The sequence below is a fragment of the Nonomuraea sp. NPDC049480 genome (assembly GCF_044465905.1).
Taxonomy (GTDB): Bacteria; Actinomycetota; Actinomycetes; order Streptosporangiales; family Streptosporangiaceae; genus Nonomuraea.
Genome location: NZ_JBITMD010000030.1, coordinates 56,231 through 112,162 on the forward strand (window position 1 = coordinate 56,231; position 55,932 = coordinate 112,162).

At 69.7% G+C, this 55,932-nt stretch carries 54 protein-coding genes and 1 pseudogene (2 of these 55 only partly in view); 23 read left to right on the top strand and 32 right to left on the bottom strand.

Annotated features, from left to right (window positions below):
• Window positions 1–475, top strand: partial view of a DUF305 domain-containing protein gene (locus tag ACIBX3_RS50795; protein ID WP_397127956.1) — the 3' portion only. It extends 188 nt beyond the left edge of the window; only the last 475 of its 663 coding nucleotides appear in the window; its start codon lies off the left edge, out of view; it ends in the stop codon at window positions 473–475.
• 197 nt (window positions 476–672) lie between these two features.
• Window positions 673–1,569, top strand: coding sequence for a GerMN domain-containing protein (locus tag ACIBX3_RS50800; RefSeq protein ID WP_397127957.1), 897 nt, complete (start codon window positions 673–675; stop codon window positions 1,567–1,569).
• Window positions 1,570–1,664: 95 nt separating this feature from the next.
• Here ACIBX3_RS50800 and ACIBX3_RS50805 read toward each other — a convergent pair whose 3' ends face one another.
• Window positions 1,665–1,898, bottom strand: a complete 234-nt coding sequence (locus ACIBX3_RS50805) for a DUF1918 domain-containing protein (RefSeq protein ID WP_397127958.1) — start codon at window positions 1,896–1,898, stop codon at window positions 1,665–1,667.
• Window positions 1,899–2,722: 824 nt separating this feature from the next.
• Between ACIBX3_RS50805 and ACIBX3_RS50810 the strand changes: the two genes are divergently transcribed.
• A complete protein-coding gene (locus tag ACIBX3_RS50810; protein WP_397127959.1) occupies window positions 2,723–3,562 on the top strand; it encodes a universal stress protein in 840 nt (279 codons plus the stop codon).
• Window positions 3,563–3,703: 141 nt separating this feature from the next.
• Here the strand turns inward: ACIBX3_RS50810 and ACIBX3_RS50815 are convergent, their stop codons facing one another.
• Window positions 3,704–5,137, bottom strand: a complete 1,434-nt coding sequence (locus tag ACIBX3_RS50815) for a PP2C family protein-serine/threonine phosphatase (protein WP_397127960.1) — start codon at window positions 5,135–5,137, stop codon at window positions 3,704–3,706.
• Window positions 5,138–5,171: 34 nt separating this feature from the next.
• On the opposite strand from ACIBX3_RS50815, the gene ACIBX3_RS50820 reads away from it, so the two are divergent.
• From ACIBX3_RS50820 to ACIBX3_RS50835, 4 genes are all read left to right on the top strand, one after another.
• A complete protein-coding gene (locus ACIBX3_RS50820) occupies window positions 5,172–5,378 on the top strand; it encodes a hypothetical protein (RefSeq protein WP_397127962.1) in 207 nt (68 codons plus the stop codon).
• Window positions 5,379–5,507: 129 nt separating this feature from the next.
• Entirely contained in the window at window positions 5,508–7,190 is a 1,683-nt protein-coding gene (locus tag ACIBX3_RS50825) for an NADH-ubiquinone oxidoreductase-F iron-sulfur binding region domain-containing protein (protein ID WP_397127963.1), read from the top strand.
• Window positions 7,187–9,847, top strand: a complete 2,661-nt coding sequence (gene fdhF / locus ACIBX3_RS50830) for a formate dehydrogenase subunit alpha (protein WP_397127964.1) — start codon at window positions 7,187–7,189, stop codon at window positions 9,845–9,847. The genes ACIBX3_RS50825 and fdhF overlap by 4 nt, the downstream gene beginning before the upstream one ends.
• A gap of 156 nt (window positions 9,848–10,003) precedes the next feature.
• On the top strand, window positions 10,004–10,609 hold the full coding sequence (locus ACIBX3_RS50835) for a hypothetical protein (RefSeq protein ID WP_397127965.1): 606 nt from the start codon (window positions 10,004–10,006) through the stop codon (window positions 10,607–10,609).
• A gap of 13 nt (window positions 10,610–10,622) precedes the next feature.
• On the opposite strand, the gene ACIBX3_RS50840 is transcribed toward ACIBX3_RS50835, so the two are convergent.
• From ACIBX3_RS50840 to ACIBX3_RS50850, 3 genes are all read right to left on the bottom strand, one after another.
• Window positions 10,623–12,110: an AAA family ATPase gene (locus ACIBX3_RS50840; protein ID WP_397127966.1), complete on the bottom strand. Its 1,488-nt coding sequence runs from the start codon at window positions 12,108–12,110 to the stop codon at window positions 10,623–10,625.
• Between the two features lie 170 nt (window positions 12,111–12,280).
• Window positions 12,281–12,991 carry a universal stress protein gene (locus ACIBX3_RS50845; RefSeq protein ID WP_397127968.1) on the bottom strand — a complete coding sequence of 237 codons (711 nt, stop codon included), beginning with the start codon at window positions 12,989–12,991 and terminating at the stop codon, window positions 12,281–12,283.
• A gap of 114 nt (window positions 12,992–13,105) precedes the next feature.
• Entirely contained in the window at window positions 13,106–15,436 is a 2,331-nt protein-coding gene (locus tag ACIBX3_RS50850) for a cation-translocating P-type ATPase (protein ID WP_397127970.1), read from the bottom strand.
• Between the two features lie 281 nt (window positions 15,437–15,717).
• On the opposite strand from ACIBX3_RS50850, the gene ACIBX3_RS50855 reads away from it, so the two are divergent.
• The 9 genes from ACIBX3_RS50855 to ACIBX3_RS50895 all read left to right on the top strand — a co-directional run bounded on the left by ACIBX3_RS50855 (window position 15,718) and on the right by ACIBX3_RS50895 (window position 24,747).
• The gene (locus ACIBX3_RS50855) at window positions 15,718–18,309 is read left to right on the top strand and encodes a GNAT family N-acetyltransferase (RefSeq protein ID WP_397127971.1); all 2,592 of its coding nucleotides are present in this window, start codon (window positions 15,718–15,720) and stop codon (window positions 18,307–18,309) included.
• Between the two features lie 112 nt (window positions 18,310–18,421).
• Window positions 18,422–19,102, top strand: coding sequence for a CBS domain-containing protein (locus ACIBX3_RS50860; protein WP_397127972.1), 681 nt, complete (start codon window positions 18,422–18,424; stop codon window positions 19,100–19,102).
• Between the two features lie 2 nt (window positions 19,103–19,104).
• Window positions 19,105–19,710 carry an HPP family protein gene (locus tag ACIBX3_RS50865; protein ID WP_397127973.1) on the top strand — a complete coding sequence of 202 codons (606 nt, stop codon included), beginning with the start codon at window positions 19,105–19,107 and terminating at the stop codon, window positions 19,708–19,710.
• Complete coding sequence (locus tag ACIBX3_RS50870; RefSeq protein WP_397127974.1) at window positions 19,707–20,390, top strand: CBS domain-containing protein; 684 nt, start codon at window positions 19,707–19,709, stop codon at window positions 20,388–20,390. The genes ACIBX3_RS50865 and ACIBX3_RS50870 overlap by 4 nt, the downstream gene beginning before the upstream one ends.
• Before the next feature lies 1 nt (window position 20,391).
• Complete coding sequence (locus ACIBX3_RS50875) at window positions 20,392–21,486, top strand: 4Fe-4S dicluster domain-containing protein (RefSeq protein WP_397127975.1); 1,095 nt, start codon at window positions 20,392–20,394, stop codon at window positions 21,484–21,486.
• Complete coding sequence (locus ACIBX3_RS50880; RefSeq protein ID WP_397127977.1) at window positions 21,483–22,286, top strand: FAD/NAD(P)-binding protein; 804 nt, start codon at window positions 21,483–21,485, stop codon at window positions 22,284–22,286. The genes ACIBX3_RS50875 and ACIBX3_RS50880 overlap by 4 nt, the downstream gene beginning before the upstream one ends.
• Complete coding sequence (locus ACIBX3_RS50885; RefSeq protein ID WP_397127978.1) at window positions 22,283–23,032, top strand: oxidoreductase; 750 nt, start codon at window positions 22,283–22,285, stop codon at window positions 23,030–23,032. Before ACIBX3_RS50880 ends, ACIBX3_RS50885 begins: the two co-directional genes overlap by 4 nt.
• A complete protein-coding gene (locus tag ACIBX3_RS50890) occupies window positions 23,022–24,311 on the top strand; it encodes a Ni/Fe hydrogenase subunit alpha (RefSeq protein ID WP_397127979.1) in 1,290 nt (429 codons plus the stop codon). Before ACIBX3_RS50885 ends, ACIBX3_RS50890 begins: the two co-directional genes overlap by 11 nt.
• Window positions 24,304–24,747, top strand: coding sequence for a hydrogenase maturation protease (locus ACIBX3_RS50895; protein WP_397127980.1), 444 nt, complete (start codon window positions 24,304–24,306; stop codon window positions 24,745–24,747). The genes ACIBX3_RS50890 and ACIBX3_RS50895 overlap by 8 nt, the downstream gene beginning before the upstream one ends.
• Before the next feature lie 7 nt (window positions 24,748–24,754).
• Here ACIBX3_RS50895 and hypE read toward each other — a convergent pair whose 3' ends face one another.
• From hypE to ACIBX3_RS50935, 8 genes are all read right to left on the bottom strand, one after another.
• Complete coding sequence (gene hypE, locus ACIBX3_RS50900; protein WP_397127981.1) at window positions 24,755–25,804, bottom strand: hydrogenase expression/formation protein HypE; 1,050 nt, start codon at window positions 25,802–25,804, stop codon at window positions 24,755–24,757.
• On the bottom strand, window positions 25,801–26,937 hold the full coding sequence (gene hypD, locus ACIBX3_RS50905) for a hydrogenase formation protein HypD (RefSeq protein ID WP_397127982.1): 1,137 nt from the start codon (window positions 26,935–26,937) through the stop codon (window positions 25,801–25,803). Before hypD ends, hypE begins: the two co-directional genes overlap by 4 nt.
• Window positions 26,921–27,211, bottom strand: coding sequence for a HypC/HybG/HupF family hydrogenase formation chaperone (locus tag ACIBX3_RS50910; RefSeq protein ID WP_397127983.1), 291 nt, complete (start codon window positions 27,209–27,211; stop codon window positions 26,921–26,923). Before ACIBX3_RS50910 ends, hypD begins: the two co-directional genes overlap by 17 nt.
• Window positions 27,212–27,547: 336 nt before the next feature.
• Window positions 27,548–28,321, bottom strand: a complete 774-nt coding sequence (locus ACIBX3_RS50915) for a DUF6544 family protein (protein WP_397127984.1) — start codon at window positions 28,319–28,321, stop codon at window positions 27,548–27,550.
• Window positions 28,318–28,626: a universal stress protein gene (locus tag ACIBX3_RS50920; protein ID WP_397127985.1), complete on the bottom strand. Its 309-nt coding sequence runs from the start codon at window positions 28,624–28,626 to the stop codon at window positions 28,318–28,320. Before ACIBX3_RS50920 ends, ACIBX3_RS50915 begins: the two co-directional genes overlap by 4 nt.
• Window positions 28,627–28,686: 60 nt before the next feature.
• Entirely contained in the window at window positions 28,687–29,100 is a 414-nt protein-coding gene (locus ACIBX3_RS50925; protein WP_138708764.1) for an Hsp20/alpha crystallin family protein, read from the bottom strand.
• A gap of 141 nt (window positions 29,101–29,241) precedes the next feature.
• Complete coding sequence (locus ACIBX3_RS50930; RefSeq protein ID WP_397127986.1) at window positions 29,242–30,309, bottom strand: nitroreductase/quinone reductase family protein; 1,068 nt, start codon at window positions 30,307–30,309, stop codon at window positions 29,242–29,244.
• Window positions 30,282–30,497, bottom strand: a complete 216-nt coding sequence (locus ACIBX3_RS50935) for a PLD nuclease N-terminal domain-containing protein (protein ID WP_397127987.1) — start codon at window positions 30,495–30,497, stop codon at window positions 30,282–30,284. Before ACIBX3_RS50935 ends, ACIBX3_RS50930 begins: the two co-directional genes overlap by 28 nt.
• A 175-nt stretch (window positions 30,498–30,672) precedes the next feature.
• Between ACIBX3_RS50935 and ACIBX3_RS50940 the strand changes: the two genes are divergently transcribed.
• A complete protein-coding gene (locus tag ACIBX3_RS50940; protein WP_397127988.1) occupies window positions 30,673–32,079 on the top strand; it encodes a DUF4389 domain-containing protein in 1,407 nt (468 codons plus the stop codon).
• A 422-nt stretch (window positions 32,080–32,501) separates the two neighbouring features.
• Here ACIBX3_RS50940 and ACIBX3_RS50945 read toward each other — a convergent pair whose 3' ends face one another.
• Window positions 32,502–32,828: a hypothetical protein gene (locus ACIBX3_RS50945; protein ID WP_397127989.1), complete on the bottom strand. Its 327-nt coding sequence runs from the start codon at window positions 32,826–32,828 to the stop codon at window positions 32,502–32,504.
• A gap of 236 nt (window positions 32,829–33,064) precedes the next feature.
• On the opposite strand from ACIBX3_RS50945, the gene ACIBX3_RS50950 reads away from it, so the two are divergent.
• On the top strand, window positions 33,065–33,871 hold the full coding sequence (locus ACIBX3_RS50950; protein ID WP_397127990.1) for a hypothetical protein: 807 nt from the start codon (window positions 33,065–33,067) through the stop codon (window positions 33,869–33,871).
• A 202-nt stretch (window positions 33,872–34,073) separates the two neighbouring features.
• On the opposite strand, the gene ACIBX3_RS50955 is transcribed toward ACIBX3_RS50950, so the two are convergent.
• From ACIBX3_RS50955 to ACIBX3_RS50965, 3 genes are read right to left on the bottom strand one after another with little or no spacing between them, the layout of a single operon-like run.
• Window positions 34,074–34,349, bottom strand: a complete 276-nt coding sequence (locus tag ACIBX3_RS50955; RefSeq protein WP_397127991.1) for a hypothetical protein — start codon at window positions 34,347–34,349, stop codon at window positions 34,074–34,076.
• Window positions 34,333–34,647, bottom strand: a complete 315-nt coding sequence (locus tag ACIBX3_RS50960) for a metal-sensing transcriptional repressor (protein WP_397127992.1) — start codon at window positions 34,645–34,647, stop codon at window positions 34,333–34,335. The genes ACIBX3_RS50955 and ACIBX3_RS50960 overlap by 17 nt, the downstream gene beginning before the upstream one ends.
• 49 nt (window positions 34,648–34,696) lie before the next feature.
• Window positions 34,697–35,221, bottom strand: coding sequence for a DoxX family membrane protein (locus ACIBX3_RS50965; protein WP_397127993.1), 525 nt, complete (start codon window positions 35,219–35,221; stop codon window positions 34,697–34,699).
• A 511-nt stretch (window positions 35,222–35,732) separates the two neighbouring features.
• On the opposite strand from ACIBX3_RS50965, the gene ACIBX3_RS50970 reads away from it, so the two are divergent.
• Both ACIBX3_RS50970 and ACIBX3_RS50975 read left to right on the top strand, forming a co-directional pair.
• The gene (locus ACIBX3_RS50970; RefSeq protein WP_397127994.1) at window positions 35,733–36,581 is read left to right on the top strand and encodes an Acg family FMN-binding oxidoreductase; all 849 of its coding nucleotides are present in this window, start codon (window positions 35,733–35,735) and stop codon (window positions 36,579–36,581) included.
• A 297-nt stretch (window positions 36,582–36,878) separates the two neighbouring features.
• Window positions 36,879–37,568, top strand: a complete 690-nt coding sequence (locus ACIBX3_RS50975; protein WP_397127995.1) for a hypothetical protein — start codon at window positions 36,879–36,881, stop codon at window positions 37,566–37,568.
• A gap of 17 nt (window positions 37,569–37,585) precedes the next feature.
• Here the strand turns inward: ACIBX3_RS50975 and ACIBX3_RS50980 are convergent, their stop codons facing one another.
• From ACIBX3_RS50980 to ACIBX3_RS51010, 7 genes are all read right to left on the bottom strand, one after another.
• The gene (locus tag ACIBX3_RS50980) at window positions 37,586–38,506 is read right to left on the bottom strand and encodes a carbamate kinase (protein WP_397127996.1); all 921 of its coding nucleotides are present in this window, start codon (window positions 38,504–38,506) and stop codon (window positions 37,586–37,588) included.
• Window positions 38,503–39,432, bottom strand: a complete 930-nt coding sequence (argF, locus tag ACIBX3_RS50985) for an ornithine carbamoyltransferase (RefSeq protein WP_397127997.1) — start codon at window positions 39,430–39,432, stop codon at window positions 38,503–38,505. Before argF ends, ACIBX3_RS50980 begins: the two co-directional genes overlap by 4 nt.
• Window positions 39,429–40,604: an arginine deiminase gene (locus ACIBX3_RS50990; protein ID WP_397127998.1), complete on the bottom strand. Its 1,176-nt coding sequence runs from the start codon at window positions 40,602–40,604 to the stop codon at window positions 39,429–39,431. Before ACIBX3_RS50990 ends, argF begins: the two co-directional genes overlap by 4 nt.
• A complete protein-coding gene (locus ACIBX3_RS50995) occupies window positions 40,601–41,950 on the bottom strand; it encodes an amino acid permease (RefSeq protein ID WP_397127999.1) in 1,350 nt (449 codons plus the stop codon). Before ACIBX3_RS50995 ends, ACIBX3_RS50990 begins: the two co-directional genes overlap by 4 nt.
• Before the next feature lie 152 nt (window positions 41,951–42,102).
• Window positions 42,103–42,375, bottom strand: a complete 273-nt coding sequence (locus tag ACIBX3_RS51000) for a WS/DGAT domain-containing protein (protein ID WP_397128000.1) — start codon at window positions 42,373–42,375, stop codon at window positions 42,103–42,105.
• A 54-nt stretch (window positions 42,376–42,429) separates the two neighbouring features.
• On the bottom strand, window positions 42,430–44,727 hold the full coding sequence (locus ACIBX3_RS51005; protein ID WP_397128001.1) for a phosphoketolase: 2,298 nt from the start codon (window positions 44,725–44,727) through the stop codon (window positions 42,430–42,432).
• Window positions 44,728–44,832: 105 nt separating this feature from the next.
• Complete coding sequence (locus tag ACIBX3_RS51010; RefSeq protein WP_397128002.1) at window positions 44,833–46,503, bottom strand: GAF domain-containing sensor histidine kinase; 1,671 nt, start codon at window positions 46,501–46,503, stop codon at window positions 44,833–44,835.
• Window positions 46,504–46,767: 264 nt separating this feature from the next.
• On the opposite strand from ACIBX3_RS51010, the pseudogene ACIBX3_RS51015 reads away from it, so the two are divergent.
• Both ACIBX3_RS51015 and ACIBX3_RS51020 read left to right on the top strand, forming a co-directional pair.
• A pseudogene (locus ACIBX3_RS51015) lies at window positions 46,768–46,815 on the top strand (hypothetical protein); the annotation flags it as partial.
• Window positions 46,816–47,063: 248 nt separating this feature from the next.
• Window positions 47,064–47,411, top strand: coding sequence for a BON domain-containing protein (locus ACIBX3_RS51020; protein WP_397128003.1), 348 nt, complete (start codon window positions 47,064–47,066; stop codon window positions 47,409–47,411).
• Between the two features lie 13 nt (window positions 47,412–47,424).
• Here ACIBX3_RS51020 and ACIBX3_RS51025 read toward each other — a convergent pair whose 3' ends face one another.
• From ACIBX3_RS51025 to ACIBX3_RS51050, 6 genes are all read right to left on the bottom strand, one after another.
• Window positions 47,425–47,844, bottom strand: a complete 420-nt coding sequence (locus ACIBX3_RS51025; RefSeq protein ID WP_397128004.1) for a pyridoxamine 5'-phosphate oxidase family protein — start codon at window positions 47,842–47,844, stop codon at window positions 47,425–47,427.
• 72 nt (window positions 47,845–47,916) lie between these two features.
• On the bottom strand, window positions 47,917–49,470 hold the full coding sequence (locus ACIBX3_RS51030; protein WP_397128005.1) for an ABC transporter permease: 1,554 nt from the start codon (window positions 49,468–49,470) through the stop codon (window positions 47,917–47,919).
• The gene (locus ACIBX3_RS51035) at window positions 49,467–50,369 is read right to left on the bottom strand and encodes an ABC transporter ATP-binding protein (protein WP_397128006.1); all 903 of its coding nucleotides are present in this window, start codon (window positions 50,367–50,369) and stop codon (window positions 49,467–49,469) included. Before ACIBX3_RS51035 ends, ACIBX3_RS51030 begins: the two co-directional genes overlap by 4 nt.
• 92 nt (window positions 50,370–50,461) lie before the next feature.
• A complete protein-coding gene (locus ACIBX3_RS51040; RefSeq protein ID WP_397128007.1) occupies window positions 50,462–50,860 on the bottom strand; it encodes a nitroreductase/quinone reductase family protein in 399 nt (132 codons plus the stop codon).
• 94 nt (window positions 50,861–50,954) lie between these two features.
• A complete protein-coding gene (locus tag ACIBX3_RS51045; RefSeq protein WP_397128008.1) occupies window positions 50,955–51,875 on the bottom strand; it encodes an RNA polymerase sigma factor RpoD/SigA in 921 nt (306 codons plus the stop codon).
• A complete protein-coding gene (locus ACIBX3_RS51050; protein WP_397128009.1) occupies window positions 51,872–52,690 on the bottom strand; it encodes a universal stress protein in 819 nt (272 codons plus the stop codon). The genes ACIBX3_RS51045 and ACIBX3_RS51050 overlap by 4 nt, the downstream gene beginning before the upstream one ends.
• 258 nt (window positions 52,691–52,948) lie before the next feature.
• Between ACIBX3_RS51050 and ACIBX3_RS51055 the strand changes: the two genes are divergently transcribed.
• Window positions 52,949–53,590 (top strand): response regulator, encoded by a 642-nt coding sequence (locus ACIBX3_RS51055; protein WP_397128010.1) that lies wholly within the window; start codon window positions 52,949–52,951, stop codon window positions 53,588–53,590.
• On the opposite strand, the gene hypF is transcribed toward ACIBX3_RS51055, so the two are convergent.
• Window positions 53,567–55,837, bottom strand: a complete 2,271-nt coding sequence (gene hypF, locus ACIBX3_RS51060; protein WP_397128011.1) for a carbamoyltransferase HypF — start codon at window positions 55,835–55,837, stop codon at window positions 53,567–53,569. The two genes, ACIBX3_RS51055 and hypF, sit on opposite strands and share 24 nt — an antisense overlap.
• 9 nt (window positions 55,838–55,846) lie before the next feature.
• Window positions 55,847–55,932, bottom strand: the 3' end of a protein-coding gene (locus tag ACIBX3_RS51065) for a CBS domain-containing protein (RefSeq protein ID WP_397128012.1). 571 nt of this gene lie beyond the right edge of the window; 86 of the gene's 657 nt are visible here — the last part of the coding sequence; the start codon falls outside the window, past its right edge — the gene reads right to left on this strand; the stop codon is at window positions 55,847–55,849.

Here is a 55,932-nt window from a genome sequence, read left to right on the forward strand (position 1 = left end):
CTTCGGCAGCGAGTTCGACTACCTCGCCGAGATGGTGGCCCACCACCAGGAGGCGGTCACCGCCGCCCGGCAACTGCAGCGCTCGGGCCGGGCGGAGATGCGCGCCCTGGGCGCCTCGATCGTGAAGACCCAGACCGCCGAGATCGCCACCATGAAGAAGTGGCTGGCCGCCTGGTACCTGGGATACTCGACGGTGGTCGACTACCAGCCGATGATGCGTGATCTGTCCCAGTTGTCGGGTGATGCGCTGGACGAGGCGTTCTTGCAGGACATGATTCCCCACCACATGGTGGCGGTGATGATGTCCCAGCAACTGCTGATGCGCGGGCAGGCGGAACACGGGGAGGTCCGGGCGTTCGCGGCCGGCGTGCGCGATGCCCAGCACGCCGAGATGTTCCAGATGCGGCAGTATCTGAGCGACTGGTTCGACGGCAGCTGGGGAAACATGCCCGGCGGGATCTGGGGACCTCGCTGATCACCGGTGCCGTCGCCGGGGATGGCTCGTGAGGTTCCGCGGGATGGCAGGCGCCGCATCGTGGGTGTCTCATGATCGCATCCCGAGACTTCGTCCCGTTTTTGTGGCTCAAATCCGCAAACTAAGGGACATTCGCCGGTGTCGCCCGGCCATGGGGGCGTTCACGCTGGAATCAGGAGCACTCACGGGGAAAAGAGATGATCATAATGCTCCCGATTCGCCCCCTTATCGCCACCGCGATGGTCGCCTCGGCCACGGGACTGCTGGCCATGCCGGCGCAGGCCACCCAGCAGGCCGTCACCCCCACGCTGGTGGGGATCCGGGCCGCGCACCACTACGGCTTGGACCGGCTGGTCTTCGAGTTCCGCGGCCGGGTGCCGGCCCAGCGCGACGTCCGCTACGTATCCAAGCTGATCGCCGACGGCTCCGGGCAGACCGTCAACGTGGTCGGCAGCGCTCTGCTCCAGATCCGCTTCAGCCAGGCCGACGGGCACGACCGCCGCGGCGACATCACGTACGGGCCTGCCCGTAGGACCTACGCACTGCCCGGGGTTATCCAGGTCGTCAACACCGGCGACTTCGAGGCGACGTTAACCTTCGGGACCGGGCTCGCCAAGCGGGCACCCTTCCGGGTCTACACGCTCACCCAGCCGAGCCGGGTCGTCGTCGACATCGCCACCCCCTACCGGACGGTGCCGGTACGCGACTACTTCCTCAACACGGCCAACTACAGCACCGGTCGCAAGCCGTACACCACCGCCGTTCGGCGTCCGGTGATAGCGCCGGTCACTGCCTTCGGGGCGCTGCAGCGGCTGTTCGCCGGCCCCACCCAGGCCGAGAAGGCGCAAGGGCTGCGTTTCGTGGCCTCTAAGGCCACCGGCTTCAGCAAGCTGACGGTCAAGAACGGCATCGCCAGGGTCTACCTGACCGGGCGTGTCACCAGTGGGGGATCGACGTTCACCATCGCCGATCAAATCAGGCCGACGCTCAAGCAGTTCCCGTCGATCAAGTGGGTGAAGATCTACGATGCGGTGGGGAGAACCGAGCGCCCGACCGGCCCGTCGGATTCCATCCCGCAGTCTCTGGAGCCGTAGCACGGCCGGTTCCACACGTCGACAGGCGGCCACGTCGAGCTCCGGCACAGGAGTCCAGCCAGCATGTGCCTGCAGATGCCGATGACGTGGAACGGTCATCGCGTCGCGTGGACGAGACGCGCGTCGGGTCCCGGGAAAACGAGGGTCTCGCGCTCGGAGTCGAGCCAGCGAACCACATAGGGCGGCGTGCCGTCCAGATGAGCCACCTCCACGATGAACCCTTCACGGCGCGTACTGCTGCCGCGTGTGCGTTCCACAATCAGCCGATCCCCCACTGTGGCCTTCATGTCGATCTCCTCGTAATGGCGGCCTGGGAACACCTTCACCATGCAAGGCCCAGCACCGAGCCCGACAGGGCCTGAAGTCTCCGCAGAAAGGGACCTTCGGCCTTCACGAGTACGTGGGAGCATGCCCGATTTGTGTCGACGACGGGTGAATAGGCCGTCGTCGACACGATTTGGATGTCCATTCGTCGCTCCATTAGGCAGCGTGCAGTTCGAGCATGAAGGCGGCTGCCAGTGCGGGGGCGCATGGCCACGCAGCGGCACAGGAGACGCACGCGTGCCCTGAATCCGCGCGGTGAACATCCAGCGCACCGGCGGCTCTCACGAAATACGTCTCGTTCAGCGGATCGGTCTCGGCGTGCGTCGTACCCAGGAGAACGGCCATCTCGATCACCCCTCGTTCACTCATGACTTCTTGGTGACCTCACCTTCTCTCCGGTCCTCTTCGCGTGCCGGAGGCGAACGACCCGAGGCTGTGTGACCTAAGTCATACGACGCACCTATCCCGCCGGCGCCGTCTGCGATGACCGCCGCCGTGGTGATGCCGACCACGAGTCCCGCTCGTGGGCACCAGGGGGCCGATGGCGATGGAGGCAATGGAGCCGTCCGTCCGGATCGCGTCTCGATCCGTCTCCACGCTGGAGACCAACAGCCCCGTTTATCCATGCCGTAAGGCTCTGCCTGATCGCCTCCGGTGGGTAGGGGCTCGAATTGCCGGACGTGACAGAGGAGTGTCCGATGGCGGCGTATTGGTCACTCTGCGGAGTAGCGGCCAGTTGAGTCAAAGCTCTGGCCAGGCAAGGCAAAGCCTTCAAGACCAAGCCGTTGTGGCCTGCCGTACGGCGCCGTGGTCTGCCAAGAGTGGAGATGTGAACGAGACAAGGGGCGTGGTCATCGGCTACGACGGCTCCGACCACGCGATGCAGGCGCTGGACTGGGCGATGGACGAGGCCGAGCTCCGCAAGCTTCCCCTCACCGTCTGCCACGCGTGGCAGTGGCCGTATGGCGAGGGGGATCAGGCGGCTCGTGACTCGCTGCGCCATGCGGCCGAGCACGTGCTGTGGCACGGTGCCGACTGCGCACGAGCCAGTTCCCCCGGGCTGGACGTGCGACCCGACTTGTACGAGGGCTCGGCGACCGCCCGGCTTGAGGAGCTCTCATCTGATGCCGGACTGCTCGTGGTCGGCTCCCGCGGGCTGGGCGCGGTGGCCCGAGCGATGACCGGCTCCGTGGCAACCCATACGGCCGCCCACGCGCAGTGCCCGGTCATCGTCGTCCGCGGCAGAGGCCCACTGCCACGCAGCCCTCAGCCGGGGCCGATAGTGGCGGGTCTGGCGGACGACGACAAGGCCGACGCGGTGCTCGGCTTCGCCTGCACAGAAGCGGCCCTACGCGGTCTGCCGTTGCTCGTCGTGCACGCCTGGCACCAGCCTCCGGTGTCCTGGGGAGGGAGCACGTTTCCGGCCCTCGACCCGCTGGCCGTCCAAAACACGGCGGAGCAGTGGGTGGCGCAAGTCCTCATGTCATGGAGAGAGAAGCAGCCGCAGGTCACGATCGAGGCCCGTACGCCAATGTCGCGGGCGAGCGAGGCGCTCGCCGCCGTCACTGACGCGACCCTGGTGGTCGTCGGGAGCCCGCACGGACGGTTCGGCTCCGTGACGGCCGCCATGTTGCGGCATGCACCCTGCCCGGTTGTCATCGTGCGTTAGGAGATCTGCGGCGTTGTCGTTGCTGCCTGAGGCGGCGCAGCGAGCTCACATTGTGGACATCTTCTGGATCGCCCGGTCGGGCTGACCTCCCGGGGAGGCGGCGCGGCGGCTGGCTCACCACCTTGTCGTTCCTTCCCGCGGTCAGATGTGCGGGATGCGTAGGGCGAGAACAGCCATGTCGTCGTGGCCGTCGCTGGGGTGATGGTCGATCAGTGCTTGCACGAAGTCGCGCACGGGCAGGGCGGCGTGAGCAGCGGCGATGGCCGCGAGGCGTTCCAGTCCCTCTTCGATCGAGAACTCGTGGTGTTCGATGAGCCCGTCGGTGAAAAAGATCACTGTGGCGCCTGAGGGCAGGAAGTGGGTGTGGTCGCGGCGCGGCTGCGCAGTGTCGACGCCGAGGGGCAGATCGGGGTCAGCGTGCAGGTAGCGAGCCTTTTGGTCGAGGGTGAGCAGCAGTGGCGGAGGGTGGCCTGCAACGCTCCAGCGTAGCGTCCAGCCATGAGCTTCGGGTTCGATACGGGCGAGGCACGCGGTCGTGACGGGGTCGTCCGTGATGGCGTGGACCGTGCGGTCAAGCTGGCTGAGGACGGCGCTTGGCGAGGTGCGCTGGTCGTAGAGGAGGGCACGCAGCATGTTCCGAGTCTGGGTCATGGCAGCGGCGGCCTGGAGATCGTGTCCGACGACGTCGCCGATGATTGCTGCGCAGGCTTGGTCGGGGACGAGCATGGCGTCGTACCAGTCTCCGCCGACGCGATCGGGGATGGTGGCGGGGCGATAGGCCGCGGCAGCGTCGAACGGTTCCATGTGCTCGGGGAGTCGTGGCAGCAGGAGTCGTTGGAAGCGCTCGGCGTCGTGGCGGGTTTGCTCGTACAGGCGGGCGTCGTCGATGGCCAGTCCCGCGGCGCTGGCCAGCGCTATGATCAGGGTTTCGTCGTGGGCGTCGAAGGGCCGTCCGTCGAGCCGCTCGGAGACGTACAGGTCTCCATAGATCTTGCCGCGGATGTTGATCGGGGCTCCCAGCAGGCTGCGCATCGGTGGATGACCGGGCGGGAAGCCCGCCGAGTCCGGGTGGGCGGAGATGTCATCGACGCGCAATGGTTCAGGGTGGCTGATTAGATGGCCGAGCAGGCCGCGCCCGTGGGGAAACTCCGTTCCGCCCAGGTCGGCCCTTTCCTGCTCCGACAGGCCCATGGGGACGAACAACGCGATGTTTTCACCGTCCTCGTCGAGTACGCCTAGCGCGCCATAGCGGGCGCCGACCAGGTTCATCGCGGTGGATACGATCAAACCCAGCACGACGGATAGCTCCACCTCACGGGCCAGGACGGCCTCGTACAAGTCGTGCAACTGGTCTTGAGTCCGGGCCAGCGACCTGAGCTGTTTGGCGATCTGCTCCAACTCGGTGCCCAGGCGCAGCCGCGTCTCGTGGGCTTGCGCCTGCTGTGGCTCTTCCGCTTTCCCCGTCATCGTGGCCGCCCGGTGGCTAGACGCTCGGTTTCCGTGGCCCTCGCTGGTAAGCGCCGGGTGCTGATCTCGGTCAGCGCGCGGCACGCCACACCCGAGCAGATTACCCATCTTAAACACTCTGACCAGGGATAACGCCTCTTTCGTGTACCTGGTGACCGTGTCGCGAACGACGGAGGCCTTCAGCCGGCCTCACCTCGCCGGCCATCACCTGAAGGTGCTGCGCACTGCCGGACTGCTCTGCAGCAAAGGGGACGGCATCTGGGTTTCCTGCTGGAATCGACATCAAACAAATAGCCAGACCGGCGAACTGTTTACTCCACTGACCGAGACCGCCACGCATCGACATTGATTGCCGCCGCTACAGCAGGCGGGCAGGTGACCGCACTGGCAAAGGACCTGCTCCGGCTATGGGGGACGCGCAGCTCGCTCGAGCTTGGAGCGAAGACCGAGACCGAGACCGAGTTCGTGACCTGGGAAAATGGGCAGGACGACCCTCGTGGACCCGCCCTTTGACGCGTTCCGCGCCCTTGCTGATCGGCGTGGACGACCGGGTATCCGGTTGGTGGAAGCCCTGGCCCAGGCCGCGTCGGAGACAGTCAGCGGGCCGGAGGCATGGGCGCCGGAGATCGCTCACGCCTTCGGGCTGCCCGCGGCTGCCGGGCTCGGCCCGGCGAGCTTCTACGCCGACCTGGCGTCCCGGCATGGACGTCGCCACGTGCGGGTGTGCACCGCGACCGCGTGTTTCGCGGCGCGGGGGAACCGGCACCTGGCCGAGATACAGCACGCTCTCGGCCTGGACGGCGGAGATCCACAACCGGAGGTCTCCGTGCAGACCGTTCGGTGCCTGGGCTATTGCTATGCGAGCCCGGCGTGTCTGGACGGTGAGACACCTTGCGTCGGCCCGGACGTCGCCGATCAGGTGGCCGGGCGGGTGCGGCCGAATGCGCCGCCCATTCCGACGGCCGATGCCACCGGCGACCCGATCGTGCTCTCCGGAATCGTCACCGGGGAGGCCGCATGGCAGACCTGGCCGGAAGCCGTCGACCGGGGCACGCCGGAGCAGGTCCAGGCGGCGGTGGCGGCCTCCGGATTGCGTGGCCGGGGCGGAGCGGGCTTTCCTGTGGCGGCCAAGTGGGCGGCCGCGCGTCCTTCGCCGGACACCGTGGTGGTCGCCAATGGCGACGAGGGCGATCCGGGTTCCTACGCCGATCGGCTGCTGATGGAGGAGGATCCCGGGCGAGTGCTCGAAGGGCTGGCGCTGGCGTGCTTCGCCTGCGGGGCCCGCCGTGGCGTGGTGCTGGTGCGTTCGGAGTATCCGCGGGCGCTGGCCCGGATGCGCGCGGCCGTGGTGCGGGCGTACGAGGAGGGTCATCTCGGTGCGCGGGTGCACGGCAGCGATGTGGATCTCGACGTCGAGGTGGTGGCCGGCGCGGGATCGTATGTGGCGGGCGAGGAGACGGCGCTCATCGCCGGGTTGGAAGGCGGCCGGGGTTGCGCGCGGGCGCGGCCGCCGTACCCGACCAGCAGCGGGCTGTGGGATGCGCCGACCGTGGTGAACAACGTCGAGACCCTGGCGGCGATCCCGTGGATCGTCCGGCACGGCGGGGACGCCTACGCCCGCCGGGGGACGCCCGGTGAGACGGGCACGAAGCTGGTCTGTCTGTCGGAACGCTTCGCCCGCTCCGGCTGCTACGAGGTCGAGCTCGGCACGCCCCTGCGCTGGATCGTCGCCGAGTTGGGCGGCGGCCTGCGGGACGGCGCCGCTCTCGGCGTCTTGCAGGTCGGCGGGCCGCTGGGCGGGTTCCTGGCGGAGCAGGAGTTGGATGTGCCGCTGAGCGAGGCAGCACTGAGCCGGTACGGCGCGGCGCTCGGCCACGCGGGACTGGTGGCGATCGACGATCGGCCGAGGCCGGAAGACGTGCTGCGGCATGTGTGGGCCTTCGCCGCCGCCGAAAGCTGCGGAGCCTGCTCGCCCTGCCGGGTCGGCTCGCGCCGCGGGCTGGAACTGGCCACGGCGAGCGGTCCTCCCGGAGAGGCGTACGCTCGCATGCTCGAGGTAATGAGCCAAGCCAGCCTGTGCGCGTTCGGCCGCCGGGTGCCCGCGGCCGTGCGGAGTCTGGCCCGTGCCTACGGAGACAGGCTGCGGGGGTGGGGCGGGTGAGAGTGATCGTGGACGGTGTCGGCGTCACCGTGCCCGAAGGGGCCACGGTGCTGTCCGCGGTCGGTGCGGCAGGCGTCGAGCTCCCCGCGCTCTGCCACGACGACCGCATGACGCCTGTGGGTTCCTGCCGGGCCTGCCTGGCACGGCTGGACGGGCATGTGGTCGCCGCGTGCGTGACTCCCGTGACAGAGGGTGCTCAAGTAGGGGTTGAACAGGAGGACCTACGCCGGCTGCGGCACGACGCCGTGGAGCTGATCGTGTCCGCGCTTCCCGGCCACGCCTTGGAGGGCGACACCGAGCTGGCCCGGCTGTGCCGGAGGCTGGGCGTCGGCCCAGGTGCCGCCGAACCGGAGCGCGGCCGTGATGACAGTCACCCCTACGTCCGACTGGATCGCGATCTGTGCATCGCCTGCGGCCGATGTGTGCGCATGTGCGCCGAGGTCCAGGGCACCTTCGCGCTCACCCTGACGGGACGCGGCGGCGATACCGTGGTGGCGCCGGGAACGGGTGGCCCCTGGGCCGAATCCGACTGCGTCGCGTGCGGCGGCTGCGTGGACACCTGCCCCACCGGCGCCCTCACCGAGCCCGGCCTGCCGGTCGGCGCACACCTGTCGGCGTTCACCCGTACCCGCACCACCTGCGGCTACTGCGGCGTCGGCTGCGCCCTGGACGTGCTGACGCGCGACGGCGAGGTCACCGCGGTACGACCTGCCCACGACGGCCCGGTCAATCGCGGGCACGCCTGCGTCAAGGGCCGCTTCGCCCACGGATTCCTGCGCTCACCCGAGCGGCTCACCCAGCCGCTGTTGCGCCGCGGCGCCCGGCTGGAGCCGGTGAGCTGGCCCGAGGCCCTCGGCCACGTCGCCCGCGCGATGCGGGCGGCGATCGCCGAGGCCGGCCCCGACACCGTGGCGGCGATCTCCTCGGCCAGGGCCACCAACGAGGAGAACTACCTCATCCAAAAGTTCATGCGGACCGTCATCGGCACGAACAACGTCGACAACTGCTCACGGCTGTGCCACTCCCCCTCCGCTGCCGGACTGACCGCCGCGTTCGGGCTGTCCGGCGGCACCGACAGCTTCGACGACGTGGAGCAGGCCGACTGCCTGCTCGTGGTAGGTGCCAACCCGATCGAGGCGCATCCGGTCGTCGGGGCGCGGCTACTGCAGCGCGTGCTGCGCGGGGCGCGGCTCGTGGTCGCTGACCCGCGCGCCGTGGGGCTGGCCGAGCACGCGGACGTGCACCTGCGGCCCCGGCCTGGCACCAACGTCGCCCTGTTCAACGGGCTCGCACACGTCCTGCTCGCCGAGGGCCTGACCGACCGGGACTTCCTCGATCGCCGGACCACCGGCCTGGCCGAGCTCGCCAAACTCCTCGACGACTACCCGCCCGACCGCGTGTCGGCCATCACCGGCGTTCCCGTTCCCGACCTCGTGACCGCCGGGCGCTTGTACGGCCGGGCCGAGCGACCAGCGATCATCTACGGGCTGGGCGTGACCGAGCACCTGCACGGCACCGACGGTGTGCGGACGCTGGCCAATCTCGCCATCCTGCGCGGCGCGGTCGGCACCGGCCGCGGCTTCGGCGTGAACCCGCTACGCGGCCAGAACAACGTGCAAGGTGCCTCCGACATGGGCGCACTGCCCGATCTGCTCCCCGGCTACGGCAAAGTCGGCGACCCCGCCGCCCGCGCCAGGGCCGAGCAGGTCTGGGGCGTGCCGATGCCGCGGCACGACGGCCTGCGCATCCCGCAGATGTTCGCCGCCGCGCGGGCCGGTGCCCTGCGCGTGCTGTGGATCATCGGGGAGGACGTCTGCGCCACCGACCCGGACACCAACCAGGTCGTCGCCGCGCTGGACACCTGTCCCCTCGTCGTCTGCCAGGAGCTGTTTCTCTCCGAGACCGCCCGCCACGCGGACGTGATCCTGCCCGCCGCGTCCTGGCTGGAGAAGGACGGCACCTTCGTCAACTTCGACCGGCGCTTCCAGCGGGTGCGACCCGCCCTCCCCTCGTCCGGCGAGGCACGCGCCGACTTCGCCATCGTCCACGCCCTCGCCGCCGCCATGGGAGCTGACCTGGGCTGCCCCACCCCGGCCGCGGCGCTCGCGGAATGCGGCCGGGTGGCGCCGATCTTCGGTGGAATCTCACACCGGCGGCTCGACCAGGAAGGCGCCATCGCCTGGCCATGCCCCGATGCCGGCCACCCCGGGACGGGCAAGCTGTACCAGGACCGGTTCGCCACCGCCGACGGCCTCGCCCACCTCGCGGCCCGGCCCTATCTCCCGCCTGGCGAGAGCCCTGACGACGACTACCCGCTCGTTCTGATCACCGGCCGCCGCTGGGCGCACTACAACTCCGGCAACATGACCCGGCGCAGCGGAAACCTCCGTCTCGACCCCGTCGATCAGGTCGACATCAACCCAGTGGACGCTGCCCGCCACGCCATCCCGGGCGGCGACCTGGTCACCGTGGAAAGCCGCCACGGGCGCGCCACGCTGATCGCCCGCATCACCGGCGAAACGGCACCAGGCCAGCTCTTCTGCGCCTTTCATTTCCCTGCGAGCCAGGTGAACGCCCTCACCTCCGGCCACGCGGACACAGTGACCTCGTGCCCGGAGTACAAGGTCACCGCCGTACGGTTGACACCTCCGCGTTAGCCGGATGCGACAGGCGTGAACGGCGGGACAGCGGACTCGCGACGTCTCGTGGTGAGGACGTGCCGAGCACCTGGGACGAAAGTCCCTTCCCGCTGAGCCGGACGGCTCTGCCGTGGTTCGTCAGCGCCCTGGACAGTGCTCTCAAGGAGGTGTCCGATGAAGATCTCGACCAATCCGATGATGTTGCGCCTACGGCTGTACCGACTGGACGACAATCCCCTGCGGCGCCGTTCGGACCGGCTGGAGTCTGCCTTCGTACTGGTGGCCTTGTTCCTGGTGCTGGCCAGTGTCTGGCCGGCCGTGCTTGCTGGGCGGCTGGCTTATGAGAGCGCACTGCACGACGAGCGCGTCGGCCCGGGGTCCCGCCAGCAGGTCATGGCAACGCTGTTGCAGGACGCTCCGGTCACCCGTGTGTCTTTTACGGAGGTTCCGACGGGCAAGCCGGAGGCGGTGGCTCGATGGACGACCCCGGAGGGTGAGGCACGGAGCGGTCAGGTGCCGGTGCCCGCGCTTGCCAAGGCCGGCTCGACGGTCCCGGTGTGGATCGATGCTTCCGGAGCGCCCGCCCCGCCGCCTGCGGACCCGGCCGTTCTCCAGATGAGGGGTGTGGCGACGGGCCTCCTGATCATGCTGGTGGCCGCCATGCTGGCGCTGGCGTCGTTCGCGGGTCTCCGGTGGCGGATGGACCGCAACCGGTACAGGGAGTGGCACATCGGCTGGGCGCGCGCAGACGAGGCGTGGCGGCGTCCGCGGCAGTCGTAGATGCCCAGCCAACCTAGTCAGGCTCGATCCGGGGTCTCTGGAAACGCCAGGACACGTTCAGCTCAGACGGATGGACGGCGTCGAGCGCGCGTGCCAGCGCTTGCTCTGGAAGGGTTCCCGTGTCGATTTCGATCGCGTCAGGCCACGGCGCCATGGCCGCAGTCATGGCGGTGCCCACGGCCTCGTCCGCGTCGGAGAGCTCGCGTTCCCGGGCGGTGAGCCTTGCGGCGGCGATCTGCGGCATGACGGTGCACCGTAGCGCGATCAGGTTGCTCGAGGTCCGGCCGGCCACGTCCGCAGCCATCGCCCGATGCCGCTCATCGCCCCAAGACGCGTCCAGGACGACCGACTCCCCCTGCCCGAGCAACCGTTCGGCGCGTGCCAGCAACTCGGCGTACGTGCGGGCGGTGTGCCCGCGATCGTAGATTCCCTGGTGGTAAGGCGCGCTTGCGGCCTGTAGAGGGTCGAGCCCGGCCAGTTCCTTGCGGATACGGTCAGTGCGCAGCAGCGTGTAGCCGAGCCGGTCGGCCAGTGCGCCGCCGAGCGTCGTCTTCCCGCTGCCGGGTGGCCCGCCGACCAGCACCAGGCTGACCGCTCCGGCCCGCAGATGACGTAGTGCGAACTCGGCCAGCCGCCGCGCCTCCCACCCGGCGTCCACGTCGCCCTGCCAGTGGCGCAGGCAGGCGACCTTGGCGCGGACGAAGGCCCGATAGGCGACGTAGTGGTGCCACAGCGCCGTCGGCGCCGGATCATCGCTGAATTCCACGTACCAGCGGAGGAATAGCTCGGCCAGCCGCGGCGCGCCGAGCCGTTCCAGGTCCATGGCGAGGAAGGCGGCGTCGTCCAGCCCATCGAGGAAGCGCAGGCGCTCGTCGAACTCCAGGCAGTCCAGGATCCGCGGCCCGTCGTCCAGGCAGAAGATGTCCTCAGCCAGCAGATCGCCGTGTCCGTCGACGATGCGGCCCTCGGCGATGCGCGTCTCGAACAGGGGCTCTCTGCCGTCCAGGAACTGCAGTGTGAGACGCTCGATCTCGTCCAGGACACCGGGCTCAATTGTGGCGCCGGGCAGGGCGCGTACCTGCTCGAGGCTAGCCGTCCAGCGGACGCGCAGCGCCTGCGGGCCGCCCTCCTGATCGATCTGCGGGCCGTGAGGGGCCTTGGCGTGCAAGCCGGCGATCTGGCGCGCGATGGCGCGCACGTGCTCGTCCACTGGCCTCCCCTCCCTGACCAGCGTGGCCAGGCGCCGCTCGTGGGGCATGCGGCGCATCACGACGAGATGCTCGCAGACCTCGCCGTCCGGGCCGGTCACATCGGCCACACCTTCGTAGACGTCGGGGGCGAGCCTGCGGTTGAGCTCCACCTCCCGGCGGCAGGCCGCCTCTCTGGCACGCAGGGTGCTGAAGTCGAGGAAGCCAAGGTTCACGGGCTTCTTCAGCTTGTACGCGTGCTCACCGAGCAGGAACACCACGGCGGCATGCGTCTCTTTGGTCGTGGCGAACATGACGCCACCTCCTCTTCCAGTTCAGATCCGGAGGTCTACCACCGCCAGGGCCGAAGGAACCTTCCGCCGAGAACACCCGGCACGAGGCCTGAGGGCGAGGCCAGACCCGACGCTCGGCGGTGGAGAGCGCATCACGGTCCGCGACCGTCTGGTACAGCCGGAAGTCCTGGTCAAAGTCGGCTTTCGGTCACCACCGCAACAGGGCCGGGCGCGTGCTGAAGGAGGAAGTTCGCGGTGCCGAAACGTGCGGCTCGCTTGCGTCCGACGACCGTGAGGGTCGCGCGCTCATGAGCGTCGCCCCGCTGAACCTGGATCCCCGGGTGGCGCGCCACCCAGCCGGTCAGATCCGCCTGCGCGGTGACGGGGACCTGGCGTATGGCAGCCTCGGTGAACGCGAACTCGAGGACGGACGCGTCGGGCTCCTTGTCGGCCACCACGATCGGCCCGGGATTCGCCGAGGCGGGCAGCGGTCCCGGACCGCGTACGATGATCACCGGGCATGCGGCGTGGGCGGCGACATAGCCAGCCACCGAACCGACGACCGCCCTGGGCAGCGCGCTCAGGCCACGGGAGCCGACGACAACAAGCGCAGCGGCGCTGGAGAGCTCGACGAGGCGCTGGGCAGCGGGCCCTTCGTACAGGTCGGTTTCGACGCGTACACCCGAGCTGCTGGCGCGGGCGCAGTCGGCGCCATGCCACAACACATGCTCGGCCGCCTTGCGCAGATGCGCCTTGGCCTCCTCCTCCGCCTCACCGTAGGGCCATTGCCAGGCGTGGGAAACGGTCAGGGGGAGTTTCCTGAGCTCGGCCTCGTCGAGTGCCCAGTCCAGGGCCTGCATCGCGAAGTCCGAGCCGTCATAGCCGAGGACGATGTGATTCATGTCAGTGGCCTCCCTTCAAGTATCCCTGCACCCAGCCTGCGCTCCCGCGGTTCGGTCACGTAGGGCTGAGCGGCCCTGACCTGAAGGACGTTGGTCCCGACGAGCTCTCCTGCTTCACGCGCGCCTGGCTCGCCAGCCTTTGTGCGCGGCGTCGGCCAGGATCATGACGGGGATCGCGAGTGCCGCCAGCGCCCAGCCGGCCGGTGGCGGGAACGCGCCGCCGAGCACGTCGGCGACGGCTGGCAGGCCGAGGAAGAGCAGCAGCATGATGGCCTCGAAGGCGAGCGCACCGAGCAACAGTGGGTTGGTGCGCCAGCCCAGCCGTCCGATCCAGCGGGATTCGCTGCGGCAGGCGAAGGCGTTGGCGAACTGGCCGAGCACAACGGCGGCAAAGGCGGTGCCGGAGGCGGCGGCGAGGAGCGCAGGGCTCGGGGCAGCGCCGAAGTGCCAGCCGCCCAGCAGGAGGACGACAACAAAGGCGCCCATCTCGGCCAGGGCCTGGGCAGGGCCGAGGATGCCGAAGACGCGGCCGATCAGGCGGCGGTCGACGAGGTTACCGGTGCGGGCGGGGCCGTGCATGGTGCGGGGGTTGGCGGGTTCGGCGCCGAGGGCGAGGGCGGGCAGCAGGTCGGTGCCGATGTCGAGGGCGAGCACCTGCAGCACGCTCAGCGCGAGCGGGATGGTGCCGCCGGACAGTGCCCAGACGGCGAACGGGGTGAGCTCGGCCACGTTGTCGGTGAGGTGGTAGGTGAGGAAGCGGCGCACGTTGGCGTAGGTGGCGCGGCCCAGTTCGACGGCGGTGACGATGGTGACGAAGTGGTCGTCGAGCAGCACCAGGTCGGCGGCCTCGCGGGCGACGTCGGTGCCGGAGGCGCCCATGGCGATGCCGATGTCGGCCTCACGCAGCGCGGGCCCGTCGTTGACGCCGTCGCCGGTCATCGCCACGACGTGGCCGCGTCCGCGTAGGGCGCGGGCAATGCGCAGTTTGTCCTCGGGGGTCACGCGGGCCACGACCAGGCCGTCGTGGTCGAGCAGTTCGCCCAGCGCCGCGTCGTCGGCTGGCAGCTCGGCGCCGGTGAGCACGAGTTCGTCCTCGCCGAGCAGGCCCACTTCCTTGGCGATGGCGCGGGCGGTGCCGGGGTGGTCGCCGGTGACCATGGCGAGCTTGATGCCGGCGATCCGGCACTTCCAGATGGCTTCGGCCACGTCGTCCCGGGGTGGGTCGTGCAGGCCGATCAGGCCGAGGAATTGGAGATCTCGTTCGTCTGCCGTGTCCGCCCGGGCGACCGCCAGCACGCGCAACCCCTGAGTGCTCATCCGGGCCAGTGCCTCCTCCACGCCCGATACGTCGCCGCAGAGCGGGAGCACGGTGTCCGGAGCGCCCTTGAGGTGCAGGTGGCCGCCGGCCACGACGGAGGCGCGGCGCCGTACCGGGTCGAAGGGGAAGCGGCGGGTGATCTCGTCCGACAGGTCGGCGCCGAGTCTCAGCGCCTCGACGTGTAAGGCGACCTCCATCGGGTCGCCCACCGGTTTGCCGTCGCTCATCCGGCCGGTGGAGCTGAGCACGGCCGAGCGCATCACCTCGGCAGGCGAATGGCCGGGGGCCCACACGTCGGCGACGGTCATCTCGTTGCGGGTGAGCGTGCCGGTCTTGTCGGTGCAGATGAACGTGGCCGAGCCGAGCGTCTCCACCGCCTCCAGGTGGCGGACCAGGGCGTTCTTGGCGGCCATGCGTTGCGCGGCGCGGGCCAGGGAGAGGGTGACGGTCGGCAGCAGCCCTTCGGGGACCAGCGCCACCGTGACACCGATCGCGAACAGGAATCCTTGCCCGGCCTCCATGCCCAGCAGCAGGGCCAGCCCGAAGAACGCCGCGCCGACCGCCAGCGCGATTCCGGCGACGATCCTGACCACCTTGCCGAGCTGGACGGCCAGCGGGCTCGGCGGCCGGCTGGCCTCCCGGGTGAGCGTGGCGATCTCGGCCAGTCTGGTGTGCGGGCCGGTGGCCACCACGACGGCTTCGGCCTGCCCTTCCACCACGAACGTGCCCGCGTGGGCACGATCTCCGGTCGCAGGCCGGACCGGGCGGCTCTCCCCGGTGAGCATCGACTCGTTGACGGCGAGCGCGTGTACGTCCGTCAGCTCCAGGTCGGCCGAGACACGATCGCCGGCCTCCAGCAGCACCACGTCGCCGACCACGAGATCGGCCGCGCTGACCAGCACACGTCTGCTGTCCCGGCGGACCACCGCGTTGGCCGGAATGAGTTCGCCCAGCCGCTGGGTGGCCTTGTCGGCGCGGTACTCCTGGGCGAAGGCGAACGCCCCGTTCAGCAGCACGACGATGACAATGGCCATGGCCAGCTGCGGCATCCCGGCCAGCAGCGCCAGCACGGAGGCGCCCCACAGCAGCAGGGCGAAGAAGTGCACCATCTGGCGCAAGAGCAGCACCGCAGGAGGGGTACGGCGAGCGGCCGGCAGCGTGTTGGCCCTTCGGCGGCCAGCCGCGCCCCAGCCTCGGCAGCGGTCAGCCCGGATCTGGTCCGCGACACGGTAGTCATGTCGCCAGCCTCACCTTTCTGCGATGCGGCCTGGCAGGGACTTTCGGCCTCAAGGCCGGGGACGTCCGGCACTCCTGTCGCGCTGGCCTGTGGGAAATCCTTGGTGGTGAGAGCCACGCCGCGTCCACGTCTATGGGACCTGCGCGACATGTGAGGAACGGGAGATCCGGTATGTCTGAGGGCTACGACGTTCTGCTACGTGACGGCGGCATCGCTCACGTGCGCCCGCTGCGTCCCACCGATCGCGAAGCCCTGCACGAGCTGGTCGCCCGCTCGTCAGAGCGCTCGGCGTACCTGCGCTTCTTCACCGGGGGCCGCAACACCGCGCACTCCTACATGGACCGCGTCACCGGTGAGGAGTATCGGGGGCACGCCCTGGTGGCCAGCGTGAAAGGCCGGCTGGTCGCGGTCGCCGAGTACATCCCGATGGACGATGGCCGCGCCGACCTGGCCATTCTCCTGGACGATGCCGTCCACGGACACGGCCTGGGCACCTTGCTGCTTGAGCACATCGCGCTGGACGCGGCCGCGCACGGGGTGCGCGAGCTGGTGGCTGACGTGCTGGGTGAGAACCGGGCCATGCAGCGGGTGTTGCGTGATCTCGGCTTGGAGGTCTCCCAGCACTTCGATGGCGGCACGCTGCACCTCGACATCGCCGCCGTGCCCACCTCCCGGCTGCGCGAGGCCATCGCGGCCCGCGATCACGAGGCCGGGCGGGCGTCGCTGGCGCGAGTGCTCGCGCCCCGCTCGGTGGCGGTGGTCGGCGCGAGCCGCAACGAGCGGGCCGTCGGGCACAAGGTGCTGCGCAACCTGCTCGACGGCGACTTTGCCGGGGCGATCTACCCGGTCAACCCGAACGCCACTGTGGTGGCCGGGCTGGCCTGCCACGCCAAGGTGCCTGCGGGGGTGGACCTGGCGGTGGTGGCGGTACCCGCCCGGCACGTGCTGGAGGTGGCGCGCGACTGCGCGGCGGCGGGTGTGGCCGGGCTGGTGGTGCTGACGTCGGGATTCGCCGAGGCCGGGCAGCCTGGCGTCGAGGCGGAGCTGCTGACGATCTGCCGCGCGTCCGGGATGCGGCTGATCGGCCCGAACTGCCTGGGTGTGGTGAACACTGCGGCGCGGCTGAATGCCAGTTTCCTGCCGCACCACCCCGTCCGGGGGCATGTGGCGCTGATGTCGCAGTCGGGCGCAGTGGGGGCGGCGTTGCTGGAGCGGCTGGATGTGTCGTCGTTCGTGTCGGTCGGCAACAAGGCCGACGTCAGCGGCAACGACCTCCTGGAGTTCTGGGAGGACGATCCCGAGACCGACGTGATCGCCCTGTATCTGGAGTCGTTCGGCAATCCGCGAAAGTTCGCCCGCATCGCCCGCCGGGTCGGCGCGCGCAAGCCGATCCTGCTGGTCAAGAGCGGCCGCAGCGGGGCCGGTGGCCGGGCGGTGCGCTCGCACACCGCCGCCGCGGCCACGCCCGATGTGGCGGTGGACGCGCTCACCCGGGCCGCCGGCGTCATCCGGCTCGACGGCGTGAATGAGCTGATCGATGTCGCCAAGCTCCTGGCCGGCCAGCCCCTCCCCCGGGGACGCCGGGTGGCCATTGTCGGCAACTCGGGCGGCCCTCAGGCCATGGCCGCCGACGCCTGCGAGCGTCACGGCCTTGTCGTACCCGAGCTGCCGCCCGGCCTGCTGGAGGCACGTGCCGCCGCCGCGCTGGGCAACCCGGTGGATCTGACCGCGGACGCCACCGCCGCCGAGATCGGCGCCGCCGTCGCGGCGCTCACCGCCTCACCGGATGTGGACGTGGTCCTCGTCGTCTACACCCCGCCGTTCGGTGACGGGCTGGACGCGACCCGCCAGGCTGTCGCGGACGCCACCAAGGGCGCGGACAAGACCGTGCTGGCCTGCATCGTCGGCCACGACGGCCTGATCGACGGCCGGGTCCCCAGCTATGCCTTCCCCGAGCAGGCCGTCCAGGCCCTCGCCCACGTCGTGGGCTATGCCGAGTGGCGCCGCCGCCCCGTCGAACCACCCACCGCACCGCCCCCAGCCGACGAGAGATCGGCGCGAGAGATCATCGACGCGGAGCTGGAGGCGTTCCCGGACGGCAGCTGGCTGTCTCCGGCGGCCACCGCGCGGTTGCTCGGCTGCTACGGCGTGAGACTGGTGGAGTCGATCGACGTGGACGACCCCGAGGCCGCCGCCAGGGCTGCCGCGCGTGTCGGGTTGCCCGTGGTGCTCAAGGCCACCGGCCCCGTGCACAAGAGCGACGTCGGCGGTGTCCAGCTCAACCTGCGGACCGAGGACGACGTACGGCTGGCATATCGCGAAATGTTGGCCCATATCGGCGACGACATGGCCGGCGCGATCGTCCAACCCATGCTCCCGGGCGGTGTGGAGATCATCGTGGGCGGCGTCAACTACCCAGCGTTCGGGCCGCTGGTCATGGTCGGCATGGGCGGGGTGATGGCCGACCTGCTGGCCGACCGCGCCTTCCGAGTACCACCCGTCACCGACGCCGCAGACATGATCGGCGAGCTGCGCTGCGCACCGCTGCTGCACGGCTACCGCGGCTCACCGCCCGCCGACGTCGACGCCCTGGCCGAACAGATCACGCGCGTCGGCAAGCTGCTCGAGGACCTGCCGCAGGTGGCCGAGCTCGACCTGAACCCCGTCATCGTCACCCCGGACGGCGCGACCACGGTCGACGCGCGGATCAGGGTCGCCCCGTGCGAGCCGCCGCCCTCGCCGCTGCTGCGCCGCCTTCGCTGACCAACGACTACCCCGCTCGGGACTTCCGCCCCTAATCCCCATCCCTCTCACGAGATGTGATGAAAGCAACCAAGGACCTCTTCCTACAGAAGCCAGAAAAGAGCTGACCACCATGCGCATGACCGTCGCGGACGTGATGACCGCCAAGGTCGTCTCCGTCACCGCCGCCACCCCGTTCAAGGACATCGCCCAAGCGCTCATCACCGGCGGCATCAGCGCCGTCCCGGTCGTGGACGACGACCAGCACGTGATCGGCATGGTGTCCGAGGCCGATCTGCTGCGCAAGGAAGAATTCCGGGAGGAGTTCTACCGCGAGGGCTACCGCCCGCCGCTGCGCGCCCGGCTGCGCCACCCCAAAGGCCGGCAGAAGGCCGCCGGCGACACCGCCGCCGACCTGATGACCAGCCCGGCGATCACCATCTCTCCCGAGGCGTCGGCGGTCTCGGCCGCCCGCCTCATGGACGCCCACGACGTCAAGCGGCTCGCCGTCGTCGACTACAACGGCCGCCTGCAGGGCATCGTCAGCCGCCGCGACCTCGTCAAACTGTTCCTGCGGGCCGATGAGGAGATCGCCGCCGAGATCCGCGACGACATCCTCGACCGCGCCCTGTGGGTGGACACCGACGGCGTCCAGGTGGAGGTGCACCAGGGCGTCGTGACGCTGTCCGGCTGGATGGACCGCCGCACCGAGACCGGCATCGCTGTCCGCATGAGCGGCCGGGTCAACGGCGTGGTCGACGTCGTCGACAAGCTGACCTGGAAGCAGGACGACAGCGCGTGGGAGGCCAAGTAGCCATGCTGGTGAGAGAGGTCATGAGCAGCCCGGCCATCACCGTCCGCCGGGCCGACCCAGTGCGGCAGGCCATCCGGACCCTCTACGGCCACGACATCACCGCCGCTCCTGTCGTCGACGACAGCGACCGTCTCGTCGGCGTGGTCAGCGAGCTGGACCTGCTGCGCGGCGAATTCGAGCCCGACCCCCGCGCCACCGTGACGCCCACCAGTCCGCCGGCCGAGCCACCGCCGCGCCGCGTCATGGAGGTCATGACCGGCGACGTCGTCACCGTCACCGAGACCACCGACGTCACCACCGCCATCGACCTGATGGTGGGCAAGCGGATCAAGAGCCTGCCCGTCGTCCGAGGCGATCGGATCGTCGGCATGGTCAGCCGTCGCGATCTGATGGCGATGCTCGCGCGCCCCGACGAGGAGTTGCGCCAGGCGGTCGTCGCCGCGCTGCGAGAGCAGTATCCCTCCGGTCCGAGCTGGGACATCGCCGTGCACAACGGCGTGGCCGAGTTGAGCGGGCCGCCCCATGAGCACGCCGACCACATCGCCGGCCTGCTCGCCCGCACCGTGCCCGGCATCGTCCGGGTCAGGCACATGAGGAGATCCACATGAGAACCACTGTCCAGGACGTGATGACCACCGACGTGGCCGCCGTCAACGAGAAGGCTTCCTTCCACACCGTGGCCGACCTGCTCATCAACCGGGGCGTCAGCGGCGTGCCCGTGCTGGACGACGACAACCGGGTCAAAGGCGTCGTGTCCGAGGCCGACCTGCTGGCCAAGCAGGAGTTCAAGGCACGCTACTACGGCGACGGCTACGCCCCGCCGCTGCGTGCCCGCATCCGCCACACCGTCAGCAGCGAGGGCAGCGGCTTCTATAAGGCGCTCGGCGAGACCGCCGGCGCGCTGATGACCTCACCCGCGCACACCACCACCCCTGACGCCTCCGTCGTGCTGGCTGCACGGCTGATGGACAAGTACGGCGTCAAGCGCCTGCCCGTGGTGGACGACGGCGGCCGGATCGTCGGCATCGTCAGTCGCCGCGACCTGATCAAGGTCTTCCTCCGCGCGGACTCCGACATCGAGCGCCAGATCCACGAGGTCATCCCCGGCGAGCTGGAGATTTCGGTGTCCGAGGGCGTGGTCACCCTGTCGGGGACGGTCGACGAGCACAGCCACGCCATCAAGGCCGTCCGCCTGGCTGAGAACATCGACAGCGTCGTGGCCGTACACGACGAGCTCAACTGGAAGCACGACGACATCGTCCAACTGCCCGTCTGGGGCGGCGCCTGACATGGACGCCGCCGTCCTGGACTCGCTGGACCCGCTGATCGAGGCACTGCACGAGCGCGGGTACGCCGTCGTGGGCCCCACTGTCCGCGACGGCGTGATCCGCTTCGCCGAGCTGGACTCGGCCGCCGGCCTGCCCGCCGGCTGGACCGACGAGCAGGCGCCCGGGGCATACCGGCTCCACGAGGACGATCGTCAGGACCCGCCGCAGGACGGTGCGCTGGTCTTCGGTTTCGCGGCAAGTCCCGACTCCGTCAAGCGCTTCACCCACCCACCCCGATCCACGCTGTTTCACATGCGCGACGGCGTGCCGGAGGCGGCTCCTGTCGAGGCGCCCAAGGTGGCGCTGCTGGGCGTGCGGGCCTGCGACCTGGCCGGGCTCGCCGTACAGGATCGGGTGTTCCTGGGTGGGCGGCATCCGGACGAGGCCTACCGCGCGAGGCGCGAGGCACTGTTCCTGATCGCGGTCAACTGCGCGGTCCCGGGCGGGACATGCTTCTGCGCCTCCATGAGCACGGGCCCGCGCGCGACGTCCGGCTTTGACCTTGCCCTGACCGAGCTGACCGGCCCGCACAGGTTCCTGGCCGAATCAGGCAGTGAGCGCGGCGCCACACTGCTGGAGGTCCTGCCGCGCCGGCCCACCACCGAAGCCGACCACAAGGCCGCCCGGCAGGTCAGCGAGACTGCCGAGCGGCGGATGGGCCGCCACGTGGACCTCGACAGTGTCAGGGAGCGGCTGACGGAGCGGCGTGAGTCCCCGGACTGGAACGACATCGCCTCCCGCTGCCTGACCTGCGCAAACTGCACGATGGTCTGCCCGACCTGCTTCTGCGTCACGATCGAGGACGGCACCGACCTGGCCGATGGCTCCGCCACGCGTACGGAACGTTGGGATTCCTGCTTCACGCTGGAGTTCACCGAGCTGGGCGGCGCACCCGTGCGCTCGTCCGGGGCCGCGCGCTACCGGCAGTGGCTCACCCACAAATTCTCCACCTGGGTCGACCAGTTCGGCTCTTACGGCTGCGTCGGCTGTGGCCGGTGCGTCACCTGGTGCCCGGCCGGCATCGACATCACCGAAGAGCTGGAGCGGCTGCGATGATCCCGATCCCGCACCGCGTGCGCTCGCGCCGCCCGGACCGGGCCGACACCGCCACGCTCACCCTGGACCCGATCGACGGCGAGTACCGGCCGTTCCTGCCCGGCCAGTTCACCATGCTCTACGCGCCCGGCGTCGGCGAGATCCCCATCTCCATCAGCGGCCGCGCTCGCGCGGGCGGCTACGTGCAGACCATCCGCGCGGTCGGCGCGGTGAGCCGCGCACTGTGTCGCATGCGGCGTGGCGACATCGTGGGCGTGCGGGGCCCGTTCGGCACGCACTGGGACATGACGCGGGCGGCGGGTCTGGACGTGGTCGTGGCGGCCGGCGGGCTCGGGCTGGCGCCGCTGCGGCCGGTGATCCGCGAGTTGGAGGCCCACGGCGCCCGCTACGGCCGGATCAGCCTTATTGTCGGCGCCCGCACTCCGTCCACCGTGATGTACCCGCGCGAGCTGGCCCGCTGGGCACGCGACCTCGACGTTCAGGTCACCGTGGACCATCCCGACCGGGCGTGGAACGGCCACACCGGTTTGATCACCAAGCTGGTGAGCCGAATCGTCTTCGAGCCGCGCCGCACCTACGCGTTCGTGTGCGGTCCCGAGATCATGATGCGTGCCACGGCCGAAGAGCTCGTACGACGCGGCGTGCCACCCGAGCGCATCGCGCTATCGCTGGAACGCAACATGAAGTGCGGCATCGGCCGGTGCGGGCACTGCCAGCTCGGACCCCTGTTCACCTGTGTGGACGGGCCCGTGCTGACCTACGACAAAGTCGCCGGGCTGCTGGAGGTGAAACAGCTATGAACAAGCTCGCGGTGTGGAAGTTCGCCTCCTGCGACGGCTGCCAGCTCACCCTGCTGGACTGCGAGGACGAGCTGCTGTCGGTGGCCGCCCGGGTGGACATCGCCTACTTCCTGGAGGCCTCCAGCGCGCGGGGCAGGGGCCCTTACGATCTTTCGCTGGTGGAGGGGTCGATCACCACACCGGACGACCTGGAGCGGATCAAGCACGTGCGCCGGGTCTCCAAACACCTGGTGACGATCGGCGCCTGCGCCACCGCGGGCGGCGTGCAGGCGTTGCGCGACCTAGCCGACGTGCGGGAGTTCGCAGCGGTCGTCTACGCGCGGCCCGACTACATCGAGACCCTGGACCGCTCGACGCCGATCTCCGCGCACGTGCCCGTCGACTTCGAGCTGCGCGGCTGCCCCATCGACAAACGGCAGCTCCTGGAGGTCATCGGCGCGTTCCTGGCTGGCAGGCGACCGGTCGTGCCCGCACACAGCGTGTGCGTCGAGTGCAAGGCCCGCGGCAACCCGTGCGTACTCGTCGCGAGCGGTACCCCCTGCTTGGGCCCGGTGACCCAGGCCGGTTGTGGCGCGCTGTGCCCGGCGTTCAATCGCGGCTGCTTCGGCTGCTTCGGCCCCATGGAGACGCCGAACGCCGCCGCGCTCAACGCCCGCCTGCGCGCGGCCGGCATGGACGACGACGAGCTCGGCCGCATCTATCGCACCTTCAACGTTTCCTCGTTCGGGAGCAGCGGTGACGCATAAGACGATCAGAGTCGGCGGTCTCACCCGCGTGGAGGGCGAGGGCGCACTGCTGGTGCGCGCCAGGAACGGCCGCATCAGCGACCTGCAACTAAAGATCTACGAGCCGCCCCGTTTCTTCGAGGCCCTGCTGCGCGGCCGCGCCCACACCGAGCCCCCCGACATCACTGCCCGCATCTGCGGCATCTGCCCAGTCGCCTACCAGATGAGCGCCTGCCAAGCCCTGGAGTCGATCTGCGGCATCACGGTGGACGGCCCCCTGCGCGACCTGCGGCTGCTGCTCTACTACGGCGAATGGATCGAATCGCACACCCTGCACATCTATCTCCTGCATGCCCCCGACTTCCTCGGCTACCCCAGCGGCGTCGCCATGGCCGCGGACCACCGCCCGCTGGTGGAGCGCGGGCTGGCGTTGAAGAAGGCGGGCAACGACCTCGTCGCCGCCGTCGGCGGCCGCGCCATCCACCCGATCAACGTCCGGCTGGGCGGCTTCTACCGCGCGCCCACCCGCGCCGACCTGGCTCCCGTCGCCGAACGCCTCCAGAGCGCGCTGGAGACCGCCCTGGCCACCGTCGAATGGGTCAGCGGCTTCGACTTCCCCGACGTCGAACATGACTACCGTTTCCTGGCACTGCGCCACTCCAGCGAGTACGCCATCCTGTCCGGCGACGTCGCCGTCAGCGACGGCACCACCTTCCCCGTTGACGATTGGCCACGCCACGTCGTCGAGGAGCAGGTGCCACACTCCACCGCCCTGCATGCACGCCTCAACGGCCGCCCCGGCTACCTCACCGGCCCGCTCGCCCGCTACGCGCTCAACGCGCTGCGCCTGTCACCTCTGGCTCTGCACGCCGCCGCCGACGCCGGACTCGGACGCGTGTGCCGCAACCCGTTCCGCAGCATCATCGTCCGCGCCGTCGAGATCGTCCATGCCTGTGAGGAAGCGCTGCGGCTGATCGACGGCTACACCACGCCGGATCCGCCCTTCCTGCCGGTGGCGGCCCGGCCTGGCGTCGGCCACGGAGCGTCGGAGGCCCCGCGCGGCACCCTCTACCACCGCTACCGCATCGACGACAACGGCCTGATCGCCGAAGCCGACATCGTCCCCCCGACGGCCCAGAACCAGGCGCGCATCGAAGCAGACCTGCGCGCCCTCATCCAACCCCGGCTCAACCTGCCCATCCCCCGGCTCACCGAGCTGTGCGAGCGCGCCATCCGCAACCACGACCCATGCATCTCCTGCTCGGCCCACTTCCTCGACCTGCACCTCCACCATGACTAGGACCGTCGTCATCGGGCTCGGCAACGACTACCGCGGAGACGACGGCGCCGGGCTGGCCGTGGCCCGGCTGCTACGCGACCTGGGCCCGGACATGAGCGGAGCCGCGATCGAGAACGGCGGCGACCCGGCCGAGCTGATCGAGGCCTGGACGGGCGCTGATGTGGCCATCGTGATCGACGCGGCCCGCTCAGGCGACCCTCCGGGAATCGTCCGCCGCTTCCGCGGCACCCCATGCCTGGCCCATGGCGGCTCCAGCACCCACGCCCTGTCCCTCGCCGACGCCGTGGAGTTGGCTCGCTCGCTGGACCGGATGCCGGGCGAACTCATCGTCTACACCGTAGAAGGCGCCGACTTCGCGCTCGGCGCCGGCCTGTCGGAGGCGGTGTCGTCGGCGGCGTGGAACATCGCCCGCACGATCCTGCGGGATGCCCGTTGACCTCTGCTCAGCAGATGCGCGGCAGTTGCTCCCCTACCAGCATGTCGACGACCCTGTGGGAACCGACCAGGGTCCGCATGGTGACGCGGCCGGGATGATCGGCGACGACGGTACCGATGCGGGTGGCGGCGGCGCCCTCCGGCCGTTCGCGCATCGCGGCGAGGACGACGTCGGCCCTGGCCGGATCCACGAACGCCACCAGGCAACCCTCGTTGGCCACGTGCATCGGGTCCAGCCCCAGCAGGTCGCACGCGGCGGCCACCTGGGCGGGCACGGGAATGACCGGCTCCTCCAGCTCCACGCCTGTGTGAGAGGCCGCGGCCAGCTCGTTCAGCGCACTGGCCAGGCCTCCTCTGGTGGCGTCGCGCATGGCGTGCACCCCGCGGCCGCCCGCCGTGATCATCGCGGCCACCAGGCGGTGCAGGGGCCGGCTGTCGGAGGCGAGCTCGCTTTCGAAGCCGAGCCCCTCGCGGGTGCTGAGGACGGTGACGCCGTGCAGCCCGATCGGGCCCGACAGCAGTACGGCGTCCTCAGGGCGGCCGTTCGAGGCGGCCGGTGCCGCGCCGGGCAGGCGGACGCCGATCCCGGTCGTGGTGACGTAGAGGCCGTCCGCCGCACCCCTGCCGACTACCTTGGTGTCGCCGGTCACCACGCGAACGCCGCAGGCACGGGCCGCCTCGGCGACCGAGGTCGTGATGCGGCGAAGCTCGTCGAGCGGAAGCCCCTCCTCGATGATGTAGGCCAGGCTGAGTGCCACCGGTGCGGCGCCCATCATGGCCAGGTCGTTGACGGTCCCGTGCACGGCCAGCGAGCCGATGTCACCCCCCGGGAAGAAGCGGGGCGTAACCACAAAACCGTCGGTTGACATCACCACCTCCGGCGCGCCGGTGGTGACGAGCGCTGCGTCGTCGAGCATCGGGGCGCCGAGACGCGGCGTGAGGTCGGCGAGCAGCTCGGCCATGAGCTGACCGCCGGAGCCGTGCCCGAGCAGCACCCGCTCGGTCTCGGCCAGCGGCATGGGGCACGTGGCGGCGATCGGATCCAAGCCCGTGGTCATGACATCTCCTGTCTCGTACGGCCGGCGTTGTGGAAGGCCGCGCACGTGCCCTCTGCCGAGACCATCGGTGCTCCCAGTGGCCGGCGCGGCGTGCACACGGTCCCGTAGGCGGCGCAGTCGAGCGGGGTGCCCGTGCCTCGCAGGATGTCACCGGCGATGCAATCGGGGTTCTCGTCCGCGCTCACACCGCCGACCCCGAACCGGAGCGCTGCGTCGTAGTCGATGAACTCCGGCGCCAGCACGAGCCCGCTGGCCGGGATCTCTCCGATGCCCCGCCACGTCTGGTCGCCGACCCTGAACACCCGCCGGACGGCGTCCTGGGCGAAGGTGTTGCCGGTCCGCCGCACCGCACGCGCGTACTGGTTCTCCACCTCGAAGCGCCCCTCCTCCAGCTGGCGCACCGCCATGAGGATGCCTTCGAGCAGGTCGAGCGGCTCGAACCCGGTCACCACGATCGGCACCCGATAGCGCAGCGCCAGCGGCTCGTACTCGGTCCACCCCATCACCGCGCACACGTGCCCGGCCGCCAGGAAGGCGTCGATGCTGTTACCAACCCCCGTCGGGCTACGCCCTCCGTCCCGCCCCCGTCCCGACGCCGACTCCATGATCGCGGTCATCGCCGGCGGCACCAGGACGTGGCTCACCAGCACGCTGAAGTTGTCCAGCCGTTCCTCGGCCGCGCACAGCACGGCCATGGCGTTGGCGGGGGCGGTGGTCTCGAAGCCGACCGCGAAGAACACCACCTGCCGATCGGGGTGCGCGGCAGCCAGTCGTACTGCGTCAAGCGGTGAGTAGACGACACGCACGTCCGCGCCACGGGCCTTGGCCGACAGCAGATCAGCGCCGGAGCCGGGCACCCTCAGCATGTCGCCGAACGACGTGAAGATCACCTCTGGGCGGGCGGCGATGGCCAGCGCCCGATCGATGGTCGCCAGCGGCGTCACGCAGACGGGACAGCCGGGGCCGTGCACCATGCGTACCGGGATGAGCTCGTCGATGCCCTGGCGGACGATCGTGTGCGTCTGCCCGCCGCACACCTCCATGATCGACCACGGCCTGGTGGCGGCGGCGCGGATCTCCGCGACGAGGCGGCGGGCCAGCACGGGATCGCGGTACTCAGCGAGATACTTCATCCAGCCCTCCAGGGATCGCACGCAGCACCGCCAGTGTGCGCAGCGCCTCGTCCTCGTCCAGCACGGAGATCGCGAACCCGACGTGCACGATCACGTAGTCCCCGATCCCGGCCTCCGGGGTGTAGGACAGGCACACGTCGCGGCGCAGTCCGTCGAAGTCCACGGTCCCCATCTCGCCGTCGCGAACCACGATCCGGCCCGGCACTCCTAGGCACATGACGGCTCCCACCTCGCTTTCACCTACCACGGTCGCCTTGGCCCACTCCCAGCGCACAGCGGCGAACGTCCCGCGTTTTGATGACTTAGGTCCTCAAGGCGGCCACCCACCTCCAGCGCCAGGCTCGGACAGGGACCAAGGTCCTTGTCCGGTAGGTGCCAAGGACCGCCCCGCTCCGAGGCCTTCGGGCAATCGAGTGGTGACCTCCGCACCTGCCCGCTCAGCAGCCCCTGCGAAAGAGTGAGGCGCAGGAACAGGACGACCCCCGAGGAGTTGACTGAGATGCGCACCATACGCATAACGCTGCGCCCGAGACCGGCTCGCCGTCGCCCGGGCCTCGACCTCCGGACGCCTTCCGGACGTACGCTGCCGTACTGATCGCGCCTTGGGCGCTCATCGGAACAGCGCACCGTCAAGGGTGAAGCGGATGAACTCGCCGGCGGGCCACCGCGCCGTTCCCGGCCACCAGCCACCCCGTATCCGTGCAGGCAGAGTGAACCCGTCGAAGACGGTCTCGTCTTCGCATTCGATGCCGAACAGATGCTGGCGACAGGCGCCCTTGTCGGGATTGCCCCAACGATCCATGGTGACGCTCTCCAGTCGGCCGTCGGGTGCGATGGTCATCGTCACGTCGTGATCCTGGGAGCCGACCGGAAGACTGGCGACCGCCCGTCGCTCGTCGAGCGCCTTCCACCGCACGCGCGGGTCGAGCGCGACCGCGGGCGCCAGTACGAACTCGCAGGCGAGCCTCCCTGCGGCGCTCCTGGTGATGTCCGCCCCAGTGCCTGACATCAGCGAAAAGGCGTCGAGCAGCCGCCAGCGCATCTCCCCCGCCCCCGCGCGATACCGGTCGAATCCGCGTACCGGCAGCAGCCCGAGACAGGCGCTCGCCGACCAGACGAAGCCTTCCAGCGGCAACAAGACCTGAGTGGCGCGGAATCGCCGCCAGGAGCCCAGCTTGATCGTCCCGTGCGTGCTCAGGACGACCGCGCGCAGCATGGCCGTGCCGGGAGCGATCGTGTGCAGGACCCACCGCCGCGCCGGATCAGGCAACAGATCGGCCTGTCCGGGATCGAACGGGTGAGCCTGTAGTGTCTGGCGCTGCAGCAGATCCCAGTCATGCCGCGCTTCTTGCGTGAGGTACGGCGGCGCGACGACTACGGTCATGACCGTCTCCATCCCGTGCCGATCACCGCCAGCGGGCAGCACGCCCGATGCAGGATCCCGTAACTGACCGAGCCCAGCGCAGCCGAGGCGAACCCGCCGAGCCCCCGCGACCCGACCACCACGAGGTCGGCTGCCTGCGAGGACTCCGCCACAGCCGGGACCAGGTGCTCGGCCGTCCGGGGCTCGCGCACTTGCACGATGCGCAGCGGCAGGCTTCTCCGTGCGGCGTTCTCGGCCGCCCAGGTGAGGGCTGACTTCGCCGCCTGCGAGCCATCGACCCCTACGACGATCGCTCTGTTCATCATGAACCTTCTTCAGAGATAGGGAGCGCGGGCAGGCGTCCCGGCCCGCGCTCGTCCCAGGCGTCAGTGCTCGACGGTGATCCGCCGGCCCTCCGCCTTCTTTCCTTCGGCCAGCCCCACGCTGACCTCCAGGACACCGCCCGTATAGCTGGCCTTGACGTCATCGGTCTTGGCCGTCTCGGGCAGCGTCACCGACCGAGAGAGCGCCCCGTAGGCGAACTCGGAGCGGTGCGGCTCGGTGGTCATCCGGGTCTTCTCCGCCCGGATGTGAAGCACGCCGTCGTCCAGGGTGACCTCGACGTCCTTGCCGGGGTCGATCCCGGGCAGCTCGGCGCGCAGAACGTACCGGCCGTCCGCGATGTAGTCCTCGATCCGCAGGATCTGTCCGAACGGCCGGAACCCGAACATCGGGTGCTCCAGCCACTCGACCAGCTCCGGGAACGGGAACCTGATGTCCCGCCGCTCAGGCAGGTTCATCGCAGCCTCCTTCCGTGGTCCCGATTTCCACATCTCCAGCTCACGCCTGACGGGCCCACAGCGGCAGAGGACGAAGTCCTCTTTCGCCGGGACCATCGGCATCGCTGGAACCGGATCGCACAGGGTGCGCTCCGGTGTCGATCACTGCGGCCTCGGGCGGAGGGGCAGGCGCACCAGCGCGGCCCCGGTGAGTGCCGCCACCGTGGCCGCCATGACGGCCCCGCCGAGCAGGCCGATGGCGACGACCAGCCAGCCAGGTTGCCCCTCCTGCCACAACGGCGTGGTCACCAGGGCGAACGCGCCCAGCGCGACGAGCCAGGAGCCCGCGGTCGCGATCACCCACCAGAAGGCCCGGCGCACGTGCCGGCGCAGCACCCGCCATTGCAGCAGCCCCATGGCGACCAGCAGGGTCAGCCCGAGCAGGGCGAGCACGGCAGGCGGCCACCGCAGCACGCGTTCACCCAGAACGATCGGCATCGCACCGACGATCCACGCCATGACGGCCCCTACCGCCGTCGCCCGTACCCAGTCGCGGGTGGCGATCGCGGGAAGCGCGGCCCTGAGCGCGTACGCCTGCGCCAGGCCGAGGATCGTGCCTTCCACGGCTCCCGCCATGACGATCGCCGCTCCCTGCAGGAGCGGGCCGATGCCCAGCATCCCCCATTCTGGTCCGGACACCAGGGCCCCCACCACCGCCGGCACGGTGAATCCGGCCAGCTCCCCCAGCGTGACCGCTCGCGTCCAGCGCCACCACATACGCTCGCCACCCCGAGTCGGGGCAGGGTCCTGCGTTCCGAGGCGGATGACGACGACGGGGCCGCCGGGTGCGATGCGCGGCTTGAGGACATGACCTTGCTGCTCGGCTGCCACCGTGTGTGCCGATTCCCGGGTGACCGTCGCGCGGCCGCGCCGCATCTCTCCCCTCAGGACCAGTTGCACAGGGGCGCCGTCCTCGAGGTTGCGCCACCACAGCCGCGACGGCCTGCTGATCACCGTGAGGGTGTCCCCGTGCCGCTCGTACTGAACGGGCAGCCGGATGGCGGCGCCGCTCCTGCGGCCGGTGACGGTGAGCAGCATGACCCGACTCGACAGCAGGTCATGCAACGGCGTGTGGAGCAACCAGGCGACGAACGGGTTCACCAGGAGCGTCTGGAGACGATCCAGGGCACTCCACAGCGAGATCACGGACATGGCCGGTGTCGGCCCCACAGCAGGTAGGCGATCGGGCCGACCGGCTGGACGAAGATCCCAAGCCACCACAGGCCCTTGCGCCCGCGCACGTCTTCCTTGGGACGGAAGCAGAGATCCACCGCGGCGGCCGTCGTGAGCGCGACCTCCGCGGAAACCAGCACCATCAGTGTGCCCCGGTGTCTCTTCGACAGCTCGTTCCAGCTCATCGACTGGCCCCCTTCTCTCCAACACCAGGGTGACGACCGTGTCGGCTGCGGTCTGGAGGACGAAGTCACACGTCCGGCCGTCTTTGGACCCTTCTTCTGTGACAGGTGTCCATCGGCGCGCAGGTCGGGACTTTCGACCGCAGGCGCCCGTGCGGGACGGTGATGCGCTGGGAGAATGACTACCTATCCCGTACGAGTCGAGGCCCGGCTCGAGGAGCCGCTGAACCGGGGTCTCTGGATCGTCAAATGGTTCCTGGCGATCCCCCACTACATCGTGCTCGGCTTCCTGTGGATCGCCTTCGGCGTCCTCACCGTCATCGCGTTCTTCGCGATCCTGTTCACCGGCCACTACCCCCGCGCGCTGTTCGACTTCAACCTCGGCGTGCTGCGCTGGACCTGGCGGGTGGCCTACTACACCTACGGCGCCTTGGGGACCGACCGCTATCCGCCTTTCACCCTCGGCCCGGCCCCGGACTACCCGGCCACGCTGGAGATCGACTACCCGGAACGGCTCTCCCGCGGCCTGGTGCTGATCAAGTGGTGGCTGCTGGCCATCCCGCACTACCTCATCGTGGGCCTGTTCACCAGTGGCAGCGTCATCTCCTGGCGCGGCGACCTGCCTGACGGCGGCGGCGTGCTCTACACGCTCGACTGGGGCGGGCTCATCGGGCTGCTGGTCCTCATCGCCGCCCTGTTCCTGCTGTTCACTGGCCGCTACCCGCACGGCCTCTACGACCTCGTGCTCGGGATGAACCGGTGGGCGCTCCGGGTCGCCGCGTACGCGACGCTCATGACCGATGTCTACCCGCCGTTCCGGCTCGAACAGGGCGGCCACGAGCTGCCGCGCATGGAGACACCGCCGGAGCCGCGACACGCGCCGGTACGGCACGGCGCCGGTTCCATCGTGGCGATCGTCGTGGGCGCGCTGCTCGCGTTCGGCGCCATCGGCACGGCCGCAACCGGCTCGCTCTCGGCGGTGCTCGCCCAGTCCCGCACCGGCAGCGGCTTCGTCAGCACGACCGGCGAGCGTATCTCCACCCCGGCGTACGCGCTGACCACCGACCAGATCGCCATCAGCGGCGAGGGCGTGGAGTACCTGCGCAGCTTCACCGGCAAGGTACGCATCGAGACGTCATCCACCGGCACCCCGCTGTTCGTCGGCATCGGCCCCCGGGCCGACGTCGAGACATACCTGAAGGGCGTCGGCTACGACCGCATCACCCGTCTGACCTTCGGTCCGGGTCCCGACGACACCGCCTACACGCGGCACGCGGGAGGGCAGCCGGCCACACCTCCCGCCACGCAGACCTTCTGGACGGCGACAGGGTCCGGGAGCCTCGAATGGGACATCGAGCCGGGCGACTGGACCATCGTGATCATGAACGCGGACGCGAGCCCCACGATCTCGGCCGACGTCCGGCTGTCCGCCACGCTTCCATGGCTGGACGGACTGACCGCCTGGTTGTTCGTCGCGACCGGGATCCTGCTGATCTCCGGCGTCGGGCTCATCCTGTTCGGCATCCGCCTGACCAGGAGCCCCGTCCCTGAGGCCACGCATGCTGCACCGACGCCCCGCCACTGAAGGGCACCCGCTCTTACAGCCGCAACGGTTTCCAGGACCTTGGGCAGGACCTTCGTCCCTGGCGCGGGCAGCGCCGCGGGCGTGGAGTGAAAGGGCCAGGCTCCATGGAAGGAGGTCATCATGGATTGGCCCGTCGCGATCGTCATCATCTCCGTGATCTTCGCTGTCACGGTCGTCATCACGTCGTTTATCGCCCGCCCGAAGAAGTAGCGCCAGAAACCGCTGGGCGGATAGAGGCGGGGGCGGAGGCACTCACCGGCCCCCCGCCTCGAACTCAATGGTTGCCATCCATCACGGGACGGCCGGTGACTGACCCCAGACGAAGAAGCTGTGCGACAGCGGCTTGTCGCCCCTTCCCGGAACCTCGCCACCCGTCGGGATTCCATACTCAGGCTTGACGACTACACCCGCCCATCGGCCGCCTAGATCGCCAGCATTGTGGGGAGGGCGCGGACGATGGCCAGAATCCGGATCAAGCTCGCTGGTAGGGCCACGGCCATCGGCCATGCCGGCCCCACCGCGCTTAGCGCCACGGCGGTCACCATCAGGCCTTCCAGCAGGATCTGCCCCACCGCGCCCGCGATCATCGCCGTCCGGGTCGGGCAGTAGGCGTGTTCGGCCAGCACCACCGTGGCGAGCAGGCCGACGACGGTCAGGAGCGCGGCTCCGTACAAGACCTTGATCGACATGGGCACCGGCCATGTCCACGCCCGGTGTGAGATCAGCGTCGCGACCCAGACGCCTGCCATGAATGGGCCGGTGGCCAGCAGCACAAGAGCGGTGCTCCGCCAGGGCGAGCCCCGCCCGGACTTGCTCCGCTACGGTGACTGGACCAGACCCGACTCGGCCACCCTCATCGGCGCCCGGCCGGACGGCCAAAGAGACCGTCGCCGCGGTCCTGGCCGCTCCTCAGGCGGGCGGCCAACCGCGGGTAGACGGAAATGCGGTGGCTTCGGCGCAGGCAAGGGCCGTAGCGTCTCATGATGTGGATGTTGACGAGCAGCGGGATCTTCGCCTGCTGGTGAACTGGTTAGGCCGGGTCGAGCGCTGGCACCAACTGACGAGCGAACGGCCGGACTCTTGGCAGGTCGATCCGCGCAGCGCCCTGGCTGGCGACGACGCCAAGACCGATCCCTACCAGGTCTCCCACGCGGCCTGGCACGCGCTCACCGTGGCCGTCGACCATCTGGACTGCCTGAAGTCCTCGCTGCTGCGCGACCTGAACGGCGAGCAGGCCGAGGTCCGTATTCATACCCATGCCCAGTCCTCGCTGCTGCGCGGCGCGATCGAGAACGCCGCCCGCGCGGTCTGGCTGGTCGGCCCCAAAGACCGGCTGACCCGCATCAGCCGCCGCCTAGCGCTGCAAGCCAAGGAGACCAAGGACTCCTTCCGGCTCCGGGCCCTGGTCCAGCAGCCCGCCGCCCAGACGCTGGAGCAGCGCCTGCAGCGGCTCACCCACCTGCTGATCGCCGCCGGGACACAGCCCGAGCAGACCAAGACGGCGTTGAAGGCACCCGCCTACAGCGACATCGTGCGCGGTGCCGGTGACCTGACGCCACTGGGCGCCGACGTGGCGCAGGTCGTCTGGAGCGGCTGCAGCGCGCTGGCGCACGGCGACGGCTTCGGCACGCTGGCCATGCTGGATCGCCAGATCATGGCCAGCAGCCAGGACGTGGCGCTGGTACGCGTCACGGGCTCGATCAGCGGACTGTACTGGTGCACCGTGATCGCCACCATCATGATCGAGCACGGCTTCGGGCTCTACCAGACGCGAGCGATGTGCCATCGGTGACCAGGACCATAGCGTGGCCTCAATCAGAGGAAGGCCATGACAACTGCAAACCGGGATCGAAGCAACCTCACGGTGTGGAGAAGGTCATCCCTGGCATGGCCTACCTCCCTGCGCGGTCGCTCGATCCCCGCTACACGGCCATTAGCCAATCGACCGCACCGCCGTCGGCTTGCCCGGATCCCGATCATCATCGACTCCAGGCTCACGTTACCCGGCGCTGACTTGATGCAGGCCAGCAGTTCGGCATCGTCCTCTTCATCGAGCACGGCGTCGCATCCGCCACGACCGGTTCATCAGTTGCAGCAGCGGTCGCAGGCGCGTCGTCGGTGAGGCCGACCAGGGCACGGATTCGCCGGGTGGACGCCTCGCTCAGCCGGGCCACGGTCCGCAGCGACCAGATGATCTCCGCCTTGTGCAGCGCCGAGGCCACGATCCGCGCGATGCGTCCCGGCGTCGGCGGCTCAAAGCCCGGGACCACCGGCAGGCTCCGTGCTGGAGAGAACCTGATCGTTCTTATGCCTGAAGGCCAGCCGTAGCCGAGCCGCCACGGGATCGTCTTTCACCATGTCGACGCAGCGGCGCAGGTGTCGCTCCAGCAGGGTGAGGGCGACCGCGCGGAGGGCTTCGCTGACTGCGGCGACCTCGTCGACGATGTCGAGCCGGTCCCGGTCCTGTTCGGCCATCGTGGTCAGGTCATGCACCTGGCCGGAACAGCACTGATCGTCAGGGGACAGGCGTAGAACTGCGCCTGGGAGGCAGGGGCCCTTGCCCCGCACAGGCAACGCCCACCTCCGGTGGCCGGAGGTGGGCGCGTGACCGTTCGCACTACTTCAGGTAGGGGTTGCGCTGGACGATCGGCAGGTTGCCGAGTCCGAGGGTGGTCCCCGCGTTGGCGAGGGCGAGGCCGATGAGAACGATCGAGTAGATGATGTGGTCGTCCATGAACGGGTTGTTGGCCAGGGGCAGCTCGGCCGCCCACATCAGGACCAGCATCAGTGTGCCGGTGACGGCGGCGATCCGGGTTCCGACGCCCAGGACGAGCGCCAGGCCGATGCCGAGCAGGCCGGCCATGAACAGCCAGTCCACCCACGGCTGCCCGGCCAGGGAGCTGAAGAAGCCGCCGAGCGCGTTCTCGCCGGTGCCCTTGAGGAACCCGGTCGTCGGGCTGCCGCCTTCGAGCCAGGCGCGGTTGGCCGGGGTGGCGAAGCCCCAGCCGAAGGTCTTGTCCAGGAACGCCCACAGGAAGACCCAGCCGATCGAGATCCGGGCGATCGCCCAGACGTAGTCGACCGGGCGCCGCGCGGCGGTGGTGCCCGTCTCGATGACGGGCGCGGTGACGGTGGCGGCCATGATGGCCCCCTTTCGGTGCTGATTCGTCGTCCTTGTCACACCCCAAGCACACCGTCTGCGACCTTCCCGGAGCAGTGCCGTACGGCCCACAGCGCAAGGACCTTCGTCCCCTTGTAGTCGGGCGATCCGGTCAAGCGGGGCTCCCCATCACGAGCGGTCCATCGGCGACCCGAGATGACTGATGCCTAGTGCGTCACCGTCCTTCGGCGCTGCCCGCCCCTGCAACTCCATGAGGCGGTTCCCTCGCGCCATCCCCATCGGCGCGCCGCCGCCATTGGGTTAGGACGAGGCGGAGGCCCCGGCCGCGGCGGCTTCGGCCTTCTTCGCCCGGTACGGGACCTTCGGCGGGACCTCCGCCCCTCACGGGGCGGGACCTCGCGGGCCAGTCTCGGCTCTGGGAGGTGCGTCATGACTACTGCACACACCATCGACCTCGGGGTCAGGCGGCTGCTCGTGGCGGCTGGGGAAGCGCCTTCGGTGCTCAACCAACACCCAGCCGTGGCATTTCCAGGTGCGCGGCGACGATGTGATCGAGCTGCTGGCCGACTGGGACCGCTGGCTGCGTGTAAGCGACCCGCGTGGGCGATCTCTGCACGTCAGCTGCGGAGCCGCGCTGTTCAACCTGCGCATCGCGGCCCGCGTGGCCGGGCGTATGCCGGTCGCGCGTTTGCTGCCCGAACCCGAGAAGGCGCCGGACCTGTTGGCGACCGTCCGGTTCGACGCGTGGGGGCAGTCGTCGGCCGAGCTGCGGGAGCTGTATGAGCTCATCCCATGCCGGCGCACCAATAGGCAGCCCTTCGGCGATCGTCTCATCCCAGCGCCGGTGCTGGCCGGTATGCGCACCGCCGCCTCGCTGGAGCGCGCCCGACTGCTCTTCCTGGACCGGCGCAGCGCCGCCGACATGCTCGACTACGCCGCCATCGCCCAGGATGAGCTGGCCCGCGACAACGAGTGCCTGGCCGAGCTGGCGGCCTGGACCACCGGCCAGGGCGTGCCCGCTCACGTCCAGGGACCGTTCGCCACCGGCGATGTGGATCCGATCCGGGACTTCGGCCGTCGTGCGGGCAGCGCGCGTTTCGAGCCACGGCCTCAGCTCGCCGTGCTCACCACCGCCGGGGACGAGCCGATGGACTGGCTGCGCGCCGGGCAGGCCCTACAGCGCGTCCTGCTGGTGGCGGCTAAGCACGCGGTTTCGGCGTCGTTCCTCAACCAGCCGCTCGACCTGCGCGACATGCGGCGCCGCAGCGACCCGCACCATCGCCGCGGCCATCCGCAAATGATCATGCGGCTCGGCTACGGCCCCGTCGTGCCCCGTGCCCCGCGCCGCCCCGTGACCGACCTGTTGGTCCAGCAAGCCTGACCAGCGGCTCCCGCGCACAGGGACGCCTCCCTGCACCGACAGGCTCCCGCCGCAATGGAACGGCGGTCTTCTGCCTGGTTGCCTGCCTCGTAAGACTCCGGACGCGGCCGGTCGATCGGGCCGACGTACACCAAGGCCAACCGGTACCCACGCGACTGTGCCGCCAGCCGAATCACCTCATCCCGGCAAGGGACCAATGGCTCTGCGACGTCAGCCGTGCGACTCTGCCCGTCCCGTGCCCAGAGGCCGATCGTGGGGACAGAGCCACGGATCCGCTGGACTCGGGAGGTATGGAATATGCGCACCAAATGGATGATTCTGGGCATCGTCGGGGGGATCGCGATCATCTGCGCGGCGATCCTGGCAGCCCTCATGATCTGGCTTGGTCTCTGGGCCGGGCTGGCGGCGGGGCTTGCGATTGCCGCGATGATCCTCCTGCTGTACGGGGTCGTCTTCGAGCCGTGGGCGCGCCGATGGGGCGCCACGGAGGCAGAAGTGGCCGCCGTCATGCCGGGTGACGAGTTGGTCTCCGACAGCACCGCCGTCACCAGGGCGATCACGATCGAGGCCGCACCCCGCCAGGTGTGGCCCTGGCTCGTACAGATCGGCTGGGGCCGCGCGGGATGGTACAGCTACGACTGGCTGGACAACGACGGCAAGCCGAGCGCGGACCGGATCATCCCCGAACTGCAGAACCTCCAGGTCGACGACCGGATCCCGATGATCCCCGGCATGGGACCCCCGGTACGGCGCATTGAACCAAACGCGTTGCTCGTCGCCGGAGACATCGCCACGGCGATGACCTGGTGCCTCATGCTGACACCGGTAGGGCCGGGCGGCACCCGCCTGATCACTCGATGGCGGCTGCCGAAGTCACGCAACGTCTTCATGCTCATCTGGTCGCTGTTCTTCGTTCCCGGACACTTCCTGCTGGAGCGGAAGATGCTCAAGAACCTCAAGACCAGGGCCGCCCAAGAAAATCGATGAGAGGAACGGCCTGTCCTTCACCGTTGCCTCCGCCCGAGCTCTCCCCCTTCCCGGATGTGGGTGCCGCGTGCGCCGGTGATCACGGCCGCGAGCTCGTTCAGGGCGCCGATGGTCGCCGGTCGTCCGGTGGCCCGGGCGAATGCGCAGACGGCGTCGATCTTCGGCCGCATGGAACCCGCCGCGAACGACATGGCCTCCAACTCCTCCGGGGAGGCCAGCACGAGCGGGCGCTCACGCGGGGTGCCGTAATGGGCGTACACGTACGGCACGTCGGTCAGGATGACCAGCAGGTCGGCCTCGACCTGCTCGGCGAGCAGCGCGGCGACCAGGTCCTTGTCCACCACCCCCTCCACTCCCGTCCGGTCGCCCGTGACCGGCGCTCCGCCTCCCCCGCCGGCGATCACCACGCACCCGTCGTCCAGCAGGCGTCCGATGATAGGCAGCTCGATGACCCGGATCGGACGCGGTGACGGGACGACGCGTCGCATGCCGGGCTCTTCCTTGGTGAACTCCCAGCCCCGTTCGCCAGCCAGCCGCTCCGCCTCCTCCATCGGGTAGTAGGGCCCGATGGGTTTGTCAGGCCGGTCGAATGCGGGGTCCGCAGCAGACACGACGACCTGGGTGATCAGCGCGCCGACCGGCGTGTCCGGCAGGCGGCGGCCGATGCTCTGCGCCAGCCAGTAACCGATCATGCCCTGCGTCTCGGCCACCAGCGTGTCCAAGGGGTAGCCACGTTCCAGGGTGGGATCGCGCTCGCTCTCCTCGGCCAGCAGCCCCACCTGGGGACCGTTGCCGTGCACAATGAGGAGCTGGTGACGTGCGGCGACGCACGCCAGTTGCTCGGCGGCGGAGGCGACGTTGCGCAGCTGCGTCGTGGCGTCTGCCCGCTCGCCATGATGCAGCAGCGCATTGCCGCCGATCGCGATGACGATCCTCACCGTGCTCCCTTCAGGTCGCGGTTGAGCAATGCCTCGAGCACGGCCTGCACCGTGGGCAGCCGGTTGGCGGCCTGGCGGAACACCTGGGACGCCGGTCCGTCGATCACCTCGGCAGTCACCTCTTCGCCGCGGTGGGCGGGCAGGCAGTGCAGGAAGATCGCGCCGGGGCGAGCCGCGGCCATCAGGCCGGCGGTGACCAGGTAGGGACTCAGCGCGGCGACGCGCGCGGTCTTCTCCTCAGGCGGGTCACCCATGGACAGCCACACGTCGGTGTAGACGGCGTCCGCTCCCTCGACCGCCTTACGGGGGTCGTCGGTGAGCAGCAGTTCTCCGCCGGTGGAGAGCTTCCTGGCCATGGCTTCGACGGCCGGATCTGGCGCGTACCCGGCGGGGGTGGCTACGGCCATCGAGAGCCCGGCCATAGCGGCGGCCTCCATGAGACTGTGCGTGACGTTGGTCGCCGCGCCGATGTAAGCGATTTTCCGTCCACGCAGGTCACCGACCACCTCGCGCAGCGTCATCAGGTCGGCAAGCGCCTGCAGCGGGTGGTGATCGTCGGTGAGTGCGTTGATCACCGGGACGTGTGCCGCGCCGGCGAAACTCCTCACCTCCTCATCGTCGAAGGTGCGGATGACCACGGCCGCCGTGTACGAGCTGACGACGTGAGCGGTGTCGGCGATGGTCTCGCCGCGGCCGAGCTGCAGCTCGGCAGGGCCGACGGTGAGCGGCGTCCCGCCGAGGCGCACCACCGCGGTCTCAGCGGACAGGCGGGTGCGTGTGGACGGCTTGGCGAAGTACAGCAAGACGGTCCGACCGCGCAGCAGCTCTCGGGAGTCAGCGGGATGCCGCTGGAAGTGGCCGGCGCGGTCGAGCAGGTGGACGAGGTCGTCCGGGGACAGGTCGGCGATGCGCAGCAGGTCTTTCACAACGCGCTCCTTTCGATGGGGCAGCTCATGCAGCGCGGGCCGCCGCGACCGCGGCCGAGTTCGGCGCCGGCGATGGTGATGACCTCGATCCCGTGCTTGCGCAGCATGGTGTTGGTGGTGACATTGCGTTCGTAGGCGACGACCACGCCGGGGGCGATGGCCAGCACGTTGGTGCCGTCGTCCCACTGCTCGCGCTCGGCTGCCCACACGTCCTGCTCCGCGCGCAGCACGCGGGACGCGCGCAGGGCCGTGAACAGGTTGTCGTTCTCGCGCACGCACAGGCCGGGGGTGAGAGTGAACGAGCGCAGCGGCGGCAGCTCGGGATAGACGACGAAGACGCCGCGATCGACCATGGTCATGACAGTGTCCAGGTGCATGAAGGCCCGCTTCTTCGGCAAGGCGGCGACGACGACGCGCTCGGCGGCCCCGGCCTCGAACAGGCGGCGGGCCAGCAGCTCGATCGCCTGCGGCGTGGTGCGCTCGCTCATCCCCACCAGCACCGCGCCGTCGCCAACGACGTGGATGTCGCCACCCTCGATGCTGGCCGGCTGCTCGGCCTCCGCCGGGAACCACACCGGCGCCCGCCCGGCGAACATCGGGAGGAAAGCGTACATGGCCGCCACGTGCGTGGTCTCGCGACGGCGGGCCGGTTTGGCCATCGGATGCAGGGACACCCCGCCGTAGATCCATGCCGAGGCGTCGCGGGTGAACAGGTGGTTGGGCAGCGGCGGCAGGATGAAGCCGTCCTCGCCGAGCCCGGCCAGACGCAGACTGTCCGCTGCCAAGCCGAGCTCGCGCTTGGTCAGCCCGCCGATGAGATGGCGGGTCAGGACGTCCACCGGCATCGCCTCCAGCGCCTGACGCAGCGGCGGCGCGAGCGCGGGGCCGAAGGCGGGCTCGGTGACCACCCGGTCCAGCACCCACGCCCGGGCCTCATCCAGCTTGAGCGTCTCGGCCAGCAGCTCGTCGAACAAGTGGACGGTCACACCACGCTCGCGCAGCGTGTCGGCGAAGGCGTCATGCTCCTGGCGGGCCCGCTTGACCCACAACACGTCGTCGAAGAGCAGCTCATCGCAGTTGGACGGCGTGAGCCGCATCAGCTCCAGCCCGGGACGGTGCAGGATGACCTGCCGCAGCGCGCCCACCTCGCTGTCCACGTGAAACACGCTCATGCCGCCTTCCTATCGATGCGGACGGTGTCATCGCGGTCGCGGTACTTCAGCCACACGTAGACCGGGATGCCGGCGAGCATCAGCAGCATGCCCTTGTAGACCACCTCGTAGCCCGACCCGGCGATGGTCCACAGCGCATAGCCGAATGCCACGACGGCGATCGCGCCGTCAACCGTCAGCCGCCTGCCGGAGAAGCGCTCCCGGTCGGTGAGAGCCAGCAGGAGCTGCGCCGCCGCTGCGTACGCGTACGGGATCAAAGTGGTAAGCGTGGCCAGCAGGATCACGAAGTTGAACTGCTCGACCAGGCCGGCGTTGTAGTTCAGCAGCATCAGCCCGGTGACCAGGACGCTGGAGACGACCAGTCCCACGGCCGGCGTGCCCCAGCGCGAGGTCTTGGCGAACACCCGCGGAAACAGCCCGTCGCGGGCGGCGGCCATCGGCACCTGGCCCTGCAGCAGGATCCAGCCGTTGAGCGCGCCGAACGCGCTGATGATCGCGCCGATCGCGACCGCGGTGCCCGCCCAGCCGCCGAACATCGAAGCGGCCGCGTCTGCGAACGGCGCCGTCGACTCGATCAGCAACGCGCGGGGCACGGCGGTGAACACCGCGACGGTGCCCAAGATGTAGACGACCGCGGTGACGATCGTGCCGATCACGGTCGCGCGCGGGATGGTCCGCTCCGGATCGTCGACGTCCTCGGCGGGCACAGTGGCCGACTCGATGCCGATGAACGCCCACAGCGTCAGCGCGGCGGCGGCCGTGACGGCCCCGAACGTGCTCTGGCCGCTCGGATTGAATGGGGTGAAGTCGGCGGCGTCGATGAAGAAAGGCGCGGCCACGGCCAGCCCGACCAGCGGCAGCAGTTTGGCGACGGTGGTGACGGCTTGGATCCAGCCGCCCAGGCGTACCCCTCTGACGTTGACGGCGGTCAGCAGCCAGATCGCCGCCAGGGCCACGCCCGCGGCGAGCAGGGCGGTGTCGGCGAGCACGGGCCAGAAGTAGCCGAGGTAGCTGACGAACGCCACCGCGATGGCGGCGTTGCCCACCCACACCGCGATCCAGTAGCCCCACGCGGTCTGGAAGCCGATGAAGTCACCGAAGGCCCGGCGGGCGTAGGCGTACGGGCCGCCGGTCTTGGGGTAGGCGCGGCCCAGCCGGGCGAAGACCAGCGCCAGCAGCAGCGCGCCGGTCGCGGTGAGCGCCCAGGCGAGCAGGCTCGCGCTGCCGAAGGCGGCCAGCGAAGCGGGCAGCAGGAACACCCCTGAGCCGATCATGTTGCCGACGACCAGCGCGGTCGCCATCCACGGCCCCAGCTTGCGGCGTCGCGGTAACGGGGTGACGGACATGGTGATCCCCTCTCGTATGATCACCACCAGCACATCAATCCCGGCGGTTGGGGGACCGAGGCTTAAGCCACCGATGCGCCGGGACCTTAGTCCTCGATCCCGTAGGCACGATCGTGCCCTGGACGGTCCTCAAAGGGCGCGATGTCGAGGCGTCAGCTCATCGCGGCGAATTCTTCCTGTAGCGCGTGGATGAGGCACGGCAGGTCAGGTACGCGCTTCGCGTTAGCCACGATGGTCGTGGCCAGGCTGCCCGCGTAGGACAGCACGCTGAAGGCGACGGTCACGTTACGCCGGACGAGCGAGATCGGGATGATCGTGCGCACCCTGGCGCCGTTGAAGAACAACGGCTCCTCGGGCCCTCGCATGTTGGTGACGACGGGATGAATCAGGTGCTGGTGCTTGAGCAGCCAGCCCAGAATGTGCACGCGGGCCAGAATCCCGCCGATCCTGGCGAGCAGTTGGGACGCAGGCGAGTTCGATCACGACCAGGTCCAGTTGCTGATCTCGGGTGCGTCCTCGCCGTGCTCGCGGGTGTACGCGCGGGCGCGTAGGCGGGTGTCGCTCATCCGCTGCCGCAGGTGCGCCGCCTTGGAGCCGAGGCCGGGCACGCGGTCGATGACGTCCATGACCAGGTGGTAGCGGTCGATGTCGTTGAGCATGGCCATGTCGAACGGCGTCGTGGTCGTGCCCTCCTCCTTGTAACCGCGCACGTGCAGGTTGGCGTGGCTGCGCCGACGGTAGGTGAGGCGGTGGATCAGCCAGGGGTAACCGTGGAAGTTGAAGATGATCGGTCTGTCGGTGGTGAACAGGGTGTCGAACTCGGCGTCCGGCATGCCATGCGGGTGCTCCGACGGCGGCTGCAGCCGCATCAGGTCCACGACGTTGATGACCCGCACCTTCAGCTCGGGCAGATGCTCGCGCAGGATGCCGGCCGCGGCCAGCGTCTCCAGCGTTGGGACGTCACCGGCGCAGGCCAGCACCACGTCCGGCTCGGCGCCCTCGTCGGTGGAGGCCCACGGCAGGATGCCGAGCCCGCGCGTGTTGTGCGCGACGGCCTCCTCCATCGTGAACAGGTCCAGCACCGGCTGCTTGCCGGCCACGATCACGTTGACGTAGTCCCGGGAGCGCAGGCAGTGGTCGGTGACTGACAGCAGCGTGTTGGCGTCCGGCGGCAGATAGACCCGCACCACGGACGCCTTCTTATTGGCCACGATGTCGAGGAAGCCAGGGTCCTGGTGGCTGAAGCCGTTGTGGTCCTGCCGCCACACGTGCGACGACAGGAGGTAGTTGAGCGAGGCGACCGGCCGCCGCCACGGGATCTTCTGCGACGACTCCAGCCACTTGGCGTGCTGGTTGAACATGGCGTCGATGATGTGGATGAACGCCTCGTAGCAGTTGAACAGCCCGTGCCGGCCGGTCAGCAGATAGCCCTCCAGCCAGCCCTGGCACAGGTGCTCGCTCAGCACCTCCATCACCCGGCCACCGGCGCCGAGGTGCTCGTCCGTCGGCAGGAGCTCCGCGTTCCAGGCCCTGTCGGTGGTCTCGAAGACGGCTTGCAGCCGGTTGGAGGCGGTCTCGTCCGGGCCCATCAGCCGGAAGCCGTTCGGATTGGCGGCGATCACGTCGCGCAGGAAGGCGCCCATCACCCGGGTGGGCTCAGTGAATTGCTCCGCAGGTGCCTTGACTTCCACCGCGTAGTCGCGGAAGTCCGGCAGCGCCAGCGGGCGCAGCAGCTCGCCACCGTTGGCATGCGGGCTGGCGCTCATGCGCAGCGGCCCCTCCGGCACCGTCTGCGACAGGGCGGGCACCGGGCGGCCGTCAGCGTCGAACAGCTCCTCCGGCCGGTAGGAGCGCATCCACTCCTCCAGCATCGCCAGGTGCTCGGGGTTGTCGCGGACGCCCGACAGAGGCACCTGGTGAGCGCGCCACGTACCTTCGACCGGCTTGCCGTCGACTTCACGGGGGCCGGTCCATCCCTTCGGCGTCCGGAGAATGATCATGGGAAGTCTGGTCGTGCGGCCGTCTTTGAAGGCGGCGATCTGGTCGAACACCTCATCCAGCGTCCGCGCCATCTGCTCGTGGTCGGGGCCGACCACGTGGGGGCGGTAGCCGTACCCCTCCATGAGCTTGACCAGCTCTGCCTCGGGAATGCGAGCCAGCACGGCCGGGTTGGCGATCTTGTAGCCGTTCAGGTGCAGGATCGGTAGCACCACGCCGTCGCGGCAGCGGTCCAGGAACTTGTTGGAGTGCCAGCTGGCGGCCAGCGGTCCGGTCTCCGCCTCGCCGTCCCCGACGACGCAAGCTACGACCAGGCGGGGGTTGTCGAAGGCCGCGCCGAAGGCATGCGCGAGCGAATAACCGAGTTCACCGCCTTCGTGGATGGAACCGGGGGTCTCCGGCGCCACGTGGCTCGGGATGCCGCCGGGGAAGGAGAACTGCCGGAACAGCCTGCGCATGCCCGCAGCGTCCTGCGAGACCTCGGGGTATTTCTCGGAATAGGAGCCCTCCAGCCAGGCGTGCGCCACCGCAGCGGGGCCGCCATGGCCGGGGCCGATAATGTAGATCATTTCCTGGTGGCGTTCGGCGATGATCCGGTTGAGGTGGGCGAAGCAGAAGTTCAGCCCGGGCGTCGTCCCCCAGTGGCCGAGCAGGCGCGGCTTGACATGCTCCGGCCGGAGCGGCTCGGTCAGCAGCGGATTGTCCAGCAGGTAGATCTGCCCCACGGACAGGTAGTTCGCGGCACGCCAGTAGGCATCGATGTGCTGCATAGTCGTCATGGTGCCGATGATGTCCGGATCCGTCCCCGCGCCCTAGGGACCTTGGTCCCGTTCTCGTGGGCCAGACGGTTCTGCTTCGTCGTCCCAATCGCCGAATGCCGGACCTTACAGAGGAACGTGCCAGCGCAGCCGTGTGCCTTCCCCTTCAGGGCTCGCCAGCTCCGCGGTGCCGCCCAAGCGGCCGGCCCGTTCCTCGATGTTGCGCAGGCCGCTGCGACGCCCGCTCTCCCCCAGGCCGACGCCGTTGTCCGAAACCTTGAGGGTGAGATCGTCGCTGGAAACCTCGACGGAGACTTCGGCGCGGGTGGCGTGGGAGTGGCGCACCACGTTGGACAGGGCCTCGCGCAGCACGGCCAGCAGGTGTTCGGCGACGGACTCGGGCACCAGGGTGTCGATCTGACCTTCCATCCGCAGGCCCGGCATGAAGCCCAGATGGCTGCCGGCACCCTCCACCAGGTCCACGATCTGTCCTCGCAGGCTGGGCTCGCCCTGATCGCGAGAGCCTTGCAAGGCGAAGATGGACGAGCGGATCTGCCGGATCGTCTCATCCAGCTCATCGATCCCATGTTGCAGCCGTTTGGCCGCCTCCGGCCGTTCCACCAGCCGGATTGTGCTCATCAACGTCATCGCGGTGGCGAACAACCGTTGGATGACCACGTCGTGCAGGTCCTTGGCGATCCGATCCCGGTCCTCCAGCAGGCCGAGCCGCTCGGCGTCCCGGCGCGCGTCGGCCAGCTCCAGCGCGATCGCCGCCTGACCGGCGAACGCGTGCAGCATCTGCTGGTCCGCCCCGCTGAACGGCAGCCGCCCGCTCCGCTTGGCCAGTACGAGCACCCCGCGCACGTTCGGCACGGCTCCCAACGGCACCATCAACCCCGGCCCGTAGCCCAGCCCTCGCAGCGGCGAGTCCGGGTAGGGAGCACTTTGCATGTCCGCCTCGGACATCGGCTCCCCCTGGACGAACACGTCACCCGCGAGCGTGGCCGACACCTCGAAGGCGGCGTCCAGCAGTTCCCCGGCGCCCTCGCCCTCGGCGACCTCCACGCGCAGCGACTGCCCTGACGGCTCCGGCAGCAGCATCTGGACCAGGTCCGCGTCACTCATCTGGCGGGCGCGTGCCGCCACCACGGTCAGCACCTGCCGGGGCTCGGCGCCGGACAGCAGGCTGGTGGTGACCTCGGAGGAGGCCTGCAGCCAGGTCTCGCGCCGGCGCGACTCCTCGTACAGGCGGGCGTTCTCCACGGCGACGCCGGCCGCGGTGGCCAGCGCGATGACGATGGCCTCGTCCTCCTCGTCGAACTCGCCGCCGCCGCGCTTCTCGGTCAGGTAGAGGTTGCCGAATACCTCGTCGCGCACCCGCACCGGCACGCCGAGGAAGGTGCCCATCGGCGGGTGGCCCGGCGGGAAGCCGTACGACTCCGGGTGGTCGGAGATGCGGCCCAGCCGCAGCGGCCGGGCATCCTTGATCAGCAACCCGAGCAGCCCCAGGCCGTGCGGCCAGTGTTCGATACGGGCGATCTCCTCCTCGCTCAACCCGACCGGGATGAATTGCATGAGCGTGTTCTCTTGCCCGACCACACCCAGCGCGCCGTAGCTGGCGTCCACCAGCTTGGTCGCGGTCTCCACAATCCGGCGCAGCACCGTCTCCAGGTCCAGGTCGCTGCCCACCGACACGACGGCTTCAAGCAGTGCGTGTACCCGATCTCGGGTGGCCATCACAGCGTTGAGCCGCACCTGCAGCTCGGCCAGCAACTCATCAAGCCGCATCTGCGGCATCAACGGACGGTGCTCGCTCTCCATATCGATCAGTCTCGCACCGAGACAGAACACCGCATACCCTCCATCGCCAGTGCAGGCGCGCCCTTTTCCGGGACTTTCTGCCTTCCAAAAGTCCGGGTGCTCAAGGGCTTCCGTCTCTACGAATCCACCCGAGATGGCGATGTGATGGAAGAGAGAACCGGAAGGAGGGCCATGATGCGGATCACGGTGAGAGCGGTCATGACCGCGCGGGTGACCTCAGTCAAGGCGGACGCACCGTTCATGGACGTGGCCGAGGTGCTGGTGGCGAACGGAATCAGCGCCGTACCCGTGGTGGATGCGGACGACCGAGTCATCGGCGTCGTCTCCGAGGGGGACCTGATGCGCAAGGAGGAGTTCCGCGAGCAGTACTGCGGCGAGAGCTACCAGCCGCCGCTGCACGCCCGGCTGCGCCGGCGCGTCACCGGGCAAGGCGAGGAAGGCGAGAGGAAGGCGGCGGGGCATACCGCTGCGGACTTGATGACCGCGCCCGCGGTGACGATCTCCGCGTCCGCCTCCACTGTCAGGGCGCCCGGGTCATGGACGAGAGCGGCGTCAAACGGCTGGTCGTCGACGCCGAGGACAGGCTGCAGGGCATCGTCAGCCGGCGGGACCTGCTCAGGATGTACCTGCGCGACGACGACGAGATCAGGCGCCGCGTCGTCGAGGGGATTCCGCCGCATGCCAGGTGGAACGATCGCGACGGGATCATCGTCGAGGTCCGCGACGGCATCGTCACACTGTCCGGATACACGGACCGGCGCAGCGAGGCGGCCGCCGCCGTCCACACGGCCGAACGCCTCGACGGGGTCATCGACGTCCAGGGGGCTCTCGGCTGGCGGAAGGACGACGTCCTGGAGCTGCCTTTCACGTGGGACCGTCCCTGACCCCGGCGCCGCATCATCCGGGGACGGCGGCGGGAACCAGCTCGAAGCCGGTGATGATCTCGGGGCGGATGCGGATCACCTGTTCCATCTCCCCCGCCACCCATGGCTGGAGAATGGACTTGAAATGAGCCGCCTCCTCAGGGTCCTTCACGAGCTGGGCGACGCCGGTGACGACCACGCTCCAGCCGAGGCGTTCCTCGACGTCCAGCTCGTCCACTTCGAAGGCCACCACGGCCTCGAACGCCGCCAGTCCGGCACTCAGGATGGTCCCCGTGCTGGAGCGGATGACGATCTGCCCGTCAGAGACGATGTGGTTCACCGGTCGTACGGCCGGGAGCGCGTGCCGGGTGAACACGACGCGTCCGAGCGGCACGCTGGCCAACCGTCGCAGAGAGTCCGCTGCGGACAGTTCTTTGAGCTTTCGGCCGTTCATGCCACCAGACCGCCTGCCGTGCTGTACATCACCGTATTAGCCTGCTGCAGGAACGGCACCGAAAAATAGGGTCTAACGTCCCTTTTTGAGGGCGAGAACCGCGACGCCGGCCAGCGTCCAGGCCGCGACCACGGCGAGATCCATCAAGGGCCACGGCCGTCCCGCCGGGTCCAGTACGGCCAGGAGCGCGTGGGAGACGTGCTTGAGCGGGAAGACGTCGCCGATCGCGCGCAGCGCACCCGGCAGTTCCCCGCCGATGACGAACACGTCGGAGACGAAGGCCAGCGGCAGGAAGGTGCCCAGTGTGATCGCGTTTGCGGTCTGCTGCTTGGTCACGAACGCCACCACGAGAGCACCGAAGACGGCGAAGCACGCGCTCCCGAGCACGATCGCGGCGAGTATCCCGGGGATCATGGCCGGTTCGATCGTGACGTCGTAGCCGAGCGCGGCCACCAGCACCAATACGGTGGTGGTGGCCAAGATGACCAGGAGCGCAGTGGTGAGATGGCCCGCGTGGTAGGCCCAGCGCGGGATCGGCGTGCCGGTCAGCCGCTTGAGTACGCCGCGCTCGCGGTCGCCGGCGACGGCTTCGGCGATGTTGACGTAGGACGCGACGCCCACCGTGTATGTGATCATCGCGGCGAGCATGAACACCGGCAGCCGGACACCCGAGACCCGGGCCTCGCCGAAGATCAGCGAGATGAGTGCGAGGAGCAGCACCGGCAGGATCACCGTGAAGAACGCCGTGGACAGGTCACGGCGTAGCCGGATCACCGCGTGCCCCGCCTGACCGGCCAGCAGCCGCCACGGCGCCGGACGACCTTGCCGTCGCGGAAGTCGTTTGCGGGCCGTCCGGGCTGTTGTCGTCCGGGCCTGGGGTCGTTCCCAGCGGAAGCGCCACACGGCGACGGCGGCACCGCCGATCCCCCAGGCCGCCAGCACCGCCAGATGATCGCCGTAGAAGCCGGTCCCGGTCAGGAACGGGTTGAGGTCGTCGCGGACGGCGTTGCCGAGGTGCCGCAGCGGGAAGATCCAGCCCACCATGTCCAGCCAGGTGGGCAGCCGGGCGCCGATCAGGATGATGTCGGAGATGAACGCCAGTGCCAGCAGCAGCCCGATGCCGATCAACTGCACCGCCGCCGCGCTGCGCACCAGCGCGACCACGGCGAAGCCGAGCGCGGTGAAGCAGAACGCTCCCAGCAGCAAAGTGACCAGCAGCGCGGGCAGCGTCCGCCACACCATCTGCAGATCGTAGAAGACCACACCCACCGCCAGCAGCACGGCGACCGTCGCCGCCGCGATCATCAGCGACGCGCCCACCAGCCCGGCCAGCACCGCCCAGGCGGGCACCGGCGTACCGCGCAACCGCTTCAGCCAGCTGCGGTCGCGAAGGTCGGCCAGGTGAATGGCCAGCGCGCCGAAACACCCCTGCGCCACGCCGAACACGGCCATGACCGGGATGACGAACTGCATCACCCGCACGCCCGTGCGGGGCTCGACGACCTGGTTACCCACCGCCGCACCCACGATCACCGCCATCAGCAGAGGCATCGCGACGGTGAAGCCGGCCGCGATCGGCGTGCGGAAGAAGGATCGGGTCTCGTGCCAGACCAGGCTGCTGATCATGATGTCGCCTCGTTCACCAGATCGAGATAGACGTCCTCCAGCGACGGCCGGGCCAGCGACAGGGAGGTCAACTCGGCGCCGCGCTCCAGCGCCCAGCCGGTCAAGACATGCATGTCACGGGCGGGCTGGGCGGTTTGGACCGACACCGCCGCGCCGCGCGCTTCGACGTGACCGGTCAGGAGCGGCAGATCGGCGAAAACCGTCCCCTCGGGCAGCCGGAAGGACAGCACGCTGGTGCGCTCGGCCGCGATAAGGGTGTCCGGCGCGCCGACGGCCACCAGGCGGCCCGCGCGCAACACCGCCACCCGGTCTGCCAGGTGCTGGGCCTCGTCCATGTAGTGGGTGGTGAGCAGGATCGTGGTGCCGGACGAGCGCAGCCCGTCGATCAGCTCCCAGGCATGGTGCCGGGCCGAGGGGTCGAAGCCGGTGGTGGGCTCGTCCAGGAACAGCAGCTCCGGCCCGCCGACCAGGCCGAGCGCCAAGTCCAGGCGGCGCCGCTGACCCCCGGATAACGTCCGTACCCGGGCGTCACGCTTGTCCTTCAGCCCAACTTGCTCGATGACCTCGTCCGGGTCCCGAGGCCGGGGGTAGAAGCCGGCGTAGAGGTGGACCAGCTCGAAGACGGAGAACTCCTCCTCGAACCCGGCCTCCTGCAGCACCATTCCGATACGCTCGCGGTAGGCCCGGCCGCCGGTGGCCGGATCGAAGCCGAGCACAGACACCTCTCCCCCGTCGCGGCGCCTATGCCCTTCCAGGATCTCCACGGTCGTGGTCTTGCCCGCCCCGTTTGGGCCGAGCAGCGCGAACACCTCGCCCCGCTCGACGGTGAAACTTACTCCGTCGACGGCCTTGACCGTCCCGTACTGCTTGCGCAGTCCCGCTACGACCACTGCGGACATCTCAAGCTCCTCCCCCTCGGGCCTTCAGCGTCTTGCCTGGCAGCCGGAGAGGGGCAGGGTCGTAGGGCGTCAGGTGTCGGGACCTTCGCCCTCTATGAGGGCGCCGTGATGCGGAAGACGGGGACGTGGGGCGCGATCCGCTCGAAGTCCGGCAACGGCGCGCGCCGGTCCACCGGGATGTGCGGACGGGCACCCGGCGCCAAGGCCAGGTAGCGTCGCACGATGGGCACCCGCAGCGCGGGCTCGACCTCTTCCAGGCGCACGATTTCGCGTCGGCCGTGCCGCAGCACCGCTTGCCCCTGCGCCGCGCGAACATTGAGCACCCAGCTCGCGTTCTGCCCCAGCATCGCCACCAGGTAGCGCTCCCCTTGGTAGTCGACGACCACCAGGGGCAAGGAGATGACCCGGCCGGTCCGCCGCCCGACGACCTCCAGCGTCACCAGGCACTTCACGAGCCCGGACGAGTGCAGCGTGGCCCAGGCCCGGTTCATGGCACGGGCCACACGATTCGGCCGCCCACCGCGATAGAGCCAGCGGTGCCAGCGTCCTGATCGTTTCACGAGTCCACTTCCACGAAATCGCGGGTCAGCTCGCCCACGCCCGCAACCCCTGCCTGCGGCCGCGCCCACGCATGTGAGCCATCGATTCCTTCTCCAGCTGGCGCACCCAAAACGGCGTCAGACCCAACTTGTCGGCGATCTGCCGGGGCGTGTGCCCACCGTGCCCGTCCAGCCCGAACCGCAACTCCATGATCAACGCCTGACGCGGCGCCAGCCCGGCGACGAGTGAGGCGAGCAGGTCCTTCAGCGCCTTCCGTTCGACGAGTTGCTCGGCGGACAAGATCTCTACGTCCTCCACCAGCTCGCCCAGCGTCGTCTGGTGCCGTCCCTCTCCCACGATCACGTCGAGGCTCGCGCATCGCTGCGGCAGCCGGCGCAGGGCCCGGACTGCGGCCGGCGCCAGTCCCGACTCCTCGGCCAGCTCACGTTCCGTCGGGCGGCGTCCGAGCCGGTGCGTGGCCGCTGTCTCCGCCCGGGCGATCTTGGCAAGCCGGTCCTGGACGCCGATCGGAAGCCGGACCGTGTGCGCGTACTCCAGGCCTCGCTGGATGGCCTTGCGGATCCACCAGGTGGCGACCGTAGAGAACCGGTTGCCCCGGGTGTGGTCGAAGCGCTCAACGGCCTCGATCAAGCCCAGGTTGCCGTCCTGGATCACGTCGGCGAGCGAGAGCCCGCGGTGGGCGTAACGCTTGGCGATCGACACGACCAGGCGCAGGTTTGCCTCGATCATGTGCTGCCTGGCGGTTCGACCGTCGGCGACCACCGCTTCCAGTCCGGGCTCCGCCGCCCCTTGCCCGATCAGATGGGCGGCGTAGGCACCGGCCTCCATCCGCTTGGCGAGCTCCACCTCTTGAGCGGCGGTCAGCAAGGGTGTGCCGCTGATCCGCGCCAGGTAGTCGCTCAACTGATCATGCGGAGCCGCCTCCGCATGCGCGTCGATGCTCACCGGGCGCTCCTGACCACGGCCAGCGGGCATGGGGACTGGTGGAGCAGCTCCTGACTGACCGAGCCCAAGACCATCCCGGCGAACGTGCTGTACCCGTGCGAACCCACCACCAGCAGGTCGGCACCGCTCGCGGCCTGACGGAGCACGTCAACGGGATGGCCGTGCACTGTCTCCTCCACGACGGCGACATCCGGATACTGCTCGCCGAGCATCTGCTTCAGCGCGGGCGACTCCTCAGGACCCGCAGGCGCGAAGTGGCTCGGATGCGGATATGCCGTGGCCTGGACGGCACGCAACCGCGCTCCCCGCAGTCGCGCCTCCGCCAAGGCGAATTCCAGCACCCGGGCCGATGCCGGCGAGCCGTCGATCCCGACGACGATCTCGTCTCGTGGGAGCGAGGGCAGCTCGCGGACCACCACGACGTCGCAAGGAGCGTGCCCGGCCACGCCGTAGGCGACGGATCCGACGAGCATCCCCCGGAAGCCCCCGATCCCGTGGCTGCCGACGACCAGCAGCTCCGCCTCCGCCGCCGCGGTGATCAGCGCGGTCCGCGGATCGTCGGGCAGGAATGCGGTCTCCACGGTGATCTTCGGTTGCTCCCTGCGCGCCCGATCCTCCCCGGCCGCCAGCACACTCCTGCCGCCTTCGCGCATCCACGCCGCCACCTCGGCGTACCGGCCGGTCTCAGTCTCGTACGCCCACCGCGGCATGGCATGCCCCAACACCAGCGGCACATCGCGCAAGGCCGCCTCTCGCGCGGCCCACCCGACGGCCTCCAGCCCGGACCGAGAGCCGTCCACTCCGACGAGAATCATGCTTCCTCCCTGTGTCCCCTCCAGGACACGCTGGAATGGCCTCGGGCCCCAGCGCCTAAAGACCTCTGTGAGAAGGGACTTTCGACCCAAGTCACCCCAAGGCCGAAGCGCCTTTCCTTACGGGGCACGTGCACGCGGAAGTCCAGCTGCCCCGGCACGGTCAAAGGCGGGCATTCGGTCGGCCAAATACCTCGGCTATGCACAGCTTGGGACTTTGGCCTCTTTGGGATCCTGGATCGTGTGACTAGCGTCGGAGGCATGATTCGTGTGTTCCTGCTTGACGACCATGAGGTCGTGCGGCGCGGGGTGGCCGCTCTGCTGGAGTCCGAGGACGACATCGAAGTCATTGGCGAGGCGGGAACCGCCGAGTCGGCGATGGCCCGCATCCCGGCGCTGCGGCCCGATGTGGCGGTGCTCGACGTGCGCCTGCCCGACGGCAACGGCGTCGACGTGTGCCGGGAGGTCCGCTCCCGGCTGCCCGAGCTGGCCTGTCTGATGCTGACCTCGTTCGCCGACGACGACGCCCTGTTCGACGCGGTCATGGCCGGCGCGGCCGGTTATGTTCTCAAGCAGATTCACGGCTCCGACCTGGTGGGTGCGGTCCGCACCGTCGCCTCCGGCCAGTCGCTGCTCGACCCGCAGACCACCGCGGCCATGCTGCAGCGGCTGCGCAACCAGGCCGCCCACAAGGACCCGCTGGCCGCGCTGACCGAGCAGGAACGCCACATCCTCGACCTGATCGGCGAAGGGCTGACCAACCGGCAGATCGGCGAGCGACTGTTCCTGGCCGAGAAGACCGTCAAGAACTACGTCTCCAACCTGTTGTCCAAGCTCAACATGCAGCGCCGAACCCAGGCCGCCGCGCTGTCCGCCCGGCTACGGGCAGACCGTCGCGAATGAGCCGCGCCCGTGATCAGTACGTGACAGTCTCGCCGCCGCGATCGCCGCTTGACCGTAGCTGATGCCGCCGTCGTTGACCGGGACCTGCTCGCCGATGTACGGCTCGAACCCGGCCGCCGACAGCCGGGCGAGCACGTCGGTGGCCAGCAGCCGGTTCTGGAACACCCCTCCCGACAGGCACACCTGGGTGACGTCGTGCTCGGTCGCGGCCCGCTCACACATCAGCACCGTGACGGCCGCGATGGTGGCGTGGAACCCGGCGACGATCCGGCCGACCGGCTCGCCGTCCCTCGTGGCCTCCAGCAGGTCGCGCAGCGTGGCCAGGCCGTCGTACACCCACAGGCCGCCCTGCCGCTCCAGCCGCCAGGCCAGCGGGTCGGTGCCAGGGTAGGCCGTGGCGGCTTGCTCCAGGCGCATGGCGGCCTCGCCTTCGAAGCCGTTGACATGGCACAGGCCCAGCAGCGCGGCCGCGGCGTCGAACAGGCGGCCCGCGCTGGACGCGATCGGGCAGTTCACGCGTTGCGTGATCATGCGGCCGATGACGTCCGCATCGGGCAGGTCGGCGGCGAGACCGCTGGGGATGGGGCCCGTGCTGGTCTCGCCGCCGAGCAGGTAACCGAGTGCCATGCGGGCGGGCCTGCGTACGGCCGCCGTCCCGCCAGGCATCGGAGCGTGGGAGAAGCGGCCGAGCCGCCGGTAGCCGGTGTAGCCGGCCAGCAGCAGCTCGCCACCCCAGAATGTGCCGTCGTCGCCGAGGCCGAGCCCGTCGTAGGCGACGCCGAGGAACGGCGGCTCCAGCCGGTGCTCGGCGGCCACGGCGGCGACGTGTGCGTGGTGGTGCTGCACGGCGACGCGGCTCGGCCAGCGCTGCGCCAGCCGGGTCGACAGATAGTCGGGGTGCAGGTCGTGCACTGCGTGCACGGGCTCGATGCCGTGGATGCGGCGCAGGTGGGCGAGCGCCTCCTCGTACGCCTCCAGAGTCTGGGCATCGGACAGATCGCCGATGTGCGGCCCGAGCACCGCTCCGTGGCCGCCGGCCAGCGTGAACGTGCTTTTCAGCTGCGCACCCACGGCCAGCAACGGCGGGGCGGTGACCGGTAGCGGCAGCATGGCCGGAGCCAGCCCACGGGCGCGGCGGATCGTCGTGGCGCGCGATCCGAACGAGCGAACGACCGAGTCGTCGTAGCGGGCCACGATGGGCCGATCGTGGGTGAGGACGCCGTCCACGTCGAGGCCGGAGACATCGTCGATCAGCATGGGGCTGTCGGCCTGATTGGCGCTGGTCACCACCAGAGGGCGGCGGAGCGCGTCCAGGAGCAGGTGGTGCAGCGGCGTATACGGCAGGAACAGCCCGATGTCCGGCATGCCGTGGCAGATCCCGGGCGACAGGACGCCGTGCCGTCGCGGAGCCAGCACGATGGGCGCGGACGGCGCGCCGAGCTGGCGGCGGTCGTTCTCCGACAGGCCGGCCAGCGCGTCGGCGGTGACCATGTCGCGCACCATGACCGCCAGCGGCTTGGCGTCGCGGGCCTTGACCTGGCGCACCCGTGAAACGGGTGCGTCGTTGATCGCGTCGCAGACGAGCTGGAAGCCGCCGAGCCCCTTGACGGCGATCACGCCGCCGCCCGCGATGACGTCCACCGCCGCCCTCAAAGCCGCCTCCCCGGTCAAGCTCAAGAAACGCATCCGAGGGCCGCAGGAGGCGCACGCGATCGGCTCGGCGTGGAAGCGCCGGTCTGCCGGGTCATGGTATTCGGCGGCGCACGCCGTGCACATCTCGAACCCGCGCATGGAGGTGCGAGCCCGGTCGTAGGGCAGGCTCTCGATAATGGTCGCGCGAGGGCCGCAGGCGGTGCAGTTGATGAAGGGGTAGCGATAGCGCCGGTCCGCCGGGTCGAACAGCTCGCGCAGACAATCGGCGCACGTGGCGAGGTCCGGCGGGATCTCGCGGGCAGGACCAGGCAGGGCCTGGCTTTCCACGATCTTGAACCCGACGGCCTCCTGATCGAGCGTCCCGGGAGTGACGACCACGTCACGGATACGGGCCGCTTCGGGACGCATGGTCGTCAACCCGGAGACGAACTCCTCCAGGCAGGCCGGTGAGCCGCTCGCCGAGATGATCACGTGCCCGCCGGCGTTCCGGACGTGCCCGCGGATCCCGGCGGCGGTCGCCAGCCGGTGGACGAACGGCCGGAAGCCGACGCCCTGCACGATCCCGTGTACCTCGATCCTCCATGCGGCGTCCATCACCGGCTCCTACAGCAGCGGGGGAACGGTGAGGAGGTCGTCCTTGTCGGAGGCCACCTCACAGGTCACGTCGACGACGCCCTCGATGGCCCGTA

Coding starts and splice junctions, on each gene's coding strand:
- ACIBX3_RS50805 (WP_397127958.1), bottom strand. CDS start 1,898: ATGGTGAAGGTGTTCCCAGGCCGCCATTACGAGGAGATCGACATGAAG.
- ACIBX3_RS50815 (WP_397127960.1), bottom strand. CDS start 5,137: ATGGGTAATCTGCTCGGGTGTGGCGTGCCGCGCGCTGACCGAGATCAG.
- ACIBX3_RS50835 (WP_397127965.1), top strand. CDS start 10,004: ATGAAGATCTCGACCAATCCGATGATGTTGCGCCTACGGCTGTACCGA.
- ACIBX3_RS50860 (WP_397127972.1), top strand. CDS start 18,422: ATGCGCATGACCGTCGCGGACGTGATGACCGCCAAGGTCGTCTCCGTC.
- ACIBX3_RS51055 (WP_397128010.1), top strand. CDS start 52,949: ATGATTCGTGTGTTCCTGCTTGACGACCATGAGGTCGTGCGGCGCGGG.
- ACIBX3_RS50925 (WP_138708764.1), bottom strand. CDS start 29,100: ATGAACCTGCCTGAGCGGCGGGACATCAGGTTCCCGTTCCCGGAGCTG.
- ACIBX3_RS50845 (WP_397127968.1), bottom strand. CDS start 12,991: ATGAATCACATCGTCCTCGGCTATGACGGCTCGGACTTCGCGATGCAG.
- ACIBX3_RS50990 (WP_397127998.1), bottom strand. CDS start 40,604: ATGAGCGTGTTTCACGTGGACAGCGAGGTGGGCGCGCTGCGGCAGGTC.
- hypF (WP_397128011.1), bottom strand. CDS start 55,837: ATGGACGCCGCATGGAGGATCGAGGTACACGGGATCGTGCAGGGCGTC.
- ACIBX3_RS50865 (WP_397127973.1), top strand. CDS start 19,105: ATGCTGGTGAGAGAGGTCATGAGCAGCCCGGCCATCACCGTCCGCCGG.
- ACIBX3_RS50855 (WP_397127971.1), top strand. CDS start 15,718: ATGTCTGAGGGCTACGACGTTCTGCTACGTGACGGCGGCATCGCTCAC.
- ACIBX3_RS51005 (WP_397128001.1), bottom strand. CDS start 44,727: ATGACGACTATGCAGCACATCGATGCCTACTGGCGTGCCGCGAACTAC.
- ACIBX3_RS51035 (WP_397128006.1), bottom strand. CDS start 50,369: ATGTCCGCAGTGGTCGTAGCGGGACTGCGCAAGCAGTACGGGACGGTC.
- hypE (WP_397127981.1), bottom strand. CDS start 25,804: ATGACCACGGGCTTGGATCCGATCGCCGCCACGTGCCCCATGCCGCTG.
- hypD (WP_397127982.1), bottom strand. CDS start 26,937: ATGAAGTATCTCGCTGAGTACCGCGATCCCGTGCTGGCCCGCCGCCTC.
- ACIBX3_RS50800 (WP_397127957.1), top strand. CDS start 673: ATGATCATAATGCTCCCGATTCGCCCCCTTATCGCCACCGCGATGGTC.
- ACIBX3_RS50965 (WP_397127993.1), bottom strand. CDS start 35,221: ATGGCCGCCACCGTCACCGCGCCCGTCATCGAGACGGGCACCACCGCC.
- ACIBX3_RS51050 (WP_397128009.1), bottom strand. CDS start 52,690: ATGATTCTCGTCGGAGTGGACGGCTCTCGGTCCGGGCTGGAGGCCGTC.
- ACIBX3_RS50880 (WP_397127977.1), top strand. CDS start 21,483: ATGATCCCGATCCCGCACCGCGTGCGCTCGCGCCGCCCGGACCGGGCC.
- ACIBX3_RS50840 (WP_397127966.1), bottom strand. CDS start 12,110: ATGTTCGCCACGACCAAAGAGACGCATGCCGCCGTGGTGTTCCTGCTC.
- ACIBX3_RS51030 (WP_397128005.1), bottom strand. CDS start 49,470: ATGATCAGCAGCCTGGTCTGGCACGAGACCCGATCCTTCTTCCGCACG.
- ACIBX3_RS51040 (WP_397128007.1), bottom strand. CDS start 50,860: ATGAACCGGGCCTGGGCCACGCTGCACTCGTCCGGGCTCGTGAAGTGC.
- ACIBX3_RS50875 (WP_397127975.1), top strand. CDS start 20,392: ATGGACGCCGCCGTCCTGGACTCGCTGGACCCGCTGATCGAGGCACTG.
- ACIBX3_RS50995 (WP_397127999.1), bottom strand. CDS start 41,950: ATGTCCGTCACCCCGTTACCGCGACGCCGCAAGCTGGGGCCGTGGATG.
- ACIBX3_RS50945 (WP_397127989.1), bottom strand. CDS start 32,828: ATGGCAGGCGTCTGGGTCGCGACGCTGATCTCACACCGGGCGTGGACA.
- ACIBX3_RS51020 (WP_397128003.1), top strand. CDS start 47,064: ATGGACGAGAGCGGCGTCAAACGGCTGGTCGTCGACGCCGAGGACAGG.
- ACIBX3_RS50915 (WP_397127984.1), bottom strand. CDS start 28,321: ATGACCGTAGTCGTCGCGCCGCCGTACCTCACGCAAGAAGCGCGGCAT.
- ACIBX3_RS50895 (WP_397127980.1), top strand. CDS start 24,304: ATGACTAGGACCGTCGTCATCGGGCTCGGCAACGACTACCGCGGAGAC.
- ACIBX3_RS50975 (WP_397127995.1), top strand. CDS start 36,879: ATGCGCACCAAATGGATGATTCTGGGCATCGTCGGGGGGATCGCGATC.
- ACIBX3_RS50920 (WP_397127985.1), bottom strand. CDS start 28,626: ATGATGAACAGAGCGATCGTCGTAGGGGTCGATGGCTCGCAGGCGGCG.
- ACIBX3_RS51010 (WP_397128002.1), bottom strand. CDS start 46,503: ATGCCGCAGATGCGGCTTGATGAGTTGCTGGCCGAGCTGCAGGTGCGG.
- ACIBX3_RS50870 (WP_397127974.1), top strand. CDS start 19,707: ATGAGAACCACTGTCCAGGACGTGATGACCACCGACGTGGCCGCCGTC.
- ACIBX3_RS50940 (WP_397127988.1), top strand. CDS start 30,673: ATGACTACCTATCCCGTACGAGTCGAGGCCCGGCTCGAGGAGCCGCTG.
- ACIBX3_RS51025 (WP_397128004.1), bottom strand. CDS start 47,844: ATGAACGGCCGAAAGCTCAAAGAACTGTCCGCAGCGGACTCTCTGCGA.
- ACIBX3_RS50935 (WP_397127987.1), bottom strand. CDS start 30,497: ATGAGCTGGAACGAGCTGTCGAAGAGACACCGGGGCACACTGATGGTG.
- ACIBX3_RS50885 (WP_397127978.1), top strand. CDS start 22,283: ATGAACAAGCTCGCGGTGTGGAAGTTCGCCTCCTGCGACGGCTGCCAG.
- ACIBX3_RS50825 (WP_397127963.1), top strand. CDS start 5,508: ATGGGCAGGACGACCCTCGTGGACCCGCCCTTTGACGCGTTCCGCGCC.